The organism is Nonomuraea sp. NPDC005650 (assembly GCF_040605375.1).
Lineage (GTDB): Bacteria > Actinomycetota > Actinomycetes > Streptosporangiales > Streptosporangiaceae > Nonomuraea.
Genome location: NZ_JBEXCR010000042.1, coordinates 53,885 through 111,555 on the forward strand (window position 1 = coordinate 53,885; position 57,671 = coordinate 111,555).

Consider the following 57,671-nt stretch of genomic DNA (forward strand, 5'->3'; position numbering starts at 1 on the left):
CGCGTGGGCCGGCACGCTGGGTTTCGGCGTCGGGCTGTACTCCCAGTACGTCTCGGCGACCACGCCGCAGCGGGCACTCAACATCGTCGGGATCGTGGGATCGTTCGTGGGCGCCGCGCTCGGCATCGCCCACGGAGGTTTCCTCCCTCACTGACCTCACTGACCCCACCGAGTTGAACGGCCCCGGCGCGCGTCGCCCGGGGCCGCTCCGGCATGTCGCTCACCCGCCGATGTGCAGATCTATCCCGAGCAGGACCAGGAACCAGAGGAACACCGCGAGCAGCGCCTCCGCGAGGTCCTTGAGCAGACCGGGGGTGATGTAGTGGTACACCCAGCCCACGTAGATCCCGACCACGACGTAAATCAATAAGATGAGCGCTCGTAAGCGCCAGTGCGTCATATCGCTTCTCCTCGGTTAGGGGGCGCATGGCGACTTCCCGAGCAGGCGTCCGGCAAACCGATGGTCAAGCGGCTGCGGCCCTCCTCCGCGGCGTAAGCTCGGGAGCTATGGTGCGCATCGGAGCTCATGTCGATCAGGACGATCCCGCCGCCCACGCAGAGGCGGTCGGCGCCGAGGTGGTGCAGTTCTTCCTCGGCGACCCGCAGGGCTACGACAAACCGGTGCTGCCCGCCAAACCGGTCGAGGGCGTCGACATCTACATCCACGCCCCCTACCTGATCAACGTCGCCACCACCAACAACCGCATCAGGATCCCCAGCCGCAAGCTGCTGGAGCAGCACCTCAAGGCGGCCGCCGGCCTCGGCGCCAAGGGCCTGATCGTGCACGGCGGCCACGTCAACAAGAACGACGACCCGCAGACCGGCTTCGACAACTGGCGCAAGGTGTTCGAGCGCATGGAGTCCCCCATCCCCGTGCTGATCGAGAACACCGCGGGCGGCGGCAACGCGATGGCGCGCAAGCTCGATCGCATCGCCCGGCTGTGGGACGCGCTCGACGGGTTCGACGTGGGCTTCTGCCTCGACACCTGCCACGCCCACGCGGGCGGCGAGGAGCTGGTCGACGTGGTCGAGCGGGTCAAGGCCATCACCGGCCGGATCGACCTCGTCCACTGCAACGACTCGCGCGACGACTTCGACTCCGGCGCCGACCGCCACGCCAACCTGGGCAAGGGGAAGATCGACCCCGAGCTGATCCTGGCGGTCTGCCGCGCGGCCGGCGCGCCGATCGTGGTGGAGACGCCCGCCGACGGTCAGGCGGACGACATCGCGTTCCTCCGCAAGAACCTCTAGGAAATACACACAGCCTGTGGATAACTTCCCTGGATTACCGAGACGGAGAAGTGGGTATAGGCATCAGCCCGCCCACGCGCCACTCAGGAAACGTTCCGCGTTGAGCAGCATGAGCGGCCCGCAGATCAGGGCGTAGACGACCATCACCCACGGCCTCCTGGTCGCGACCTTCGCGACCAGGATCCACAGGGGGAACCACAGCAGCAGCGAGCGCGGGATCGACAGGTAGTACGCCGAGGTCATCAGCGCCGCCGCCTGCAGCCCCGTGTAGACGAGCTCGCCCCACCGGCGCAGCACGAGCAGCCAGATCAGCACCGCGAACGCCACGACCGCCCCGGCGATCTCCATCCGGAAGGCCACCGCGAAGTCGTCGGTGCCCATGGCCGAGCGCCAGGTCGTCTTCCAGGCCTCCCACGGCCAGGCGAAGTCCCGCCCCCACCCGGCCTCCTGCGCGTGCTTCCACGCCAGCCAGTCGCCCGACCTGCCGTGCTGGAAGTACGAGTACGCCACCAGCGGCACGAACGGCACGACCAGCCACCCGGCCTGCCGAACGGGCCCCCGCCGGGTCACGAACTCCACGACGAGCGCGATCGCGAGAAAGAGCCCCGTGATCCGCACGCACGAGGCGCCCGCGGCGAGCGAGGCCGCTAAGGACCATTGCCCCTGCCTGGCGGCCAGCCACGCCGGGATCGCGAAGGCCAGGAAGAGGGACTCGCTGTAGCCCGCCGACAGGAACACCGCCATCGGGAAGAGCAACAGCGCCAGCACCGCCATCCAGCCGGAGGCGCCTTCCAGCTCGGCCAGCCGGGCCAATGCCACCACGGCCACCGCCCCGGCGGCGAGCGAGATCAGCAGCCCGGCCGCCGCCCAGTCCGGCACGACCAGGTGCACCACCCGCAACAGCATCGGGAACCCGGGGAAGAACGCGGGCAGCCCGTCGTCCACAGGCTTGCCGGGCTCGCCGTCGTAGCCGTACTGGGCGATGGTGATGAAGAGCCCGGCGTCCCACTTGCGCCACTTGTCGGCGTACGCGCCGAGAGCCGTCCCCAGCAGGGTCACCACGAGCAGCCCGGCCCGCGAGCCGAACCAGAGCAGCAGCGCGTCCCGGGCGGCCGAGCGGGTGATCATCGCACGGCTGGCGTCAGCGCGAACCTGTCGGGAGCGTCGTCGAACACGCCGCCGCCCTGGTCGTCGATGTCGGCCTGGCGCACCACGTCCTTGTCGGGACGGAGGATGTCACGCACGACGAACGCCATCATGATCCCGATCGTGATGACCCGCCCCCAGACGGCGGTGAAGTACGTGTCGTCACCGATGCCCAGGTCGTTCCTGCTGAACGGCGGCTGGGCGACCAGGTAGAGCCAGATCGCGATGAAGTACCAGATCTCGGCGAGCTGCCACAGCACCAGCGGCTTCCAGTTGGGCCTGGCCAGCACGGCGAACGGCACCAGCCAGAGCACGAACTGCGGCGACCACACCTTGTTCGTCATCATGAACGCGGCCAGCGCCAGGAAGCAGATCTGCGCCAGCCTGGGCCGGCGCGGGGCGGCCAGCGTGAGCACGGCGATGCCCAGGCACATGATGGCCAGGGCCGCCATGCCCAGCTTGCTGACGTCGCCCTCACCGAGGATGGGCCAGCCCTTGTTCTGGAAGAACAGCCAGGGCGAGCCCCAGTCGACCCCGCGCTCCTGGGAGAAGACGTAGAACCTGCGCCATCCCTCCCACGCGAAGATCATGAACGGCCCGTTGACCACGATCCAGGCGGCGGCCGTGGAGCCCAGCGTGACCAGGAACGGCCGCCATCGCCCGCTGCGCCAGGTGAGCAGGAACAGCGCGCCCAGGAACATCAGCGGGTAGAACTTGGTCGCGATGGCCAGCCCCAGCAGCACCCCGGCCAGCACCTGCCGGCCCCGCGCCCAGGCCAGCAGCATGCCCATCGACAGCGCGCCGGCGACCAGGTCCCAGTTGATGTAGGCGGCCAGCACGACGGCGGGCGAGATGGCGTACCAGAGCGCGTCCCACCGCCGCGTGGGCCCGGCCACCGCGGCCATCAGCAGGACGCCGACGACCAGGCTGATGCCGAGCAGGATGACCGTCAGGTCATAGAACCTGACGGCCTGCGCGCCCGTGTCGGCGCCCACCGCCCTGGCCAACCAGCTGATCACCTGCATGACCTCGCCCAGCACGACCGGGTACTCGACCTGCTTGTCGAACGGCACGTGGGCGAAGTAGGGGTTCTGGCTGGACAGGGCCCTGTCGAAGTACAGGGGGTAGATGTCGGTGTAGCAGAAGTTCGTGTACGTCGTGACCTGGTCGTTCCAGCCGCCGGTGCGGCAGGGCAGGCGCACGATGTACGCGAGGGTGGCCCCCAGGGCCGCGATCAGCCCCAGGGGAAGGTACGGGACGGCACGCGCCAGGAAAGGGGCGCGCACCTCCGTGCTCGTCACCGGTCCTCAGGCCTTGCCAGTGGTGACCAGCCCGAAGGTCTCGGGTCGGGCGCCCGGCCGCCGCCGATCCCATCACCGTCGGCGGTCTGCGGGAACCCGTTGTCACCGCCGTCGTTGTTGCCCGGATCGCCGTTGCCGGGCTCGTCGATCGTGGGGTTGTCGTCGGGGGTGGCGTTGCCGTCACACGGGCCGACGAGGCAGTCCTGGTTGTCCCCGGTGTCGAACGGGTTGTCCCCGCTGTCGAAGGGGTTGTCGGGGGTCTTCGACACCGTGGGCGTCGGGCTCGGCACGATGTTCTCGGCCAGACCGACCTCGGCCCTCTTCGGGAACTGCTCGATCGGCAGGCCCTCGTGGGCGAGCGTCATGAACTTCTGCCAGGTGAGCGTGGGCGGACCGGCACCCTCGAAGCCCAGGGAGACCTCGTAGGGCCTCGTGTAGGGGTTTTTGCTGCTGTACTTCGTGCTCGGCTTGCCGCCGGGAGTCTCGGGGCAGTTGGAGTGGATGGGCTGGACGACCTTGCCCCCCGTCGGCTTCGTCCGGCACTCCTCGCGGTAGAACCCGACCGCGGCGGAGATCTGCGGCGTGTAGCCGACGAACCAGGCTTCCTTCTCGTCGTTGTTCGTGCCGGTCTTGCCGGCGGCCGGCCGGCTGCCCAGGCCCTTGCCCGCCGCGGTGCCGCTGCGCAGCACCTGCTCCATGGCCACCGTGGCGTCGGCGGCGACACCGGGGTCGACGACCTTCTTGACGGCCCGCTGCTCGCCGTAGACGACCTGCTTGCCCAGCTTGACTTCCTGCACCACGTGGTACTTGGTGTACTTGCCCTCGTTGGCGAAGATCGAGTAGCCGGCGGCCTGCTCGACCGGGGTCACCAGGGCGCTGCCGATGGCGAACTGGTAGCTGTGATCCCTGACGTCGTCTTCCATGCGCTGCTCGTTGAAGCCGGCCGACTCGACCAGGTTCTTCACGTCTTTGAGCTGGCCCGGCAGCTTGTACGCCATCGACACGTACGCCGTGTTGACCGACTGGGCGGTGGCCTTGACCACATCGACGGCCCTGCCGACGTTGTGGCTGTTCTTGAAGCCGCCCGCGGCCTGGCCGGGAAGCTCCTTCGGCACCGTCTCGTTGCCCGGCACGAAGCTCTTGAGCGAGTAGCCGGCCTGCAGCCAGGCCGCCAGCACGTACGGCTTGAACGCGGACGCGGCCTGCTTCTTGGCGTCGAACGGCTCGTTGAACGGGTCGGTGATGTAGTCGGTGCCGCCGTAGAACGCCAGGATGCGGCCGTTCTTCGGGTTAACGGCGGCCAGCCCCGCGTGGTACTCCTTGCTCATGCTGGCGGTCGTGGACTTCACCGCGGTCTGCGCGGCCAGCATCAGCTTCTTGTCGAAGGTGGAGGTGATGTGGTAGCCGCCGCTCCTGACCGCGTCAGGGGTGAGGCCGCGCTGCTTCAGCTCCTCCAGGACCTGCACGACCATGTAGCCCTTGATGCCGCCGAGCTCGTTGGCGTTGTCGTTCTTGCGGAGCTTGGGGAACTTCGCGGTCTGCGGGAGCTGGCCGTACTTGTCGGGCCACTGCTTCGCCATGTAGTCGATGACGGTCTTCCAGCGCGCCTTGAGCGCGGGGGCGTCGGATTCCCAGGCGGGCTGCTGGATGCGAGCGGCGAGGTAGGCGCCCTGCTCGGGCGTCAGCTTGGCGGCGGTGGCCCTGTCGCCGAAGTAGGCCTTCGCCGCGGCCTCGACGCCGTAGGCGCGGCCGAAGGGAATGGTGTTGAGGTAGTTCTCGAGGATCTGGTCCTTGGTCAGGGTCTCGTCGAGCTTGACCGCGACGAAGATCTCCATGACCTTACGCTTGATCGACACTTCCTGGCTGAGGCCGTCGTAGTAGTTACGGGCCATCTGCTGGGTGATCGTCGAGGCGCCCTGTCGCTGCTGGCCGGTCGCCGTCTTGAAGACCGCGCGGAACATGCCGGGGATCGAGATGCCGGAGTCCTCGTAGAACGTGTCGTTCTCGATGGCCACCGCGGCGTCCCTGACGCTCTGGGACATCTTCGAGATCGGGACGATCTCGCGCTTCGTGCCGAGCTGGGCGATCTCGGTCTTGCCGTCCCGGTAGTAGATGGTGCTCTGCTGCGCGAGCGCGTCGGCCTTGGCCTGGTCGGCGGTCGGCACCGGCGTGTTGGCGTACGCGACCATGATCATGCCGAAGAGGCCGGCCGCGAGCACCACGAACCCGGCCACGAGGATCTTCCAGCTCGGCACGAACCTGCGCCAGCCGCCCTTGCCGTCGCCGTCGCCGCCCTTCTTGGTCGGCGGCCCGGGAGGTTCGGGCGGCCCGCCCTCACTCCTCCTGCGCGAGCGCCGCGGCGAGTCGCTGACGATCGTCTCCTGGTTGCCCATCGCCCGCTCCTGCCGGGCGCGCGTGCGCGACCCCGGCCGGTCACCCTGCGTAGGCGGACCGTCGCCGCGCATGGGAGGACCGTCGCCGCGCCGAGGAGGGGTGTCGGCGCGTCCGGGCGAGTCGTCGTACGGCTGTGCGGCCATGGCACCGGTCTGCTCGTAAGCGGCTTCCGGACGACGCGACGGCTGCGCCGAACCCCAGCTCTGCTCGCCGGTTTGCGGAGGAGAACCCTGGGGCACAGAACGGGATGAGCTGGAACGACGGCGCCTTCCAGGGCGAGCCGTCCCCTCATTCATGCTGTTACTCACACGTCCTCGCATCGTCGTCGGAAACATAACGGCGGGTGGGCGTGAGGTTTCTCGCCGCCCTCGGTCTTCACGCTTGGCTGACGAGGTCAGGTGGTCCGTTACCGAGGACATACGAAACCGTCAGGTGGTTCCAGGAACAACCTTGGCAGACCTCGACAACGTACACGCGGAACTCATCGTAATCATGAGCCATTGCGGCGAGTTCCGATGCGACCTTTGCCTGTCCGGCATGCCTACCGAGCGAATCGCCGTAGACGTAGGTCACATTGGTGACGTTCTCCCTTTCGCATACCGGGCAGGGACGTTCGGTCGGCTCGCCGAAGTGGCGCGCCGCGCGAAGGAGGTAGGGCTGTGCGTCGCATACGTCGCCACGCGAGGTGCGCCCCATGCGGAGGGAGCGGACCACCGCCCGTTTCGCCAGGCCGTAATCCACCACCCTTCGCTGTGACCACATGAGCGCCAGACTACGGCGTTTTGCGGCTGCATCCCAACGTCTTGGCAGATTCACAGATTGCCGCCATATAGCGACCCGACGTATCCTGGGGATGTATCGGCTCGATACATTGACGCGAGAGGGGGCAGGTTCCGATGACCGGCGGACAGGGCAGGGTCTTGGAACTGGCCGTGCTCGGGTCGCTGCACGAGACGCCACTACACGGCTATGAGCTGCGCAAACGGCTCAACGCCCTGCTGGGGATGTTCCGCGCGTTCTCCTACGGGTCGCTGTATCCCTGTCTGCGATCGCTGCTGGCTCAGGGCCTCATCGCGGAGGAGCAGCCCGCTCCCGCCACGATCGTCGGCGGCAGATCGAAGATCGTTTACAAGCTGACGGCCGAGGGCAAGGAACGGCTACAGGACATGCTGACGCAGGCCGGCCCCTCCGCTTGGGAGGACGAGAGCTTCGGTGTGCATTTCGCGTTCTTTCGCCACACCGAGGCGGAAGTGCGGCTGCGCATTCTCGAAGGCCGCCGCAGCCGGCTGGAGGAGCGGCTCGACGCGGTGCGCACGGCTCTGGCGCGCACCAGGGAGCGCCTCGACAGTTACACACTCGAGCTGCAGCGGCATGGGCTCGAGTCGGTCGAGCGCGAGGTGCGCTGGCTGAACGAGCTGATCGCGACAGAGCGTCGGGCCTCGTCGGATGACGGGCCCGCAAGAGATACCACGTCAACTGATGAGTAAGGGAGCGAATGCGATGGGTTCGGTTCGCGTGGCCATTGTCGGTGTCGGAAACTGCGCGTCGTCGCTGGTCCAGGGCGTCCACTATTACAAGGACGCCGACCCGGACAGCCGGGTCCCGGGCCTCATGCACGTGAAGTTCGGCGAATATCACGTCGGTGACGTCGAGTTCGTCGCCGCGTTCGACGTGGATGCCAAGAAGGTCGGCCGCGACCTGTCTGAGGCGATCGTCGCCAGCGAGAACAACACGATCAAGATCTGTGACGTGCCGCCCTCGGGGGTGACCGTCCAGCGCGGCCACACCTTCGACGGGCTGGGCGAGTACTACCGGGAGGTCATCGAGGAGTCCGACGAGACTCCCGTCGACGTGGTCCAAGTGCTCCGCGACAACCAGGTCGACGTCCTGGTCTCCTACCTGCCGGTGGGCTCGGAGGACGCGGACCGCTTCTACGCGCAGTGCGCCATCGACGCCGGTGTGGCGTTCGTGAACGCGCTGCCGGTCTTCATCGCCTCCGACCCGGTGTGGGCGGAGAAGTTCACCGAGGCCGGGGTGCCGATCGTCGGCGACGACATCAAGTCGCAGGTCGGCGCCACCATCACGCACCGCGTGCTGGCCAAGCTGTTCGAGGACCGCGGGGTGGAGCTGCTGCGCACGTACCAGCTCAACGTCGGCGGCAACATGGACTTCATGAACATGCTGGAGCGCAAGCGGCTCCAGTCCAAGAAGATCTCGAAGACGCAGTCGGTCACCTCGCAGATCCCGCACGAGATGGGCAAGGCCGACGTGCACATCGGTCCGTCGGACCACGTGCCGTGGCTGGACGACCGCAAGCTGGCCTTCGTGCGGCTCGAAGGCCGTTCGTTCGGTGACACTCCGCTCAACCTCGAGTACAAGCTCGAGGTTTGGGACTCGCCGAACTCGGCGGGCATCATCATCGACGCGGTCCGGGCCGCCAAGATCGCCCTCGACCGCGGGGTCGGGGGGCCGATCCTGTCGGCGTCCTCGTACTTCATGAAGTCGCCGCCGAAGCAGTTCTCGGACGACGAGGCTCGGGAGTACGTCGAGAAGTTCATCCGGGGTGAGGTCGAGCGCTGACCCCCTGACCGGCGCCGCGCCCGATTCCCGGGTGCGGCGCCGTGTCGTCTGCAGGCGCCGGCTACGGGCGGGCCGCCGGGGGCAGCTCGGCCGGCGAGGCGGGGTGCCAGGCCAGCGGGTCGGCGCCGAGGTCGGCCAGCAGCGGCACCTGCTCCTTGCACCAGGGCGAGACGGCCAGCAGCCCGTTGCGCACGCCCTCGGCGAACTCCTTCCACGGCATCCACATCGTCTCCCCCACCTCCTCGGGGTTGGGGGCGACGGGCGAGGTCGCGGTGACGCGGTAGACGGGGCACAGCTCGTGCTCGACGATCCCGTTGGCCATGACGGCGCGGTAGGAGAAGGCCGGCAGCATGAGGTCGACACGGTCCACCGTGAGCCCCAGCTCGTAGGAGAGGCGGCGCTCGACCGCCCGGTCCACCGGCTCGCCCGGCAGCGGGTGACCGCAGCAGCTGTTGGTCCAGACCCCCGGCCACGTGAGCTTGCTGTCGGCTCTTCTGGTGAGCAGCACGCGGCCTTCGTGATCGAAGGCATAGCTGGAGAACGCCAGGTGAAGGGGGGTCTCGCGACCGTGCACCACCTGCTTGGGCGCGGTGCCGAGTGCCTGGCCGTCGCGGTCGACCAGCACAACGTGTTCCTCAGTCGTCACGCTATGAAGCGTACGAGACCGGCCGGCCGTTCGGAACCCGTTGCCCACCAGCCGTTGCGCGCCTCTCGCGCATCCTAGGCGACAGGCGGAGGGCTAGGCTGGCCGCGTGTCATTTGTGGCCGACCTACGCGTGGTCCTCCGGGGCGATAATTTCCGGCGGTTGTTCGCCACCCGGCTGATCTCCCAGTTCTCCGACGGGATCTTCCAGTTCGGGGTGGCCGGGTTCGCCTTCTTCAGCCCCGAGAGCCAGACGACGGCGCTCGCGGTGGCGGCCGGGCTGGCCGTGCTGCTGCTGCCGTACAGCGTGCTCGGGCCCTTCGTGGGCGTGTTCATCGACCGCTGGTCACGGCGGCAGATCCTGGTGGTCGCGCCGATCGTGCGCGGCGGGCTCCTGCTGGTAGCGGCGGCGCTGGTCGCCGCCGACGTGCCGGACCCGGTGTTCTACACGGCGGCGCTGGCCGTGCTGGGCGTCAACAGATTCTTCCTGGCCGCGCTCGGCGCCTCGCTGCCGCACGTGGTGCCGCCCGACCGGCTGATGGCCGCCAACGCGGTCGTCCCCACGTCGGGCACCGTGGTCACGTTCGTGGGCGTGGGGCTCGGTTATCTGCTGCGCAAGGTGTTCGGCGCCGAGGACTCCGGCGTGGCGCTGCTCCTGGTCGTCTCGGGCGTGGTGTTCGGCCTGAGCGCGCTGGTCGCGCGGACGATGGACCGCCGCCTGCTCGGGCCGGAGTCCGACCCGAGCCGGCCCCAGGCGCGCGAGGCCCTGCGCAACGTGGTCGGCGGCCTCGCGGACGGCGCCAGGCACCTGGTCTCGCACCGCGTCGCGGCCTCCACCATGGGCGCGATGGCCGCCCACCGCTTCTTCTACGGCATAGCCACCGCGCTCGGCATCATCCTCTACCGCTACTACTTCTACAACGGCGACGCCGACGCCGCGCTGGGCGGAGTCAGCCTGGTCGTGGCGGCCTCCGGGGTCGGCTACGCCATCGCCGTGGTCATCACCCCGTACGCCACCGAGCGGTTCACGATCCAGCGCTGGGTGCCGATCGCGCTGACCTCGGCCGGGGTCCTGACGGCGGCGCTGGTGCTGCCGTTCCAGGAGTGGGGGCTGCCGGTGGCCGGGTTCGTGCTGGGCGTGGCCGGGCAGAGCGTCAAGATCTGCGCGGACACCACGGTCCAGCGCGACGTGGAGGACATCTACCTGGGCCGGGCGTTCTCGATCTACGACATGCTCTTCAACGGCATGTACGTCCTGGCCGCGGCCCTGTCGGCGGCCATCCTGCCCGCCGACGGCAAGTCCTACACGGCCGTCGTGATCGCCGCGGTCGGCTATCCCCTCGCCGCGCTCGCGTACCGGATGCTCACACGTCCACGTCGTTCGACCGAGCCCACTCCGTCAACGCCTCGGTAGCCGCGTCCTTGCCGATCATGCCCTTGTCGAGCCTGAGGTCGAGCAGGAACTTGTACGCCCGCCCCACCACCGGCCCGGGCCCGATGCCCAGGACCCGCTGGATCTCGTTGCCGTCGAGCTCGGGGCGGATCTTGGACAGCTCCTCCTCCTCGGCGAGCCGGGCGATGCGCTCCTCAAGCTGGTCGTAGGTCCGCGACAGCGCCGCGGCCTTGCGCTTGTTGCGCGTGGTGCAGTCGGCCCTGGTCAGCTTGTGCAGCCGGTCCAGCAGGTGGCCGGCGTCGCGCACGTAGCGGCGCACGGCGCTGTCGGTCCACTCCCCCGTGCCGTAGCCGTGGAAGCGCAGGTGCAGCTCCACCAGCCGGGCGACGTCCGTCACCACGTCCTTGGGGAACTTCAGCTCCGTCATCCGCTTTTTGGTCATCTGCGCGCCGACCATCTCGTGGTGGTGGAACGACACCCGCCCGCCCGACTCGTGGCGGCGCGTCTTCGGCTTGCCGATGTCGTGCATGAGCGCCGCCCAGCGCAGGATCCGGTCGGCCTTGCCGTCCTCCTCCTGCGCGATGGCCTGGTCGAGCACGGTCAGCGTGTGCTCGTAGACGTCCTTGTGGCGGTGGTGCTCGTCGATCTCCAGGCGCAGCTTGGGCAGCTCGGGCAGCACGTGCGCGGACAGCCCGGTCTCGACCAGCAGCCGCAGGCCCTCGCGCGGGTTGCCGCCGCAGACGAGCTTGTCGAGCTCCTCGCGGATGCGCTCGGCCGAGACGATCTCGATGCGCTCGGCCATCGCGGCCATCGCCGCCAGGGCCCCCTCGTCCACCCCGAAGCCGAGCTGCGAGGCGAACCTGGCGGCCCGCAGCATGCGCAGCGGGTCGTCGCCGAAGGACCGCTCGGGCGCGCCGGGCGTGCGCAGCACCTTGGCCTTCAGGTCGTCGAGCCCGCCGTACGGGTCGACGAACTCGTGGCCGGGCAGCCGCACCGCCATCGCGTTGACCGCGAAGTCGCGCCGCTCGAGGTCCTCCTTGAGCGTCTCGCCGTACATGACCTCGGGCTTGCGCGACTTCGGGTCGTACGACTCGCTCCGGTACGTGGTGATCTCGATCAGCCAGCCGCCCTTGCGCAGGCCCACCGTGCCGAAGTCGATGCCGATCGTCCACACGGAGTCGGCCCAGTCACGGACGATCTCCAGCACCCGTTCGGGGCGGGCGTCGGTGGTCAGGTCGAGGTCGTTGCCGATGCGGCCGAGCAGCAGATCGCGTACGGGACCGCCGACGAGGGCCAGCTCGTGGCCCTGCGCGGCGAACAGGCGGCCGAGCTCGTCGGCCACCGGAGCGATCTTGCGGAACAGGTCCGTCATGGCCCGCCGCTGGCTGTCAGTCAGAGTTGAGTCGGACAAGCGGTTCGGTCCTTCTGGGAGCATCCGGAACATATCCCCCGAGCCACACCAGGTCCGGGTTACCGTCGGTCCAAGGACCGTCGGGGGCCAGGGAACGAGGCAAGGAGGACTATATGAAGGACGCCCTCGCGATCCACCGCTGGCTCCTCGCCCACCAGGTCCATCATGAGATCGTACGCCTTCCGCGTCCCATGACATGCGCGGAAGATCTGCCAGAGGCGGTCTCCGCAGCGCCGAGCAGGTGCCTGATGGTCACGGTGCTCGAGGTCGCCACGAGGGTCGGCCGCGAGGTCGTCATCGCGGTCACCACCCCCGTGTCGGCGCCGCCACCGGTGGGAGCCGTCGGCGGAGTGCTGGGGGTACGCCGGGTGCGAACGGCCCCGGCCCACGTGGTCAACTCGGCCACCGACTACGCGAACGGGCTGGTGTGCCCGCTGCTCCTGCCGGAATCGCTGCCCAAGTTCATCGACGACCGGCTGCCGGCCGACTTCCTGGCCGACGACGGGCCGGTCTTCACTCCGACCGGCGAACGGCATACCGTGCTGACTCTCCGCGCACTAGACCTAATGGCACTCCTGCCAGGCAAGATGGTCGACCTCAGGGCGAAAGGAACACGTGAGGCGGTCGCGCGGCGGCACTGAGCCCGTAGCATTGCGGGCGTGCGTCGTCGTACTCCAGCTCGGGCATCCGCGTGATCCGTAAGGCCGCGCTGCTCGCCGCGCTGCTCGCCTTCACCGTGGTGGCGACCGCGCCCGGCGCTGCTGCCACGAAGTCCGCGAAGGCGAGCAGGCAGACCATGGCCGTGTCGATCTCGTCGATTTCGCCTCAGGTGCCGACCGCGCAGACCGATGTGATCAAGTTCACCGGCACGCTCCGCAACGACAGCGGCACGCCGCAGACGGGCCTGCGCGTACGCCTGCGTTACACGCCGCAGAAGTTCGCCGACCGCGTCACCATGGCCACCTTCCAGACCGACCAGAACCCAGCGACGCTGCCGTTTCGCGCCTCGGCCAGCTCGTTCATGGACATCCCTGCGCTGGCCGCCGGCGCCCAGGCGCGATGGGAGTTCACCGCGACGCCCGTTCAGCTCGGCTACCCCTCGTTCGGGGTCTACCCGGTGGCCGTGGAGGTGCTCCAGAACGGCCTGCAGATCATGGCGCCGCAGCGCACGTATCTCACCTACGCGCCGCCCACGGTGCCGAAGCTGCCGCGCAACCGGCTGGCCATCGCCCTGCCCGTCATCGACCAGCCCCGCCGCGGGACCGACCGCGACGCGAAGAGCGGCGCTCCCCTGTTCGTGGACGACAAGCTGAGTCAGTCCATCAACGGCAAGGGCCGCCTGGCCGACATAGCGCGCATCGCGCAGTCCGCGCCCGAGAGCGTCACCTGGTTCGTCGAATCCTCGCTGCTCGACGACCTCGACGCGATGAAGAACAAGTACCGGGTCAAGGTCAAGAAGGACGAGTCGCAGGAGAAGCCCGCCAACGCCGAGGCCGCGACCTGGCTGACGACCATGCGCACCGCGCTGGCCAGTTCTCCCGTGGTCTCGGTCCCGTACGCCGACCCCGACGTGGCCGCGCTCGCCCACCAGGGGCTGGACTCGCAGACCAGCCGGGCGATCGAGCTGGGCAGGCAGAGGGCCGCCGCGCTGCTCCAGCGCGAGGTCAAGACCAACGTCAACTGGCCGCCCGCGGGCATGCTCGACGCCGACGCGCTCGACCTGCTCTCGGTCAGCAAGGACAAGGTCGACACGGTCCTGCTCAACTCCACCAACCTGCCGCCGCAGCCGGCCGTGCCGTTCACGCCCGACGCCGCCTCCACGATCGACTCGGTGAACGGGCCGGTCACCGCGCTGGTCGCGGACGCCGAGCTGAGCAAGCTCTTCGAGCCCGCGGCCCCCACGTCCGTGCTGCTCAGCACGCAGCGGTTCATCGCCGAGACCGCGATGATCACCGGGGAGGCCGGCCAGACCTCGCCCAGGTCCATCGTCATCGCCCCGTCGCGCCGCTGGGACCCCAACCCGACGCTCGTCAACGCGCTGCTGAAGACCGCGAAAAAGCTGCCGTGGCTGCAGCTGACCTCGCTTGAGTCGATCAAGCCGACCAAGCTGTCGGTCCCGCGCGCCGGGCTGACCTACACCGACCAGGACCGCAAGGAAGAGCTGACCGCGAAATACCTCGGCCCGGTCAAGGAGGTCGCGGCGAAGGCGCAGCTCACCTCCCGGATCACGGAGGCGAAGACGCCGTCGAGCTTCGACGCGGCGGTCCTCCGGCTGACCTCCTCGGCCTGGCGCAACAGCACCCGCGCCGGCCGGGCGGTGACCAATCAGGTCAGCGCGGCGGTGACGGACCAGACCGAGAAGATCGAGATCACCGGGTCGGGCCCCAACCGGACGCGCACGCTGGCGGGCAGCAGCGGCGTGGTCCCCATCAGCGTCAAGAACGAGCTGGGCGTGCAGATCGCCCTCTACATCGACGTCACCTCCAACAACCCCGAGTTGTTGCAGGTGAACTTCGCGCAGAAGGAGCCGATGACGATCGGCCCCCGGCAGAGCGGCATGGTCCAGGTGCCGATGAACGCCGCTCCCGGCACGAGCGGCGACGCGACGGTGACCGTGCAGCTCAAGACCTCCGACGGCCAGCCGTACAGCAAGCCGCAGCGGCTGACCATCCGCACCACCGGCTACACCGGGATCGCCTCGGTGATCGTGGGCGCCGCCCTGACCGTGATGCTCGCCGCCGTGGTGATGCGAGTGGTGCGGCGCAGGTCGGAGCGGAAGCTCGCGCACGCGGCCAAGACCCGGGAGAATCAGATCGTATGAGTCGCATGCTTCGGGCCAGCGCCATCATGGCCGCCGGCACGATGGTGTCCAGGGTCACGGGGTTCGTGCGGACCATGGTGCTGGCCTACGCCATCGGCACGAGGGCGCTGGGCGACGCCTACAACGCGGCGTACGCGATCCCGTACAGCATCCTCGACCTGCTGCTGCTCGGCGTGCTGAGCAGCGTCGTGGTGCCGATGATCGTCCGGGCCCAGCAGCACGACGCCGACGGCGGCCGGGCGTACGAGCAGAGGCTGCTCACGATCTCCGGAGTGGCGCTGATCCTGGTCGCGGTGGCGGCGGTGTTCGGCGCGCCGCTGCTGATCGACCTCTACACCGACTGGGCGCCGGGCAGCCCCCAGTTCGAGGTCGCGGTCATGCTGGCCCGCTTCATCCTGCCGCAGCTCGCCTTCTTCGGCGTGGGCGCGGTGGCGGGCGCCATCCTCAACACCCGCGACCGCTACGGCGCGCCCATGTGGGCGCCGGTGGTCAACAACCTGGTCGTCATCTGCGTGTTCCTGGCGTACGCCATGATCGGCGGCGAGCGCGACAACATCGGGCAGATCAGCACCGGCGAGATGGCGCTGCTCGGGCTGGGCACCACGGCGGGCATCGTGGCCCAGGCGGCCATCCTGATGGTGTCGCTCAAGCGGGTCGGGTTCCGGTTCGTGCCCCGCTTCGACGTGCGCAACGCGCGGCTGGGCGAGATGGGCAGGGCGGGCGTCTGGACGATCGGCTACGTGGTCGTCACCCAGCTCGGCTTCATGCTGACCGTCAACCTGGCCAGCGCGGCCGGCAACGTGGTCGAGGGGCACGGCATCAGCCCGTACACGCTGGCGTTCCAGCTCTTCCAGCTCCCGTACGGCGTCATCGGCGTCTCGGTGATCACCGCGATGCTGCCCCGGATGAGCCGGGCCGTCGGCGAGGGGCGCTTCCACGACGTGCGCAGCGAGTTCGGGTCGAGCGTGCGCTTGATCTGCTCGCTGATGGTGCCGGTGTCGCTGCTGCTCATGGTGCTTGGGCCGGCGATCACCGTGCCCATCTACGGCCACGGCGCCAACTCCGTCGCCGACGCCGTCTACATCGGCAACGTGCTGCAGGTCTACGGGCTCGCGCTGGTGCCGTTCGCGCTGTTCCAGCTGTTGCTGCGGGTCTTCTACAGCTTCGGCGACACCCGTACGCCGGTGGTCATCGGCGCCGTCACCACGGCGATCAACGCGGCGCTCATGCTGGTGTTCAACGCGTTGCTGCCGGCCCGGTACCTTGTCATGGGGCTGGCGCTCGCGTACGCCATCGCGTACGCGCTCGGCGCCGTCGGGGCGTGGCTGCTGGCCAGCCGCCGCGTCAGAGGGCTCGGTGGCTGGACGATCGGCATGGCTCTGACCAGGATGTATCTGGCGGCCCTGCCCACCGCTGTGGTGGCGCTTGCGGCGGTTTGGGTAGTCACGGGGCTGTTCGCCGGGCTAGGGTTCGTCAATTCGCTGATCGTGCTCGCGGTCGGCGGGGGCATCGGGTTGCTGCTCTATCTAGGCGTCGCGCACAGAATGCGCATTCCCGAGGTCAATTCCATCGTTGGGATGGTCGCTGGGCGGGTAGGCCGGTAAAGAACGCGGGCCGAATCCACTCGGCACTACCATGGAGCCCGACACGCGCGAATGGAAGCAGGAGGGGCGTGGGCGGATCCACCCGGCATAGCGTGCCTTCGTGGGACACCACCACGCAGGTGAGTCGAGTCATGAACACGCCCGATCGGCCAAGCGGAGTGAACCTGTGAGCACGTCGGCCGTCGAACCCGGCACCCGTCTGGCCGAGCGCTTCCGGCTCGAGGACCGCGTCAGCGAGTCCGATGGAGCCACGCTCTGGAAGGCCATCGATGAGATCCTCGCGCGTCCCGTGGCCGTCCACACCTTCGGGCCCGACTTCCCGCGCGTCCACGAGGTCGTCACGGCCGCCCGCGCCGCGAGCCGGCTGACCGACCCGCGGCTGACGCAGGTGTTCGACGCCGCGGAGGACGACAAGGCCGCCTACGTCGTCAGCGAGTGGGTCACCGGCGAGTCGCTGACCGACCTGCTTTCCTCCGGCCCGCTGGAGCCCGAACGCGCGGCGGGGCTGGTGGCCGAGGCCGCCGAGGCTCTGGCGCACGCCCACGAGGCGCAGCTCTACCACCTGTGCCTGCGCCCCTCCCACCTGGTGTGGACGACGGGCAACACGGTCAAGGTGCTCGGCGTGGCCGTCGACGCGGCCCTGTCCGGGCTCACCACCGACCAGCCGGCGCTCGACGACGCCGAAGGGCTGGGCCGGCTGCTGTACGCCGGGCTGACCGGCCACTGGCCGGGCGACGAGGAAGAGGGCGGCCTGCCCGCCGCCCCCATGACCGACGGCCACTTCTGCACACCCCGCCAGGTGACCGCCGGCGTGCCGAGCTACCTCGACACGGTGACCGTGCGCGCGTGCCTGCCCGAGTCCCGCCGGGGCCAGGGCGCGCTGGTCAGCCCGTCCGACCTGGCCGAGGCGCTGTCCGGCGTGGCCAGACCCATGCCGATCCCGATCGCCTACCCCTCGACCCCCGCGGTGGCCTCCGCCTCCCACACCGAGGGCCTGGACCTCGTCCACCGCCAGCAGCACACCGCCCCGCACGTGCCGCCCCCGCCGCCGCACCGCCCCTCGGGCGGTGGCAGCGGCACGTTCAACCGCGTGCTGATGACGCTGGTCGTGCTGCTCGTCATCGCCGCCGTCGGGGTCGGCGCCTGGACGATCGGCCGCAGCCTGGGCAGCCCGACCAAGCCCGAGGCGTCGGGCTCCAGCCCCAGCACCTCCACGTCGGCCTCGGCCGAGGCCCAGGTCGTCAAGCCGAAGAAGGCCCAGGGCTTCGACCCGCTCGGCGACAAGGACGAGAAGTCCGAGATGGCCGACCTGGCCATCGACGGCAAGCCCAGCACCCTGTGGAAGACCGAGAGCTATACGAGCGCCACCCTGGGAAATCTCAAGGAAGGCGTCGGCCTGCTGCTCGACGTGGGCAAGTCCATGCAGATCAGCGACGTGGTCGCTACGCTGTCGGATGCTCCGGGTGCGACGGTCGAGCTCAAGGTGGGTGACTCGCCCGAGCTTTCCGCGCTGAAGACGGTGGCGACCGAGAAGAACGCCGCAGGTAAGACCACTCTTACCCCTGATCAACCGGCAACCGGTCAGTACGTTTTGATCTGGTTTACTCGCGTTCCGGCGGATGCGGGCAACTTTCATGGCACCATCTATGAAGTAGTGGTGCACTCTCCCGGATCGGCATAACCAGGAATCTCTCTTGTGAACTCCCCACCCGAGACACCCTCAGCAGCGGAGCGGCCGGCGGTAACTGACGCCGAGCTGCTGACCGCGCACATCAACGGGGATCCTCACGCCTTCAGCGAAATCGTCAAACGGCACCGCGACCGCATGTGGGCGGTCGCCCTGCGTACGCTCGGTGACCCCGACGAGGCCGCCGACGCCGTGCAGGACGCCTTCGTCTCCGCATATCGCAAGGCCGCCACGTTTCGTGGCGAGGCGGCCGTCACGACCTGGCTCCACCGGATCGTGGTCAACGCCTGCCTCGACAGGATGCGCCGTAAATCGGTCAGGCCAGTCGCCGACGACGAGCTGATCGAGGCCGCCGAGCGCGAGACCCCCCTGCCCGACCAGACCGTCGAACGCGAAGTCTCCATGGAGGTTTCGGCCGCGTTGAAACTCCTGCCCAATGACCAGCGGGCGGCCCTCGTCCTCGTCGACATGATGGGCTACTCGGTCGAAGACGCAGCTCAGGTGCTCCAAGTGCCGAGCGGCACGGTCAAGAGCCGGTGCGCTCGGGGGCGCGCGAAACTTGCCCCAATTCTTTCGCATCTGCGGAACCGATCGGACCTCAATCGCGTCTCATCCGCGAAGGGAGCAGAACTTCGTGACGGGTGATACGCACTACGATCTGGAAATCCTGGCCGAGCTGGCCGAGGGTCTCCTAGACGTCGACACGGCGCGCCGGGTCCGCGAGCATCTCGCGGTCTGCGACCCATGCGGGGAGCTACTGGCAGACCTGTCGGCGGTTCGCGAGGTGCTCGCGGCGACCCCCACACCGGCCATGCCGATGGGTGTCGCACTGCGCATCGACAAGGCCTTGGCCGCCGAGGCGGAGTTCCGGCGGGGAGGTGTCGGCCTCGCGGAGACGCCCGACTGGGACGAGCTCATGCGGGACGCCCCGTGGGAGCGACCGGTGGAGGTGGCCGCTGAAGCGGCCCCGGAGCCGGTCCGACTAGGGGTCGTCTCCGACGACGGCACGATCGTCCCGGCCAAGCGCTCTCGCAGACGCCGATGGGCGATGCCGGCGATCGCGGCCGCGGCGGCAGTCGCCGTGGTGGGCACGGCGGTGGCCACGACCGGCCTGCTCGCGAGCGGCGGAGGCGGCAGCGTCGTGGGGCGCGACGTGCTGGCCGGCCCCGCTACCGAGACCTCCGCGGTCCCCTCCAGGGTCCCCACGCGGGCCAGGTCCTACGGGCTGACCGACAGCGGCCACAACTACAGTGACCAGGACCTACGCCAGCCGCTCGAAGGCATGTTCGGCTTCCAGCGCATGGTGGGCGGCGGCTCCGACGACGACGGCAAGGTCGACAAGTGCGTGAAGCGGATCTCCAGCCGCTCCAAGCTGCCGACGTACGCGGTCGACCAGGGCCAGTACAACGGCCAGGAGGCCCTCATCGTGGCCTCGTGGAAGGACAAGGCCAGCCAGAGGCTGCGCATCGACATCGTCGACCCGTTCAACTGCAAGAACCTGCGTAAGCCCGCGCTGGGCCGCTGGTAAAGGACATACGCGTCAGAGCCCGCCACGGCGGGCTCTTTCGCTTTGTCCGGGCGTTGTGTTTAGGGCAGGGAATCAGGGCGGCCTAGGATCTGTTGACGCCGGTGCAACAACAGACGAGGAAGGCGTGGAGCGTTGAGCGACGTTCGTAACGTGATCATCATTGGATCCGGCCCAGCTGGCTACACCGCGGCCGTCTACTCCGCGCGCGCCGAGCTCAAGCCACTGATCTTCGAGGGCTCCGTGACAGCCGGCGGCGCACTCATGAACACCACCGACGTGGAGAACTTCCCTGGGTTCCCCGACGGCATCATGGGCCCCGATCTCATGGACAACCTGCGCAAGCAGGCCGAGCGGTTCGGCGCCGAGCTGGTCGCCGACGACGTGGTCGAGGTGGACCTGGAGGCCAACCCCAAGGTCGTCAAGACCCACACCGACACGTACTACGCCAAGTCGGTCATCCTGGCGATGGGCTCCGGCTACCGCGAGCTCGGCCTGGAGAACGAGAAGAAGCTGTCCGGGCATGGCGTGTCCTGGTGTGCGACCTGTGACGGGTTCTTCTTCCGCAACAAGGACATCGTGGTCGTCGGCGGCGGTGACACGGCGATGGAGGAGGCCACGTTCCTGACCAGGTTCGGTCGTATGGTGACGGTGGTGCACCGCCGCGACTCGCTGCGCGCCAGCAAGATCATGCAGGATCGGGCGTTCGCGAACGACAAGATCCGCTTCGTCTGGGACTCCGAGGTCGTCGACGTGCTCGGCGACTCCCGTGTCGAGGCCGTGCGGCTGCGCAACGTCAAGACCGGCGAGGAATCAGAGCTGGCCACCGACGCGTTGTTCCTCGCGATCGGGCACGACCCGCGCACCGATCTGGTCAAGGGGCAGATCGACCTCGACGAAGACGGCTACGTCAAGGTGGCCTCGCCGTCCACGGCGACCAACATCGACGGCGTGTTCGCCGCGGGAGACGTCGTCGACCACACCTACCGCCAGGCCATCACCGCGGCCGGCACCGGCTGCTCGGCGTCGCTCGACTCCGAGCGCTGGCTGGCCAACAACGAGAAGTGAGTAAGGAGCGCACCGTGAAGGCTGTCACCGACGCCTCTTTCGCAGCAGACGTCCTCAAGAGCGACAAGCCCGTGCTGGTCGATTTCTGGGCCGAATGGTGCGGGCCGTGCCGTCAGGTCGCCCCCATCCTGCAGGAGATCGCCAACGAGCACGGCGACAAGCTGGAGATCGTCAAGCTCAACATTGACGAGAACCCCGAGGTTCCGCGCCAGTACGGTGTGCTCCAGATCCCCACGCTGAACGTCTACAAGAACGGCGAGGTCGTGAAGCAGATCATCGGCGCCAAGCCGAAGGCCATGCTGCTGCGCGAGCTCGACGGCATCATCTAGCCCGCCCTCCCGCGGCGCGCGCCCGGCCCCCCGCCCTTGGCGGGGGGCTTTCGCGTTCTCCTGACCCCGTACGCCCCGTTTGGCCGCCCGCACGGGCCCGTTTGGCCGCCCGCACGGGCCCGTGTGGTCGCCCGTACGGCCCTGTGTGGTCGTCAGACGGGACGAAGTGCCCTTTCCGGACTCATGGAGCCCAGAAGCCGTTCCAAAGCCACCTCGACGTCCTCACGCCACGAGACGGCGGTTTTGAGCTCCAGCCGAAGCCGCGGGAAACGCAAATGCGGACGAACCGTCTTAAAACCAACAGAAAGCAAGTATTCCGCTGGAACTACGCAACTAGGCTCTTCCCACTTGAGGTCGCCAAAAGCTTCAATGGCTTTCACTCCACGCCTGGTCAGGTCTTTGGCCACGCCCTGGATCAGCATCCGGCCCAGCCCTCCACCCGAGAACTCCGGAATGATGTGCGCGGTCATCAGCAGCACCGCGTCGGCGCTGACCGGCGAGGTGGGGAAGGCCACGGACCGAGGGGTGTAGAGCGGCGGGCTGTAGAGCACGAACCCGGCGGGCACTCCGTCGACATAGACGATTTTCCCGCAACTGCCCCACTCGAGCAGCGTGCCGGAGATCCAGGCCTCCTTCTCCAGCCCCGGATCCCCTGACCGCACCGCCCGCTCCCCACTCATGGGGTCGAGCTCCCAGAACACACACCGCCTGCAGCGATGAGGCAGATCTTCAAGATTGTCCAGGGTTATGTTGACCAGCCGGCGCGACAACTACGGCCCCCTGTCGTTGACCCGGAAAAACGCGCGAAAACCGCGTCCACAGGTGGCATCGTAGCCCAGTGAAGATGCAGCCAGCGGACACCACGACGGCCGAGCCCGTCACGGGCGACATGTCCGGTTAGCGTAATCTGGTATTTCAGTCCGATATGACACCTAGGAGGTGGGCCGTGACAGGAGAGCTGGATCACGGTCAGACACCCGCGACCCAAGGGTCGCGCATCGACGCTTACGTCGATCGGTACGCCGCACGAGCTACCGGGATGGTCGCCTCCGAGATCCGAGCTCTTTTCGCCGTCGCGTCGAGGCCCGAGGTGGTCTCGCTCGCGGGCGGCATGCCGTACGTCACGGCTCTTCCCCTCGACATGGTCGGCGAGCTGGTCTCCGACCTCGTCACCAAGCGCGGCCCCGTCGCGCTCCAGTACGGTTCCGGCCAGGGTGACCCGCATCTGCGTGAGCAGATCTGCGAGGTCATGCGGCTGGAGGGGATCAACGCCGGGGCGGACGACGTGGTCGTCACCGTCGGTTCGCAACAGGCCCTCGACCTGATCACCCGGATCTTCATCGACCCGGGCGACGTGGTGCTCGCCGAGGGGCCGTCGTACGTGGGGGCGCTGGGTACGTTCTCCGCCTATCAGGCCAAGGTCGTTCATGTCGCCATGGACGATCAGGGCATCGTGCCCGAATCCCTGGCCCAGACCATCTACGCGCTGGAGACGGCCGGGGCGCCCATCAAGTTCCTCTACACGATCCCGACCTTCCACAACCCGGGCGGCGTCACCCTGAACATCGCCCGCCGGCAGCAGGTGCTCGACATCTGCCAGCGGGCCGGGGTGCTGATCATCGAGGACAACCCGTACGGGCTGCTCGGCTTCGACGGGGAGCCCATGCGCGCCCTGCGGGCCGACAATCCGGACGGCGTGGTCTACCTGGGGTCGTTCTCCAAGACGCTCGCCCCCGGCTTCCGCGTCGGCTGGGCGCTGGCCCCGCACGCCATCCGCGACAAGCTCGTGCTGGCCATGGAGTCGGCCGTGCTCTCGCACTCCTCGTTCACCCAGCTCGCCGTGGGCCAGTACCTCGCCACGCAGCCGTGGCGGGAGCAGATCAAATCGTTCAGAGAGCTCTACCGCGAGCGCCGCGACGCGCTCCTGGACGCGCTCGAATCCCTGATGCCGCCCGAGGTCACCTGGACCCGACCCGCGGGCGGCTTCTTCGTGTGGGCGACCCTTCCCGAGGGGCTCGACTCGAAGGCCATCCTGCCGCGCGCGGTGGCCGAGCGGGTGGCGTTCGTACCGGGGACCGGGTTCTTCTCGGACGGGAGCGGGGCGCGGCACATGCGGCTCTCGTACTGCTATCCCCAGCCTGACCGGATCCGGGAGGGGGTACGGCGGCTGGCCGGCGTGATCGATCAGGAGATGCAGCTGAGGGACACGTTCGGCACCAGCACGGCCCGCGACCACCAGGGCGTCGACACCCCCGGCCCCGACCTGGCCTGACCACCGTCTCCGTGGGGGCCGGGTTGACCGGCCCCCACTTTTCCTATGCCCAGCCGCCCTCGCCCCACCACCCAAGCCCCCCTTCCACCGCCACCGTCCCCACTCCTGCCCACACGTCCCTTCCCACGGTCTGCCACCTCCCCTCGCGGACCGTCGACCTCACCCCCTCCCCGCCGCTCCCACCAGACACCACTACCGAGCCCCGCACTCTGCATCCCCAGCCTCACGCCGTCCGCAGACAGCGCCCCTTCCCGTACCGCCGCCCCTTCTGCACCCCTCGCCGTCCTGCCCCACCCACACCCTGCCCAGGCACCGCCGACCTCCCAGCACCACACCCCACTCCGAGCTCGGCCGCCAGCCCTGAGCGCCCGGTGCCAGGTCCGGTGGCGGCGTCGGCGGGTATGCCGGGCATCGGCAAGACGCGACAGAGCAACACCATCACCCAGGTGCTCTGGTGGCGTGCCAGGCCTCGGCGGCTTGGCGGTACGGTTGGACAGCGGCGCGTGCGATCAGCGGAGGAGATGTGATGAGCGATCTGGGCCACGTGCTCGTGCTGGCCGGAGGTCTCTCGTATGAGCGAGAGGTGTCCTTGCGCTCCGGTCGCCGAGTCAGCGAGGTGCTGCGTGCTGCGGGCATCGACGTGGAGGCCCGCGACACCGACGCGTCCCTCGTGCCCTCCATCCTCGCGGACCCGCCGGACGCGGTCTTCGTGACCCTCCATGGCGGCGCGGGCGAGGACGGCGCGATCCGTTCCGTCCTGGAGCTTCTCAACGTCCCGTACGTCGGCGCCGACCCGGACGCGTGCCGGGTGGCCTTCGACAAGCCCACGGCGAAGGCCGTCGTGCGCTCGGTCGGCCTGCAGACGCCGCAGTCCGTCACGCTGCCGAAGGAGACATTCCACGATCTCGGCGCCACGGTGGTGCTGGGTCGCATCATCGAGCGGCTCGGTCTGCCGCTGTTCGTCAAGCCCGCCCGCGGCGGCTCGGCGCTGGGCGCCTCGATCGTCCGCACGGCGGAGGAGCTCCCCGCCGCGATGGTCGGCTGCTTCGCGTACGGCGACACGGCGCTGATCGAGCGGTGCGTGGAGGGCGTGGAGGTGGCGGTCTCCGTCGTGGACCTCGGCAACGGCCCGGAGGCTCTGCCAGCCGTGGAGATCGTCCCGGACGAGGGTGTCTACGACTACGCGGCCCGCTACACGGCCGGGCACACGGAGTTCTTCGCCCCTGCCCGCCTTTCCGCCCAGGCCGCCGCCGCGTGCGCCGAGACCGCGGTGATCGCCCACACAGCGCTCGGCCTTCGCGACATCTCCCGTACGGACCTGATCGTCGACGCCGACGGCATCCCGCACTTCCTGGAAGTCAACGTGGCCCCGGGGATGACGGAGACGTCACTCCTGCCGATGGCCGCCGAGGCGGCGGGCCAAGACCTGGGCGACCTCTGCCGCACCCTCCTCCAGAACGCCGCCACCCGCTCCCGCGCCTGACCTACCCTCGTACGGCCGACCCGTCAGCACGCGCCTGCCCCTGAATTGCAGGCGCGCCCGCCATCCCCACCCCGCATACGGTCGCGCTTCCATTCACCACAAGAGCGCCGTCACCCGGCAACACGGCCCACTCGGAGATCAGCTCGACCGGTAGCACAGCCCTGTGAAGCCGACATCGGAGACTGGCGCCCAACCGAACCACCGCCCAGGAGGCGAGCACCCGCCAGCACGGCTACACCCGGAGACGAAAAGCCGGCACCACACCGAACGACTGGTACTGCAGCCAACTCGGACACACACCTCCTCCGACGGCAGCCGTCAGCACCGCCACCTCCGGAGAGGAACCGAGGACGCTACAGCCGACACGATGACGAGCCTCCGACAGCACCACCAACCCAGACGCCAGCGACCGCCCCGGAAGTGAACGGCCGGCTGGCTCGGAGACGAGCATCCGGCCGCGCAGCTATACGGAGACCTCTTTCCGGCCGCATGGCCGAATCCTTGAGGTAACCCGCTGCCCAGACCAGACCTTCGTCCGACAGGGCCAACAGCGACGACGCAGCGCTTCCCGAAGTGCAGCATCAAGCGCCGCCCCTTCTTTCGCACGGTCAGCCATCACAGCCATTGCTATGCCGGAGCAGAGCGAGCGTGTAGCGCGGATGTGGGGTCGAGGCGACACGCCTGCCGTTCATCACCCCCCTCGATAGAGCGAGCGGAACGGCGACAGCGAGCGATCTGCGTACGCGAAGAGCCGGAGAGGCGGAGAGCCGGAGAGGCGGAGAGGCGGAGAGGCGGAGAGGCGGAGAGGCGGAGAGGCGGAGAGGCGGAGAGGCGGAGAGGCGGAGAGGCGGAGAGTTGGGGAGCCAGATGGGCGGAGAGCCGGGTAGGCGGAGAGCTTGGTGCTTAGCCGCGTGGGACAGGACCCCGATCGCTGGGCGGCGCCCGATGGATGGATGCCCGCGGGCGCCGGATCGAAGGCAGGTAAGTAGCCTAACCGTGTGCTGATCGATTCGATGTACCCCAAGAGCTTCGCCAGCGACAACCACGCCGGCGTGCACCCGACCATCCTCGAAGCCATCGCCTCAGCCAACCACGGAGACGCGCCCGCCTACGGTGACGACAGTTGGACCTCTGCGTTCGAGGACAAGGTCAAGGAAGTGTTCGGCGCGGGCGCCGAGGGATTCGCGGTGTTCAACGGCGCGGGCGCCAATCTTGTGGGGCTGGCCCTCATGCTCGGCCGCTACGACGCGATCCTCTGCGCCGACAGCGCTCACATCGCCGCCCATGAAACCGGAGCCTCAGAACGCCTGCTCGGCGTCAAGCTGATGACGATCCCGACGGAGGACGGCAAGCTCCGGCCGGAAGACATCAAGTCTCGCCTGGGCGGAATCGGCAGCCCCCACGAGCCCCAGCCCACGGTCGTCTCCATCTCCCAAGTCACCGAACTCGGCACCTGCTACTCCCCCGCCGAGATCGCCGCCCTGGCGGAGACGGCTCACGAGTCGGGCCTGCGACTCCACGTGGACGGCGCCAGACTCGCCAACGCCGCCGCCTATCTCGACTGCGATCTGAAGGCCATCACGACGGACGTAGGGGTGGACGTCTTCAGCTTCGGCGGCACCAAGAACGGCGCGCTGGCGGCAGAGGCGGTCGTCGTCCTCGACCCCTCGCTCACCCACGCCATCCCGTTCCTTCGCCGCCAGTCGCTGCAACTCGCCTCGAAGATGCGCTTCATCTCGACGCAGCTTTCGGCGCTCCTCACGAACGATCTATGGCACGAGAACGCTTCTCACGCCAACAGGATGGCCGCTAGGTTGGCGGACGGTCTGGCGGATGTGCCCGGCGTTTCCTTGGCGTACCCGCTCCAGTCCAACGCCGTCTTCGCCGTCATCCCACCCGCTGTCACGGAGACCCTCAAGAGGCGCTATCTGTTCCACTACTGGGACGAGCGGGCCGGCATCGTCCGTTGGATGACCGCCTTCGACACGACGCCGGAACACGTGGACGACTTCCTCGACGACATCCGCAAGTCCGCCACCGCGTAGCTCCCTCGCGCCCACGCCGCCCACTGTTTCACGTGAAACACGCCGCCTCTCCGGGTCGCGCGACGCAGGGGCTCCCACGTTTCACGTGAAACACCCCAAGGACTACCCAGACTCAGGGGCCGCCCCGCGAGTGGATTCACCAAAGCGGAGCCCCTCGGCCGGACCAGACGCCTTCCTCGTTTCACGTGAAACATCGATCGGCCGATGCAGACCACCCCCCTCGTTTCACGTGAAACAGCGAGCCGCGACAGGCCGGCGGCGACGGTTTCACGTGAAACAGCGTCAGTCTTCGGACTCCCGCATCGCGCGAACGGCTTCCGGCGCCATGGTGCCGATGATCCTCTCAAGGTCGTCGATCGTGGCGAACTCGACGACGATGCGCCCCTTCCGCCGCCCCAGGTCCACCTTCACCTTGGTCTCGAAGTGATCCGAGAGACGGTCGGCGAGGTGGGTCAGACCGGGGGCGGTGGGCTTAGGTGCCTGGCGCTCGCGGGCCGGCTTCTTTGCCGCCTTGGCGCTGCCCATCGCCACGATCTCCTCAACGGCCCGGACCGACAGAAGCTCCGCGACGATCCGCTTGGCCAGTTCGATCTGCTCCTCAGGGTTGCCAAGGCCGAGGAGGGCTCGGGCGTGGCCGGCGCTGATGACCCCGGCGGCCACCTTCTGCTGGACTTCGGGCGGGAGGTTCAGGAGGCGGAGGGTGTTGGTGATGTGAGAGCGGGAGCGGCCGACCTTCTGCGCCAGCTGATCGTGCGTCGCCTGGAAGTCGTCGAGGAGCTGCTGATAGGCGGCGGCCTCTTCGAGGGCGTTCAGCTGCTCGCGCTGAAGGTTCTCGATGAGGGCGTCCCGGAGGAGATCGGTGTCCTGGGTGTTGCGAACGATCGCCGGGACCGGATCCAGGCCGACCTGCTGGCACGCCCGCCAGCGCCGCTCCCCCATGATCAGCTCGTACTGACCACCCCCGACCGACCGGACCACGATCGGCTGCAGGAGACCGACTTCCCGGATGGACGCCGCCAACTCCTCCAGACGCTCACCATCGAAGATCTCACGCGGCTGGCGCGGGTTGGGGACGATCGCCTCGAGCGCGACCTCCTTGAAGTACGCCCCAGCGATCGGCCTTGGACCCGTCTCCCCCGTTGAACCGTTCGACGAGGGCGGAACCGTCCCCGTTCCGTCAACGATGGGACCGGTCGGGATGAGCGCCCCGAGCCCCTTGCCCAATCCCCGCCGCTGCTGACTCACTGCGTCTCCTCATCCACCCGGCCGATTCCGGTCACTCCAGGAGAGGTTACCGTCGTGCGCGCGGCGGGGCGCCCCCTCGCCACACACCGCCCCGTTCTATTTACACCGACTCGGTCACAAACCAACCCAACGACTGACTTGAGCCCATCCCGCGCTCGACCGCACGCGCAAACCCACGGTCCACCGCCATGCCCCGCGCCACGTCCCGCGCCTGCCGGTACGGAAACACCCGGCATCCAGATCACACGAAGGCGGCCCGTGATCGACAACTGGGGCTTGTGAGTCGGGAGCGCTGGACGAGACCACAGGGCTTGGTGGGGGACGAGCTCGATGGCCGACGGGTGCGGAGGGTGACCGACTCGTAGGACGACAGGCGCGGAGGACGACAGGCGCGACGGGTAAGTGCGGCGAATGCGTAGGTGAGGGAAACGCATGGGGCGAGTGGATGCGCGGGCGCATGGGTGGGGCGACGAAGCAGCCGGGCCGCAAGAGGGGAGGGTGACTGCGGGTGGAAAACGGTGGCGCGGGATCTGTGGCACAGCGAGCGGGCGGCGGGCCCCAAGACGCTGATGCGGCTGTAGAGCGGCGGGACTGTCGGGTAGATGATCGGGCAGCCCTCTGAGACAGCGGCGCCGCGAGACGCCAATGCAGCAGTAGGGCGGCGGTAGCGCAAGGGCACTAGCGCTAGGGCAGCGGGACGGCAGGGCGGCAAGGCAGTGGGACGGCGGAGTAGTGGGGCGGGTTGGATAGGCGGGACTGACCGCGTGCCGGCGCCTCGATAGCCCGCCTTCACTCCCGGCATCTTGCTGCCCGGCTGGATCGTCGCATGCTGTCGCGCCGCATTCGCCTTCTCGCTATGTCAGTCGTCCCAGGGATCGTCGCTCCCCATGCCTCCGGAACCACAGGCACGCCGCACTCCCGAGGCAACCGCGCCCACCAAGACCACCGCACCACCGAGGCAACCGCAGCGACGAAACCGCCGCGTCCCCGGAAGCACCATGCCCACGGAGCGTTGTTCCCCCGAGACCATCGCTCTCCCCGGGTCATCGCTCCCCCATCACGGCTTGCGCCTGCCATGCCATGCCCCTCCAGGCCGCGCCCCTGTCACTCCACACCCCCGTCACTCCACGATGGTGGCGGCTTGTCTGTCGGCGCCGATTCGTCGTTCCTGGGCGCCTGGGGCGCGGTGCAGGCGCCCTCCACCACTCCGGCGATCGCTCACGCGGCCGCGGAGGGGCGTGTTTGGCATGGATTGGCCCGTTGCTACCCGTGTCGGAGCCGGAAGGAGGCGGGGCGGTGTGGAGTAGGTCGCGGCCCGTTGGGGCGCAGTCTGGCGATGGGGGTGATGGCGGGAAGGGGGCGCACAGGGCCGGCTGAGGGCGTGGTTGGGTGAGGGCGTGGCGGACGCCGGGGAGGGGTGGGGCGCCTGGTGTGTGGCCCTCGGAGGAGGGTGGGGAGTCGTCTGGGTTAGGCGACCGTGGCGCGGTGGGCGATCTCGCGGGCCGCGTCCATGTACGCCATCGCGCCGCTCGACCCCGGGTCGTACGTCATCACCGACTGCCCATAGCTGGGCGCCTCCGACAGGCGGACGCTGCGGGGAATGACCGTGTTGAGCACCGTGTCGCCGAAGTGCGACCGAACCTCCTCCGCCACCTGGGAGGCCAGCCGGGTCCGCCCGTCGTACATCGTCAGGACGATGGTCGAGAGCTTCAGCGTGGGGTTGAGGTGTGCGCGGATCAGGTCGACGTTCCTGAGGAGCTGTCCGAGGCCCTCCAGGGCGTAATACTCGCACTGGATCGGGATCATGACCTCTTCGGCCGCCACCAACGCGTTCACCGTCAGCAAGCCCAGAGACGGCGGGCAGTCGATCACGATGTAGTCCAGGTCGATCGCTTCGTACGCCGCCAACGCGCGCCGGAGGCGGGCCTCCCGGGCCACGAGCGAGACCAGCTCGATCTCCGCGCCGGCCAGGTCGATGGTGGCCGGGGCGCAGTAGAGGTTCGGCATGTCGGGGACCTGCTTGACGATGTCCGCCATCGGGAGGTCGTCGACAAGGACCTGATAAACGTCCGGCACATCACCGCGATGCTCGGTGGCCAAGGCTGTGGAGGCGTTGCCCTGAGGGTCGAGGTCGACCACGAGGACACGCTGGCCATGCATCGAGAGGGCAGCGGCAATGTTCACCGAGGTGGTGGTCTTGCCCACTCCCCCCTTCTGGTTCGCCACCGCGATCACCCTGGTTTTCGCCGGGCGCGGCCAGGTGCCGTCCCCGTCGCCGGGGGTCTGGGCGGCCGTCGGGGTTGCGGATGTTTCACGTGAAACCACTGAGCTGAGTGCCTCTCGTACCAACGGCGAATCACCGGGATTCAGGGGGGTCTGGGTCACGATGGCCATCCTTTCAACCAGTGGTGTGCCGGTGCCCGGAATTGACTGTCGCGACACGCCCATTTCGGGCCAGCCAACTCCGCTTGGACTCTCGGACGGACGCCTGTCCGGCCAGCCAAGACCGCTTGACGCGACTGGCACGACAGTCACCTCCTTCGTCGCCGCCTGGCTCGCTCCGGCGTGCGACCCGCTACCACCCGAACCAGTGTTGCTGGCGGCTCGACCTTACCGTGCCCGACGGTAACAAGCTCGGCCGTTCGTGCCCCGATGGCCCGCAATTGAGCCTCCGCCTCGGCGAGCTCCTCGGCGGCGCGCTCCCCCTTCATGGCGATCAGCTCGCCACCTTCGTGGAGCAGCGGCATGGCCCATTTCAGCAGGCGGTCGAGCGGCGCCACCGCGCGGGCGCTCGCGACGTCGAACTCCCGCTTGCCCGCCAGCTCCTCCGCCCGGGCGCGCAGCACCTCGACGTTGTCGAGCTTGAGCGTCTCGACGCACTCTTCGAGGAAGACGGTACGGCGAAGCAGCGGCTCCAGGAGCGTGACCGTGATGTCCTGCCGGACGATCGCCAGCACGAGCCCGGGGAGCCCGGCGCCGGAGCCGATGTCCACCAGGTGCACGTCCGGGGGCACGGCCTCGGCCACAACCGCGCAGTTGAGCAGATGGCGATCCCAGATCCTGGGCACCTCACGCGGGCCCAGCAGCCCGCGGACCACGCCGGGCCCCGCCAGCAGCTGGGCGAACGCGTTCGCGCGTTCCCAAGCCTCCCCGGCGAAGACGTCCCGCGCTATGTCCGGCGGCGCCGGAAGCTCATCGCTCACTGGTAGGTGGCCCTTTCTGGGGCTGGTGGCCCTTGTTCGGTGGGAATCCGGATTGCGGGTGGTCTCTACCCAAGGCTAAAGGTGAGATCACAGTGGAAGACTAGCGGGCCGGTCTGAAGGCGACCTTTCAGCACGCCGCCGTCGGTGCGCCCCGGTCCGGATGGAGAACGTTAACAATGGGCATGCGCGCAAATATGCGGGTTGAGGCAGACGTACAGGGATAAAAGAGCAAAATGCGAAACGGCCGTCCACCACGCGTACGTGCGGGCAGACGGCCGGATCGGATGGCGTAACACCTCTCAGGCGGGCAGGACCACCACGTAGCGGTGTGGCTCCTCGCCCTCGGACTCGCTGCGGAGCCCGGCGGCCGCCACCGCGTCGTGGACGATCTTGCGCTCGAAGGGCGTCATCGCGTGCAGGGACTTGGGCTCGCCCCCGTCCTTGACCTGGTTGGCGACCTCGGTGCCGAGCTTGGTCAGCTCCGCCCTGCGGCGCTCACGGTAGCCCCCGACGTCGAGCATCAGCCGGGAACGCTCACCGGTCTGCCGGTGCACGGCGAGGCGGGTCAGCTCCTGGAGCGCCTCCAGGACCTCTCCCCCGGGGCCGACGAGCTCGTTGCCCTTGAGCCCCACGACGGAGACCATGGCGCGGTCGCCTTCGACGTCCATGTCGATGTCGCCGTCGATGTCGGCGATGTCGAGAAGGCCCTCGACGTAGTCGGCAGCGATCTCGCCTTCCTGCTCCAGCGCGTTGAGATCAGGAGCCTTCTCCTGCTCGGCCTCAGTCATGGCCGGCCTCTCCTTCATGTTCAAGACTTCTTGCTGCCGGTGCGCTTGCTGCGGGACTGGCGGCTCGGCTGCTGCCTAACGATCTTAGGCTCCGGCGGAGGCGGAGGCGCCTGCTCCTCGGGCGTGGTCTTGCGAAGCTTGGCGAGCAGGCCAGGCTTGGTCTCGATGGGGACCGCGTTGCCCTTGGCGTCGAACTGCGGCATCGGGTGCCGGCTGTAGAACCAGTGCTGCTGCCCCAGCGTCCACAGGTTGGTGGTGACCCAGTAGAGGATCAGGCCCAGGGGGAAGTTCAGGCTGAAGAAGGCGAACAGCGGCGAGATGTACATCAGGATCTTCTGCTGCTGCGCCATGGGGTTGTCCGGCATCTGGGCCATCGAGCGGGTGACACTCTGCCGGACGGTGAGGAAGGTGGTGAGCGAGCTGATCGCGACGAAGAAGCCGATGATGATCTTCTCGCTGACCTGGGTCGCCTCGAAGAACGTGGCAGGAAGCGGGGCGCCCAGGATGAGGGCATGCTTGGCGCTGTCGACCAGCTCCTGCGTCATCCCGAACTTCGGCTGATCCGCCGCGATCGCCCGCAGCACGGTGAACATCGAGATGAAGATCGGGAACTGGGCCACGACAGGGAGACAGCCGCCGAGGGGGTTGGCGCCCGCACCTTGGTACAGCGCCATGACCTCCTGGTTCATGCGCTGTTTGTCGTTCTTGTAGCGCTTACGGAGCTCCTGGACCTTCGGCGCCAGCTCCTGCATCTTTCGCGACGAGCGCATCTGCTTGAGGAACAGCGGGAAGATCAGGATCCGCATGCAGATGGTCAGCGTGATGATGGTGAGCGCCCAGGTCAAACCGCTGTTCGGGTCGAGCACCGTGCTGTATGCCTGGTGGATCCAGGTAATGACTTGGGCGACGGCTGTGTACAGCCAGTTGAGCCAGGACAGCTCCACCGAGCTATCTCCCTTGCGTTTCGTGGGACCGGACCGGGCGTGGGGGCACCGGGTCTATACCTCCGGGATGGAATGGGTGGCACCGCCCGATGCGCCGGACAGTCAGCCATATGCCGCGCAAAGCTCCGTGCGTGGCGATCGCCTCGAGCCCATACGCACTGCACGACGGATAGAACCGGCAGCGCGGACCGAGCATCGGGCTGATGAACGCCCGGTAGAACCGGATGGGGATGATCAGCGCCCGAGCGGCGAGGCTCGGCGTCACCCCTTGCGGCTGCTCCGTCATCTTTGTCCACCCGTCGAGGACTCGCGCCGCCTGAGCAAACGTTCCAGTGCGGAGTCGAGCTCGGCGGCCAGATGCTCGAATCGCGCGGACGCGGCCGGTGGATTGGCGCGTACCACCAGCAGGCTACCTCGCGGCAGCCGGTCAAGACGGTCCCGCATCAGGTGTCGGAGCCGTCGCTTGACCTTGTTCCGGGTCACAGCTCCGCCTACGGCCTTGCTCACCACGAAACCCACTCGAGGGGACTCTTCCCCTGAAGTGGCGAAATGCACAACCAGAGTCGGACGACCTGCGCGCTTACCGCGCCTGACGGCCGCCTCGAACTCCTCCCCGCGCTGCATGCGGGATTGACGGGACAGCACCGTATATACGCCTAACGCCCGCCGGCAAGACACACCGGCGGGCCACTGACGCGCGGAACGATCAGGCCGACAGCTTCTCGCGGCCCTTGCGGCGGCGAGCGGCGAGGATGGCGCGACCGGCCCGGGTGCGCATCCGCAGCCGGAAGCCGTGGGTCTTCGCGCGGCGACGGTTGTTCGGCTGGAAAGTACGCTTGCTCACGGGTGGGCTCCAGGCTTGAAGGTGCGCCGCAAGGGCGCTGTACACACAGGATGGCCTGCCAGGGAAGCGAGGGCACGCGAAATAGCCGTCGCGTGACAAGCCGACCGTCGTACGGTACGGGGGAAGTGCCCCTCAGGTCAAACTGGACGGGTTATCCACCTTTCCACAGGCGACTTTTCCACCGCCGCCCCGGCGTCCACAGTATGTGCACCCAGGTGCCACTAGGCTGTGGACAATGCCTTGAACACAGCTGTGCACATAGATACTGTCGGCCCTTCCGAACCTGCTAAAGGGCTGTGCACAACCTGTGGATCTCCTGTGGAGGGCCTGGGTACGAAGCCCGGCCGCCACGTTGTGGACGAACGGGCCGCCGATCACCGCGGGCGGCCGCGCATGTGGATAAACGATCGCGGGGGGCCGCGAGAGGAAGGAGGGGGAGCCGCACCATGAACGGTGTCGACCTCGGCACGGTATGGGCGAGGGCCCTGAGCAACTTCCTCAACGAGAACGTGCCCATCCAGCAGCGTACGTGGCTCGCGATGGTGCGCCCGATCGCGCTGGCGAACGACACGATCGTGCTCGGCGTCCCCAACGACTTCCTCAAAGACCTCATCGAGGGCAAACTGCGCCCGCTCGTGGCGCACGCGCTGTCGCAGGAGCTCGGCCGGACCATGCGGCTGGCTGTGATGATCGACACAACGGCGCCCGAGCCGCCGTCCGTCGACCCTCATCAACAGCCTGTGACTCAGGGTTATCCCCAGAATGTGGAGAGTCAGCCGCGTTACCCACAGCCCGCGCCATCGCAGCACCAGCAGGCTTCCGAGCCTCCGCAGTTCTATTCTCCACAGCCTGAGCCGCCCCAGATATCCACCGAATATCCACAGCCAGGCTTCTCTTTTGAACAGGCGCCGTCGTACACACCGCCTGTGGAAAAGGAGCCGGAGCCGGCTCCGAACCGGTGGGAAGCGAAGAGCAACAAGCCCAGCGAACCGGCCAGGCTCAATCAGAAGTACACATTCGAGACATTCGTCATCGGGGCCAGCAACCGGTTCGCCCACGCGGCCGCCGTGGCTGTGGCCGAATCCCCCGCGAAGGCGTACAACCCGCTCTTCATCTACGGCGACTCGGGGCTGGGGAAGACGCACCTGCTGCACGCGATCGGGCACTATGCACAGAGCCTGTACGACGGCGCGCGGGTCAGGTACGTGAGCTCCGAGGAGTTCACCAACGACTTCATCAACAGCATCCGCGACCACAAGGCCGACGGCTTCCGCGGACGCTACCGGGCGATCGACATCCTGCTTGTGGACGACATCCAGTTCCTGGAGGGCAAGGAGCAGACCCAGGAGGAGTTCTTCCACACCTTCAACACGCTCCACAACGCCAACAAGCAGATCGTCATCTCCAGCGACCGCGCCCCCAAGCAGCTGACCACGCTGGAGGACCGGCTGCGCAACCGGTTCGAGTGGGGCCTGATCACCGACGTCCAGCCGCCCGAGCTGGAGACCCGGATCGCGATCCTCAGGAAGAAGGCGATCCAGGAGGGCCTGGCCGCGCCGCCCGAGGTGCTGGAGTACATCGCCAGCCGCATCTCCACCAACATCCGCGAGCTCGAGGGCGCCCTGATCAGGGTGACCGCGTTCGCCAGCCTCAACAGGCAGGGTGTGGATCTGCAGCTCGCCGAGGTGGTGCTCAAGGATCTGATCACCTCGGAGTCCGACACCGAGATCACCATCGCGGCGATCATGACCGAGACCGCCAACTACTTCGGCATCAGCATCGACGACCTGTGCGGCACCTCGCGCAGCCGCGCGCTCGTCAACGCCCGGCAGATCGCCATGTATCTGGCCCGCGAGCTGACCGAGCTGTCGCTGCCCAAGATCGGCCAGCAGTTCGGCCGCGACCACACCACGGTCATGCACGCCGAGCGGAAGATCCGCTCGCTCATCGCCGAGCGCCGGTCGATGTACAACCAGGTCAACGAGTTGACTTTGCGTATCAAGCGGACATCCCGCGGGGCCTGAACATCATGCACAGCCTGTGGAAAACACTGTGGATCTGCGGAAACGCCGAAACCCACCGGCTCTTCGCCACACAATGCCCGAAAAAATCCCCCACAGGGCCTGGGGACAAGGTTGGGGACACCCTGGGGAGAACCTGGGGACTACTCGTGGATAACGTGTGGACGGCCTGTGAACAGGCGATCTGGGACTCCAGCCGCGTCCCTTTTACCCCGTGGACAACTTGTGGAAACCTCGTGGATAACCGGTGGACGAAGGCACCAAGATCTGGGGACAGCCTGTGTGCACAGAGTCTTCATCCCCAGGCGCGCGAGTTCTCCCCAGGCGTCACCCACACCCCCAGTGGATGAAAACAGGGCTGCTGAGCAGCGAGAACGCTGGTTGTCCACAGTTTCCACAGCCCCTAGTGTGATGACCTCTTATCTCTCTAACAAAGAAACTCAAGACCCATAGAGGGGTTCTCCCGGAGCTCAGGTGCGGGAGAGTGAACACTTGAATCAACGACGAACCCAGGAGGCCGATCACCGTGATGTTCCGAATCGAGCGAGACGTTCTCGCTGAGGCGGTGGCATGGACGGCACGCAGCCTCCCGGCGCGCCCGTCGGTGCCAGTGCTCGCCGGCATGCGTCTGGAGGTCACCGAGGCGCAGCAGCTCAAGCTGTCCGGATTCGACTACGAGGTCTCCGCCGAGGTGACGCTCGAACTCCAGACCGGTGAGGCGGGCGTCGTGCTGGTCTCGGGCAAGCTGCTCGCCGAGATCACCCGCGCGCTTCCTGCACAGCCTGTGGACTTCGTGGTGGACGGCGCCAAGGCGGTCGTCACCTGCGGCAGCGCTCGATTCACATTGCTGACCATGCCTGTGGAGGACTACCCGTCCCTCCCGGCCATGCCGCCCGCGGCCGGCCGGGTGGGCAGCGACGTGTTCGCCGCCGCGGTCGGCCAGGTCGCCGTCGCCGCGGGCCGGGACGACACGCTGCCGATGCTCACCGGTGTGCGGATGGAGATCGAGGGCGACACCGTGACGCTCGCCGCGACCGACCGCTACCGCCTCGCCGTACGCGAGCTGAAGTGGCAGCCGGGCCAGCCCGACTTCGCCGCGATCGCCATGATCCCCGGCAAGACCCTCGCCGACACCGCCAAGGCGCTCGGCACGACCGGCGCGGAGGTGGAGATCGCGCTCAGCTCGGCCGGCGGCACCGGCGAGGGCATGATCGGCTTCTCCAGCGCCGGACGGCGGACCACCACGCGGCTGCTGGACCCCGAGTTCCCCAAGTACCGGTCGCTGCTGCCCACGGAGTTCTCCGCCCGCGCGGACTTGTCCACAGGGTCGTTCGTGGAGGCCGTCAAGCGCGTCGCCCTGGTCGCCGAGCGCAACACCCCGGTGCGGCTGGCGTTCAAGAGCGGCGAGGTCGTGCTGGAGGCGGGCAGCGGCGACGAGGCCCAGGCCGTCGAGGCACTGCCTGTGGATTACGAGGGCGAGGACATGAACATCGCCTTCAACCACCAGTTCCTCCTCGAAGGACTGGGGGCGATCGACTCCGACGTTGCGCGACTTCAGATGACCACGTCGACGAAGCCCGCTATCCTCACCGGTGGCAAGCCTGTGGAGGACGGAGCCACCACGGACTACCGTTATCTGATCATGCCCATCCGCCTGTCAGGCTGATCCTGTCATCGGGGATGATGGAAGTCTGACAAGGGGGTAGGACAACATGCAGATCGGCATGGTCGGACTGGGCAAAATGGGCGGCAACATGGCCGAACGCCTGCGCCGCGGAGGCCACGACGTGGTCGGGTACGACCGCGATCCCGCGGTCAGCGACGTGGGCAGCCTCAAGGAGCTGGTCGAGCGCCTGCGGCAGCCGCGGGCGGTCTGGGTCATGGTTCCGGCCGGCAAGCCCACCCAGTCGACGATCGACGATCTCCGCGAGCTGCTCGACCCCGGCGACATCGTCGTGGACGGCGGAAACTCCCACTATGTGGACGACCAGAAGCACGCCGCCGAGCTGGCCGAGAAGGGCATCGGCTTCGTCGACTGCGGCGTGAGCGGCGGCGTCTGGGGCCTCCAGAACGGCTACGCGCTCATGTGCGGCGGCGAGAAGGCCGATGTCGACCGGCTCATGCCGATCTTCGACACGCTCAAGCCCCAAGGCGGGGACGGCTTCGTGCACGCGGGCGACGTCGGCGCCGGGCACTTCGCGAAGATGGTCCACAACGGCATCGAATACGGCATGATGCAGGCGTTCGCGGAGGGCTGGGAGCTGCTCGAAGCCTCCGACGTCGTCAAGGACGTCAAGGGCTCGTTCGAGAGCTGGCGCACCGGCACCGTGATCCGCTCCTGGCTGCTCGACCTGATGGTGCGGGCGCTGGACGACGACGAGCACCTCGAGCAGCTCCGAGGTTATGCACAGGACTCCGGCGAGGGCCGGTGGACGGTGCAGGCGGCTGTGGACCACGCGGTGCCGCTGCCGGTCATCACCGCCGCGCTGTACGCCAGGTTCGCCTCGCGGCAGGACGACTCGCCCGCGATGAAGGTGGTCGCGGCGCTGCGCAACCAGTTCGGCGGCCACGCGACCACCTCCACGGAGGGCAGCACCGGCAAGGGGGCCGACGCCCCGGGCGCCGACGTGATCCCGCCGCGCGAGACCGAGCGTCGGTGACCACAGGCATCCCTGAGGCGCACTAACCTCGTGGGGTGCATGTCGCCCACCTCTCGCTGACCGATTTCAGGTCGTACGCGTCCGTGGAGCTCGGCCTGGAGCCGGGCGTCACGGCGTTCGTGGGGCCCAACGGCCAGGGCAAGACCAACCTGGTCGAGGCCCTCGGCTACGTCGCGACGCACTCCAGCCATCGGGTGTCGAGCGACGCGCCGCTGGTGCGCATGGGCGCCACGCGGGCGATCGTGCGCTGCGCCGTCCACAGGGATGACCGCCGGGCGCTGGTCGAGCTTGAGCTCAACCCGGGGCGGGCCAACCGCGCCAGGCTCAACCGCTCCCCCGTGTCCAGGGCCCGCGACGTCGTCGGCCTGCTGCGTACGGTGCTGTTCGCCCCCGAGGACCTGTCGCTGTCCAAGGGCGACCCGGCCGAGCGGCGCCGCTTCCTCGACGACCTGCTGGTGGCCAGGACGCCCAGGTTCGCCGGTGTCCGGGCCGACTACGACCGGGTGCTCAAGCAGCGCGGCGCGCTCCTGCGTACGGCCGCGCAGGCCCGCAGGGGCAGCAGGAGCGCCAGACGGGCCGAGAGTGACAGTGGGTTCTCCGCGGCCGGCGCTGGGGACGTGCTGAGCACTCTGGAGGTGTGGGACGCCCACCTCGCCAAGCACGGCGCGGAGCTGCTGGCGGCCCGGCTGGAGCTCGTCGAGGCGCTGCGCCCGCTGGTGGCCGGCTCCTACTCCGCGCTCGCCCCCGGGAGCGCCCCCGCGACGCTGGCCTACCGCAGCACGTTGTCCACAGGTGGGGATGACGATGAGGGTGTCCAGGACGACGAAGCCGCCGGTGAGCGGGGATCTTTTGATACACAGACGTTATCCACAGACTTGGGGAAAACCCTTGAACAACGGCTGCGCGAGCGGCTATTGGAGGTCCGCCCGGCGGAGCTCGAACGCGGCGTCACGCTCGTCGGCCCGCACCGCGACGACCTGATCCTCGGCCTGGGCGACCTGCCCGCCCGGGGCTACGCCAGCCATGGCGAGTCCTGGTCGTTCGCGCTGGCGCTGCGGCTGGCTGCGTACGACCTGCTGCGGGCCGACGGCGGCGACCCCGTGCTGATCCTCGACGACGTGTTCGCCGAGCTCGACAGCCAGCGCAGGCGGCGGCTGGCCGAGATCGTCGCGCCCGCCGAGCAGGTGCTCATCACCGCCGCCGTGCCGGACGACGTGCCCGCGGAGCTGGTGGGGGGCCGGTTCGACGTGGTGGAAGGGAGCGTGACCCGTGTCCGCTGACGACAATCCCGCGGCCAGGGGAGCCGCGATGGCCAGGGAGAAGCTCGCCCAGGCCAAGGCCGACGCCGCCAAGCGCGGCCAGCTCCCCCGGCGCGAGCCCAGGCGCAAGGCGGCGGGGCCGCGCAGGGAGGGCGGCGATCCACAGCTTTTCGGACGTGCCATCGCCGACCTCCTGGCCGATCGCGGCTGGGAGCGCTCGGCGGCGGTCGGCGGGGTGTTCGGGCGCTGGATCGACATCGTGGGCCCTGACCTGGCCGCACACACCAAGCCCGAGTCGTTCGAGGACGGCGAGGTGCTGATCGTGGCCGACTCCACGGCCTGGGCGACGCAGGTGCGGCTGCTCGCCCGCACCCTCGTACGCCGGCTCAACGAGGAGCTCGGCGACGGCACGGTCACAAAGGTAAAGGTCAGAGGCCCGCAGAATGCGCCGCGGCCGACAGGCGGGTTGCGGGTGACCGGAAGCCGGGGCCCGGGCGACACGTACGGATAGCCGCGTCCGGCGGCCGTCCGCGGCAGCTACGGACGGCCTCGGCCAGCGGCAGCGTTTTCGCCGCTGCGGTTAGCCCCCTGGGGCGATCAGAAAGCCACAGACGCGATAAGCCCCCTTTCCGAAGGGGGGATGCTTACCAGGGGGCAAAACGAGCTAGGGGCCATCACAGGCGCGTTCCATGCCACCTTCGGGCTCCGGACCCGGTAGACTGAAGACGGATTCCGGACACGTCCGCGTGCGTGTCACCCCGGCGGTAAGCCGACTCTCCTGGGTGACCGCGCATCGGGGCACTCACGACGGTGACGGGCACGGTAGGGGCAGCTTTCGCAGGTCGATGGCCTCCCCCGCCGCGTGTCCGCGGCAGGAGGATTTCGCAGTTGTCCTACGACGCTAGCTCTATCACCGTACTCGAGGGGCTTGAGGCGGTTCGCAAGCGCCCGGGTATGTATATCGGGTCGACCGGTGAGCGCGGCCTGCACCACCTCGTCTACGAGATTGTGGACAACGCGGTGGACGAGGCCCTCGCCGGCTACGCCACCAGGATCGACATCACGCTCATGGCCGACAACGGCGTACGCGTGGTCGACGACGGCCGCGGCATCCCCACGGGCATCCACCCTGTGGAAAAGCGCTCGGCCGTCGAGGTCGTGCTGACCACGCTCCATGCGGGCGGCAAGTTCGACAGCCAGTCCTACGCGGTCTCCGGCGGTCTGCACGGCGTCGGCTCGGCCGTCGTCAACGCGCTGTCCACAGCCATGGACGTCGAGGTCAAGCAGAACGGCCACTACTGGCGCCAGCGCTACGAGCACTCCAAGCCCGTCGCGCCCCTGGCCAAGGGCGAGGAGACCGGCGAGACCGGTACCACGATCGCGTTCTGGCCGGACGCCGAGATCTTCGAGACCACCGCCTGGAACTACGAGACGCTCTCGCGCCGCTTCCAGGAGATGGCCTTCCTCAACAAGGGCCTGACGATCACGCTCACCGACGAGCGCCCCGACCACGTCAACGGCGAGTCGCACACCGTCACCTACTGCTACGAGGGCGGTCTGGCCGACTTCGTCCAGCACCTCAACACCAAGAAGGAGCCGGCGCACGCGTCGATCATCTCCTTCGAGGAGGAGGGCGACGGCATCGCGGTCGAGATCGCCATGCAGTGGAACAACTCCTACTCCGAGTCGGTCTACACCTTCGCCAACACGATCAACACGGCCGAGGGCGGCACCCACGAGGAGGGCTTCCGCGCCGCGCTGACGACGATCGTCAACCGCTACGCGCGCGAGCAGAAGTTCCTCAAGGAGGGCAAGGACGACAACCTCTCCGGTGAGGACGTCCGCGAGGGCCTGACCGCGATCATCTCGGTCAAGCTGTCCGACCCGCAGTTCGAGGGCCAGACCAAGACCAAGCTGGGCAACACCGAGGCCAAGTCGTTCGTGCAGAAGGCCTGCAACGACCACCTGCGCGACTGGTTCGAGCGCAACCCCGGCGAGGCCAAGGACATCATCAACAAGTCGCTGCAGGCCTCGCGCGCCCGCATCGCCGCCCGCCAGGCCCGCGACCTGACCAGGCGCAAGTCGCTGCTCGAGTCGGGCAGCGGCCTGCCGGGCAAGCTGGCCGACTGCCAGTGGAACGACCCGGAGCGGTGCGAGCTGTTCATCGTCGAGGGTGACTCGGCGGGCGGCTCGGCCAAGGGCGGCCGCGACTCGCGCTTCCAGGCGATCCTGCCCATCCGCGGCAAGATCCTCAACGTCGAGAAGGCGCGGATCGACAAGGTCCTGAAGAACAACGAGGTCCAGGCGCTGATCACCGCGCTGGGCACCGGTGTGCACGACGAGTTCGACATCACCAAGCTGCGCTACCACAAGGTCATCCTCATGGCCGACGCCGACGTCGACGGCCAGCACATCAACACGCTGCTGCTGACGCTGCTGTTCCGGTTCATGAGGCCGCTGATCGAGGCCGGCCACGTCTACCTGTCGTGCCCGCCGCTGTACAAGATCAAGTGGGACCGCAAGGGCGAGGACGCCTCCTACGCGTACTCCGACGCCGAGCGCGACGCGGTCATCGCCGAGGGGATCGCGAACGGCAAGGCCGACCCGCGGCCGCGGGACAACGTCCAGCGCTTCAAGGGCCTCGGCGAGATGAACGCGGGCCAGCTCTGGGAGACCACGATGAACCCGGAGACCCGGCTGCTCCGCCTGGTCACGCTCGACGACGCGGCGCAGGCCGACGACCTGTTCAGCGTGCTTATGGGCGAGGACGTGGAGGCGCGGCGTGACTTCATCATCCGCAACGCGCGCGACGTCCGCTTCCTCGATGTTTAGCCAGAAAAAGGATCATCACCTGTGACGGACGTGAACACCACTCCCCCGGCTGAGCGCATCGAACCGGTGGACATCCAGTCCGAGATGCAGCGCAGTTACATGGACTACGCGATGTCGGTCATCGTGTCCAGGGCGCTGCCGGATGTCCGCGACGGTCTCAAGCCGGTCCACCGGCGAGTGCTCTACGCGATGTACGACGGTGGCTACCGTCCCGACCGCGGCTACTTCAAGTGCGCCCGCGTCGTCGGTGACGTGATGGGCACCTACCACCCCCACGGCGACACCTCGATCTACGACGCGCTGGTCCGCCTGGCGCAGCCGTGGTCGCTGCGATACCCGCTGGTCGACGGGCAGGGCAACTTCGGCTCGCCCGGCAACGACCCGGCGGCGGCGATGCGCTACACCGAGTGCAAGCTCGCGCCCATCGCCATGGAGATGCTGCGCGACATCGACAAGGACACCGTCGACTTCCGCCCCAACTACGACGGCAAGTCGCAGGAGCCCGACGTCCTGCCGGCGCGCTTCCCGCAGTTGCTGGTCAACGGCTCGGGCGGCATCGCCGTCGGCATGGCCACCAACATCCCGCCGCACAACCTGCGCGAGGTCTCCTCGGCGGTCAAGTGGGCCCTGGAAAACCCCGAGGCCAGTGACGAGGAGCTGCTCGAGGCCTCGATCAGGCTGGTCAAGGGGCCCGACTTCCCCACCAAGGCGCTGATCGTCGGGCGGCGGGGCATCGAGGACGCCTACCGCACCGGGCGCGGCTCCATCACCATGCGGGCCGTGGTCGAGGTCGAGGAGGACAAGGGCCGGCAGGCGCTCGTCGTCACGGAGCTGCCGTACCAGGTCAACCCCGACAACCTCGCGCTCAAGATCGCTGAGCTGGTGCGCGAGGGCAAGCTGACCGGCATCGCCGACGTACGCGACGAGAGCTCCTCGCGGGTCGGGCAGCGCCTGGTGATCGTGCTCAAGCGCGACGCGGTCGCCAAGGTCGTCCTCAACAACCTGTACAAGCACACCCAGCTCCAGGACACCTTCGGCGCCAACATGCTGGCCCTGGTCGACGGGGTGCCGCGCACGCTGCGGCTCGACCAGTTCATCCGGCACTACGTCGCGCACCAGATCGAGGTCATCGTCCGCCGGACGCGCTACCTCCTGCGCAAGGCCGAGGAGCGCGCCCACATCCTGCGCGGCCTGCTGAAGGCCCTTGAGCGGCTCGACGAGGTCATCGCCCTCATCCGGGCCTCGGAGTCCGCCTCGCACGCCCAGCAGGGCCTCATGGCGCTGCTGGAGATCGACGAGGTGCAGGCGCAGGCCATCCTCGACATGCAGCTGCGCAAGCTGGCCGCCCTGGAGCGGCAGGCCATCCAGGACGAGTACGACTCCCTGATGACGCAGATCGCCGAGTACAACGCGATCCTGGCCAGCGAGTCCCGCCAGCGGGAGATCATCAACGAGGAGCTCGCCGAGATCGTCGGCCGCTACGGCGACGACCGGCAGACCGAGATCATCGCCTACGACGGCGACATGTCGATCGAGGACCTCATCGCCGAGGACGAGATCGTCGTCACGATCACCCGGGGCGGCTACGCCAAGCGCACGCGTACCGACCTCTACCGGGCGCAGAAGCGCGGCGGCAAGGGTGTGCGCGGCGCCCAGCTGCGCCAGGACGACCTGGTCGACCACTTCTTCGTCACCACGACGCATCACTGGCTGCTGTTCTTCACGAACAAGGGCCGGGTCTACCGGGTCAAGGCGTACGAGCTGCCTGACGCCGGGCGCGACGCGCGTGGCATGCATCTCGCGAACCTTTTGGCGATGCAGCCCGACGAAACAGTTATGGAGGTTCTCGACCTACGCGACTATGACGTCGCGCCCTATCTCGTGCTCGCGACCCGCAGCGGGCTGGTGAAGAAGACCCGTCTGTCCGAGTACGACTCCCCCAGGTCCGGTGGCCTGATCGCGATCAACCTGCGGGACGACGACGAGGTCATCGGGGCCCGCCTGGTCTCCGAGAACGACGACCTGCTGCTGGTCTCCAAGGGTGCCCAGTCGATCAGGTTCACCGCTTCCGACGATGCGCTGCGTCCCATGGGGCGCGCGACCAGCGGTGTGATCGGCATGAGGTTCCTCGATGGTGACGAACTTCTCGCCATGAATCGGCTCGCCGACGGTCAAGATGTGCTTATCGCCACGGAGGGTGGGTACGCAAAACGGACGCCAGTGGAGCAGTATCCAGTTCAAGGACGTGGCGGTAGGGGCGTGCTTACTGCGAAAATCGTGTCTTCCCGTGGCAAGCTGGTCGGTGCCGTCATGGTCAACCCAGAGGACGAGGTCTTCGCGATCACGTTCGCCGGCGGGGTGATCCGGACGAGTGCCGGTGAGATCAAGCAGTCCGGCCGCCAGACCATGGGAGTGCGATTGATGAATCTCGCTGAAGGCGACAGCGTGGTGGCCCTCGCCCGGAACGCTGAGTCGATGGAGACTTCGGTGGAGACTGAGGAAGACGGGGGAGGAGAGTAGTTCATGAGCGCCCAGGGTGGCACCGCCAGGACGAAGGCGGCTTCGGGTAACGGACAACAGCCGAAGAAGCCCACCGAAACCGAGATCTTCGGCGCGGTCGACGACGGCAAGGACACGTCGCCCGCGCAGGGCAAGCCAGGCCCGCCCAAGGAGGAGTCGCGGTCGACGGCCCCCGCGCCGTCACCCATGCCCACGCCTGCCCCGGGCCCCGGCCTTGGCTCCGGCCCTGGTCCTGGCGGCCCTGGTGGCCCTGGCCCGGGTTCCGGTCCTGGACCGCAGCAGGCGCCTCCGGAGGGCAACGACACGGTCCGCGTCCGTCCGTCGCTCGCCACCGAGGCCCCGCCCGCCCTCGAACTGCCCAAGAAGAAGTCGTCCAACTCCTCGGGGTCCCGGCTCCCCCGCAAGGCCCACCTGGTCCTGCGCCGCGTCGAGCCGTGGTCGGCCATGAAGTTCAGCTTCGTGGTGTCCCTGGTCTGCTTCGTGGTGCTGTTCGTGGCGGTGGCCGTCCTGTACGGCGTGCTGTCGGCCCTGGGCGTGTTCGACTCGCTGGTCGACCTGGTCAACCAGCTCGGCCAGGGTGAGCAGGGGCAGAGCTCCATCCCGATCAACATCGCCTCCTGGTTCGAGCCGGTGCGGATCCTCGGCTACACGGCGCTGATCGGCGCTGTGAACGTCGTACTGATCACGGCCCTCTCCACGTTGGGGGCGGTCATCTACAACATCGCCTCTGACCTGGTCGGGGGCGTCGAGGTGACGTTCAGCGAGGCCGAGTAGACGTGGCGCTCGCGCCGTTCCCGTGGGCGGGGACGGCGCGAGCAGCACGCTGGAGGCGGTAAGCTTTTCCTCGTCCGAACAACCGGTTCGCCTCCGTCCTGCGGATGCGATAACGTTCGGTGTGCGCGGGGCTATAGCTCAGACGGTTAGAGCGCTTCCCTGATAAGGAAGAGGTCCCAGGTTCAAGTCCTGGTAGCCCCACAGAGTTTCACCAGCTCAGAGGCTAGATCCCGTGATCGCGGATCTGGCCTCTTGATCGTTTGACCGTCATTTGACCGTCGCGCCGAACCTCGTGACCGCACGGTGCCGTGTTCAAGTAGATTCTCGGGGCCATCCGAGGGATCTTGAGTGGCGTCCCGTAGAGGGAGCCGCTGAGGGGCATGAAGGCATGCTCCGTGGTTCTGGCAGTTGGCCTGCTGAGAGGCTCCAGCCCAACCGAGAGTCGCCTGCCGCCGGTGCCCCACGCGAACACGCCCTCCAGGTCGAGAACCGGGGCTTTCTCTGCAAGACCAGCGCGGCTGGCCCCGTGGACTGCGCTTCCATGCCTCGGCTTCGCGGGAGGCGGCTCCCAACCGGCAGGTATCTCGTAGAGCTACATGCTTCATCGTCGAGCGCGGGTTAGCCACGAAGCCGCACGATCAGTTCCGTCGTTCCCCGGTCTGGCAAGTTCTCGGCAGCAAGCCAGCGGTCGGGTTGACCTAAGTCCGCGGTCGTATCCTTGACTCCTTCCCATTCCTTGCCTTCACTCTTCTATGAGCGACGAAGACTTGGCTGACGGCGCGGCCCCCAAAGCAGGGTTCAGCACGGCGAGAGCACCGGTGTCAAGGAGATGCGCGAACAGCTCAGCGGCTTCCTCGCCAACTGCGGACCGACCATCCACCTCACCGGAAGCGTTCTCGTCAACGTCGACGGAGACACGGCAAGCACGGACACGTACTGCCTGGCACGCCACCAGGGGGCCGGGGAACGCAGCCACCTGTACTTCGACGTCACCGGTTCGTGGATCGACACGTGGGAGCGCCGCGCCGACGGCTGGCGCATCGTCCGGCGCGAAATCGCCGCGAACGTCATGCAGGGCGACCCGGCCGCACTCGGCTCCGACGCCATGCCCGAGGAGCTCTTCGAGTAGGCGATGCGGACGTGGAGGAAGCCCGCTGCAGGCCCGCCGATGCCTCAGCCCGACGCTGCCCTCATCGTGGCCAAGAAGGTGAACTCCACGTCGGCGTGCGGTCACCAGAACTGACCCCAGCGCACGGTCGGGGCCCTCCGTGATGGAGGGCCACTACTCCGCCTTTGGCGGCGGACAACAGGCAAGACCAAACCCCGTCCACAACTTCAGCTCGGCTAGATGCCGAACATCGGCAAGCTCGACGAGCCGAAGTCCCTGGCCTGGCAGCGCGGTGGCCAGCAGCACCACGCTCAGGCTGCCGCGGCACTGCCCGGGCACGGCGGCGCCGCACTGCCCGCGCGTCCCGGGCCACCGCACACAAGGCCGGAGACAGCCGGCCCCGACGAGCCGGCCGGGCCTGGCCGGAGAAGGACAGCCATGACACGCACCTTTGTGATCAGCGGCTCGGCATCGGGCATCGGAGCGGCCACAGCTGCAGCAGGCCGCCGTCGAAGGCCAGATGGAACACCGCGCCCAGGCGTACGGCCGCGAAGTCGGGGTCGACCGAGGCGGGCGTGAGGGCATCCGGACGTAGCGCGGCCTCCAGCAGGTAGGATAGAACGGCGTAGGTGTGGCCCAGCAGGAAGAAGTCCAGGGAGACCTTGCCGCTCTGACCGGAGAGAATCTTGGACAGCTGCGGATCGTCCTCGCCGAGCTCCCGCAGCTCCGCTACCTGTTCGCTGATCGCCGCGCTGAAGGCCGCGTCGGCGGCTGCGCGTGCGTAGATCTCGTGCCCGAACTGGTCATACAGCGTTCGCACCGCGAACGTCTCCAGCGGCCCGTGCGAAGTCTCCTGCCCGGACCCTTCACCGCCTTGCCACCACTTCTGTAACCAAGATCCCACTTTGCCCATCCCAGCATGATGCGCGCACCGTACGGAGTATGACAAGCACAGGCTGTAAAGGGTGCCGGTCAAGGCCCCTGTCAACGCTGGTCCGACCGACAAGAGATCTGAGAACGTTTGGCGCCGTAAAGGCCATGATCGACGGCATTTCCGCAGCTCAACTGCACATGGAATGGCCGTGAACTTCACTTTTCGTGCCATATCGTCGACCGCTGTCCAAAGGGCTACATGCTGCTGACTGCCGGGCAGATCGATGACCCAAGAGCAATTCCTACTTTGGGGCTGGGGACACGTTCGGGAGCGGAGGGCCGAGCTCGGTGACCGCCTGGGTGGAACATCTGGGGTTGTTTGTTCGTCATCCGAAGCGTGACGAGCTCTTCAGATCTCGACGAGCGGCTGCGCGCGGCGGCCGCCCGCACGCACCGGGCCGACCACCTGCGGCGCCAGCATGCGGCCACCGCGGAGCAGATCCAGCAGGCCCACCACACCCTGACCTGCCTGGAGAAGGACCTGTCCAAAGAGGAGGCCGACGTCACCCGCCTGGAAGGCGGACTGACCGCTTTCCTGGCCCGCCTGGTGAACCAGCGCGAGGAGTTGCTGGACCGCGAGCGTGCCGAGGCCGCCGCCGCCAGGCAGCGTCTCGACGGCCACCGGGCCCGGCTGGCCCAAATCGAGGCGGACGCGCGGGCGATCGAGGCCGAGTTGGCCGGGCTCGTGACGGCCTCGGAGGAGTACGAGAAGCTGCTGGCCGAGAAGGAGCGGTACCTCCTCGCCCGCGGTGATGCCCGCGCCAGTGAGCTGACGGACCTCGGTGCCGCCCTCGACCGCGTCTCGGCGGAGCTGCGCGAACACACGGAGGCGTACCAGGCCGGGCAGGCCGCACTCCACGCGCTGGCCCAGGTGCTCGGCTACCTCGGCTCGGCCAAGGGCGCCTCCACCTGGGACCTCTTAGGCGGCGGTCTGATCGCCGACGCCATCGAGCACAACCGGCTGCGCTCCGCCGACGAGGCCGCCTGGCACGCCCAGCGGGCCCTGGACGTCTTCTCTCGCGAACTCGCCGACGTCGGTGTCTCCGCGCATGCCCGCCTGCCCAAGGTGGACACGCGGTGGTTCGTCGACACGGTCTTCGACAACATCATCACCGATGTGATGAAGCATCAGCGCATTGAGAACACCCGTGCCGAGGTCGAGCGGACGGCCCGATGGATCCAGGACGTGGGGACGCACCTGCGGCACCGTGACGCCGAGCTGTCCAAAGAACGAGCGCGACTGCTGGCCAGGCGGGAGGATCTGCTGCGCGGTTGAGGCGTCCGAGCGGCGCTCGCGAACTACGACCAGATGATCAAGTACGCGCAGCCCGCGAAGCCCATGGCTACCAGCGCCACCTCGTCCTGCGGTGATGTAGGCCGGCGGTGAGGAACTCCCTTTTCCCCACAAGCAACTCGAACCCCCGGATGTGAGTCAGACCAGCACTGGAGCGTTCTCCGAGATGCCTTCCGACCAACGAGCTGTCCGGCACCGTGAGGGCGCCGGACAGCGCTGCTACCTAGCGGGCGGCCTGCAGGATGAGTTTGGTCACCACCCCGGGGTGGCTCTGCATCGCGACGTGCGAGCTGTCGATCTCGACGGTGGTGGCCTTGGCTCGCTTGGCCATGGCGCGTTCGGCTTGGGGCGGGATGATTCTGTCCTGCCGGGAGATGAGATACCAGCTCGGCACCGTCTTCCAGGCCGGCGGGCCGGACGGCGTGAGGAGCGCGGCAAGGGCACCTGGACGCTGGGAAGCGGCCATGACGCCGGTCACGCTCAGCGGCAGGTCCTGGGCGAACAGGCGGTGGAAGTGGGCGGGGTCGATGTAGGCGTCACCGTCGCCCTCGGCGGCGCCGGGATAAGGACGCACGATGAGGTGGTCGGTGACCTCGGTGTGGCCACCGCCCAGGGTGTTGGCGGCGGCCACGCTCTCGCCCTCGTCGAGAGCGTAGGCCGCCACGTACACCAGGGCCTTGACGTTCGGGTTGCCGGTGGCGCCGTTGCTGATGACCGCCCCGCCGTACGAATGACCGACCAGTACGACCGGGCCGTCGATGCTGGTCAGGAACTGGCGCAGGTATTCGCCATCCGCCCGGGGGCCGCGCAGGGGGTTGGCGAAGGCGAGCACCTTGTAGCCGGCGGCGAGCAGCCGGGCGGCGACGGGGTTCCAGCCGCTGGAGTCGGCGAAGGCGCCGTGGACGAGGATGATCGTCGGTTTGGTGGTACGGCCGGCGGAGCCGACCGGCTGTGCCGCGGCGGCCGGGCCGACCAGGCCCAGCAGGCCGAGGACGACCGCGATCACCGAGGCGGTGATCATCCGGAGCGGCCGGCGCCCGCGATGAGAGGTCGGGGATGTCATGAGCCCTCCTGTCGAGGAGTGGATGGAACCCGCCCATCGTCAGCCGGTGACCAGCGGTGGGGGACCACGTGAAGTTCGTGGTCCCCCACCGTGGAATCGCTTTCCCGCGTGGCCTACCGTCGTCGTCATGACCCAAGGGGGTGCGCTGCTCGGGCGCAACGAGGAGCGGCGGCGCCTGCAGCTACTGCTCAGCCAGGCACGCAACGGCCGGGGCGGCTCGTTGCTGATCACCGGCGAGCCGGGTATCGGCAAGACCACGTTGCTCGGCGAGGCCGCTGGCGCGGCCGGCATGTCGCTGCTGCGGCTGGACGGCGTGGAGGCGGAGATGACGCTCCCGTTCGCCGCGATCCAGCGGCTCATCATCCCGCTGGGCAGCTACGAGCCGGTTCTGTCCGAGCGGCAGCGGCAGGCGATCGAGGTGGCCTCGGGCATGGCGGAAGGGCCGCCGCCCGATCGGTTCCTGGTGGGCATGGGTGTGCTCGCTCTGCTCGCCGCGGCCGCCGCCACGACGCCCGTGGTCTGTGCTGTGGACGATGCGCACCTGCTGGATCCCGAGAGCCTGGACGTCATGGCGTTCGCGGCCCGGCGGCTGGCCGTCGAGCCGGTCGCGCTGCTGTTCGCAGCCCGGGACGACGATGGTCTCGCTGCGCGGATGGGCGGCATCCCCGAGCTGACGCTGACCGGGCTCGGCCAGGAACCCGCGACGGCTCTGCTGCGACGCTCGCTCAACGCGCCGATCGACCCCGTTTCCGCGGCCGCGATCGCCCGTGCCACCGGCGGGAACCCGCTGGCGCTTATTGACCTGGCCGAGGACCTGTCGGCGCAGGAACTCGGCGGACTTGGGCTCGGCGCCGACCCGATCCCGGTGGGCCGCCATCTCGAAGAGCACTACGTCCGGCAGGTGCGGCAGTCCGACGCCCAGGTCCAGCAATGGGTCCTGCTGGCTGCCACGGACACCACGGGCAACCTCGATCTCGTCACCGCCGCCGCCGAAACGATGGCGCTCGGCAAGGACGTCGTGGACCGGGCCGAGTCCGCACACCTGGTCACGTTGCGGGAAATGATCCGTTTCCGGCATCCGCTGGTGCGCTCCGCCATCTACAACGCCGCGTCCGGAGCCGGACGCAGGCAGGCACACCGAGCACTGGCCGCCGCCGCCGACCGGCTCGGCATGGTCGAACTGGAGGCGTGGCACGCGGCCAAGGCCACCCTCGGCACCGACGCGCAGGTCGCCGACCGGCTGGAGCACACAGCCGATCTGGCCGCGCGCCGGGGTGGTCTCGCCTCCCGGGCGAGCATTCTGGCGCGTGCCGCCGAACTGACCCCACCCGGACCGGCCAAGGACTCGCGGCTGATCGGCGCCGCGGAGGCCTCGCTCGCCGTCGGCGCGGTCCAGGTGTCCCGCGAGCTGCTGGACAGGATCGACCTGTCCGCCTCCGGACGGGTCGACCGGGGCCGGATGATGGTCGTGCGGTGCGGGATCGGCCAGTTCAGCGCCGACCCCGCCGTGCTGACGCATGCGACCTCCGACCTCATGCGCGCCGCCGACGACTTCCACGGCGTCGACTCCGAGCGCGAACAGCGGGCGCTGTTGCAGGCCTTCGAGTGCTACATGGCCGCCGAGCGGCTGATGCAGGGGGTCTCCAGGCAAGCACTGGGCCGGCGTCTTGAGGCCGCACCTACACGGGGCGAAAGGCTGGGCGAGGGGCTGGACGCGAGCATCCTGGCCGGGATCGGTGCGCTCATGCTGCAGCCGTACGAGCAGGCGGTTCCGCTCGCGCGGGCGGCGTTCAGCGCGATCCTGGAGCTGCCGGACCACGTGATGGTGCACATGGGCTCGGCGATCGCGGCGCTGGGCACCTACCTGTGGGATGACGCGGGTCGGCGGGCTGTGCTCGCGCGGGCGGTCGAGGCGGCCCGCGAGGCGGGCGCGCTGCAGGCGCTCGACGTTTTGATGTGGACCATCTCGCTGGCCGAGCTGACCGGTGGGACGGTCCGGCGTGCCGAGGAGGCCATGGCGCAGGTTCGTGAGGTACGGCTGGCGATGGGCTACGACGCGGAGAACGTGATCAATGCCGCGTTGATGGCATGGACCGGCTCGCCCCGGCATGTCGTCATGGCCATCGCGGATGGGGCGAACGCCGTCGGTTTCGGCGGGGTCGGCTCTTCCGCGGTCGCGGCCGTCGCGCTCCGAGACCTCGCCGAAGGCCATTACCGGGATGCCTACGACCGGCTCAAGCCGCTGATCGACGACCCGTGGCTGCAGGTGACGCCCACCCAGTATCCCGACTTCGTCGAAGCCGCCGTCCGGAGCGGGCACGCACACGAGGGGCACCCGTACGTCGACCTGCTTGACGAACTCGCCGGGGCCAACGGATCGGCGTGGTGCCGCGGGGTGACTCATCGCACGCGGGCTCTGATCAGCGAGGACACGAGCGCGGAGACGCACTTTCAGGAGGCGGTCCGAGCACTCGGGCGAACCTGCGCGGAGATCGATCTGGCTCGCGCCCACCTGTTGTACGGCGAGTGGCTACGGCGGATGCGGCGGCGCCGGGAGGCGAGCGAGCAGTTGCAGGTCGCGATCCAGCTGTTCGAACGCGCCGGCGCCGAGATGTTCCTGGCCCGTGCGCGGGCCGAGCTCGAAGCCACCGGGGCCAAGCCGGTCACCCGCAGCAGCACCAGGACACCCGAGCTGACCAGCCAGGAGCAAGCCATCGCGCGGCTGGCTGCGGCCGGGCACACCAATCCGGAGATCGCGGCCAGCCTCTTCATCAGCGCCAACACCGTCGACTATCACCTTCGCAAGGTCTTCATGAAACTCGGCGTCTCCTCCCGACGCCAGCTGACAGACAAGCTTCAAGCCCGCGACCGCTGAGGGACTACGTGAATCGCGTGGTCCGCTCCGGCCCGCGTGGGAGCCACTCTCGATCCGTCCGATCGAGCCGAAGGAGGCTTCCATGCCCTATATCACCACCGACGACGGCGCCCGGATCTTCTACAGGGACTGGGGAACCGGCGGATCGCCGGTCCTGCTCAGCCATGGCTGGCCGCTCAACTCCGACGCCTGGGAAGCGACCGCGCTCTTCCTGGCCGAGCACGGGCACCGTGCCATCGCGCACGACCGGCGCGGGCACGGCCGCTCCTCGCAGACCTGGCACGGCAACGAGATGGACACCTACGCCGACGACCTGGCCTGCCTGATCAACCACCTCGACTTGCGGGAGCTCACCCTGGTCGGGCATTCCACCGGCGGTGGGGAGATCGTCCACTACATGGGCCGGCACAGCACCGCCCGCGTCTCGAAGGCCGTCCTGGTATCGGCCGTGCCGCCGCTGATGGTACGGACCGACGACAACCCCGACGGCATGCCACTCGAGACCTTCGACGCGATCCGCGCGGGGGAGGCGGCCAACCGCTCCCAGCTCTACCGCGACCTGGCCGACGGCCCGTTCTTCGGCCATAACCGCCGGCAGGACGTACCCCAGGGATTCCGGGACGCCTTCTGGCTGCAGAGCATGGCGTGCGGGCACCGGGCCGCCTACGAGTGCATCGCGGCGTTCTCGGCCACCGACTTCCGTCCGGACCTGGCCAAGATCGACGTGCCCACGTTGGTCGTTCACGGGGACGACGACCAGATCGTGCCCTTTGAGGTGGGCGGTAGGCGATCGGCCGACATGGTCGAGGGCGCCGTGCTGAAGGTCTACGAGGGCAGCGGGCACGCCCTGCCCGACACCGATCGCGACCGCCTGCACGCCGACCTGCTCGCCTTCATCGACGCCTGACCGGGAGACGGAGCCGACCGTGAACGACACCTTCCGCCCCGACACCGTGGTCCTGGTACACGGCCTGTGGGTCACCCCGCGCAGTTGGGAGCACTGGGTCCGGTACTACGAGGCCAAGGGCCTGACCGTCCTGGCGCCCGCCTACCCCGGCTTCGACATCGAAGTCGAGGCGCTGCGCGAGAGCCCGGAGGTCATCGCCGGGCTGACCGTCCCGGAGACCGTCGACCACCTGGCGCGCGTTATCGAGGCCGTACCCACCCCGCCGATCATCATCGGTCACTCCTTCGGCGGCACCCTCACCCAGCTCCTCCTGGCCCGAGGGCTGGGCTCGGCCGGGGTGGTCATCGACTCCGCCCCGACCGAGGGCGTCCGGGTCAACCCGCTCTCCCAGGCCAAATCCCTGTTCCCGGCCCTGAAGAACCCCGCCAACCGGCACAAGGCTGTCGGCTTCACGCCCGAGGAGTTTCACTACGCCTTCACCAACACCCTCACCGAAGAGGAATCGCGCAACGTGTGGGAGCGGTATGCCATCGCCGCCCCTGGCTACTGGGTGTGGGAGTACGGGCTGTTCGCCAACTTCAAGCCCGGCCACCAGGACACCTGGGTGGACTACTCCGCCGACCGCGCGCCGCTGCTGTTCATCGGCGGGGAAGAGGACCACATCATGCCGCCGTCGGTGAACAAGTCGAACGCCAGGCATTACCACAAGTCACCCGCACTCACCGACTACTACGAGTTCGCCGGCCGCGACCACTGGACGTGCGGCGCGCCCGGCTGGGAAGCCGTGGCGGATCACGCCCTGGCCTGGGCTCTGAAACACGCAGGACCATCCTCCCGTGCGAGCCTGTAAGGAACTCTCGATCGATGAAGCCGAAGGTGGCCCGCCCATGACAATCCTCACGTGCGTGGGCGGGCCCACCGTCCCGGTGGAACTCGACGGCTGGCACATCCTCACCGATCCCGCCTTCGCCCCGGCGGGGCGGCGCTGCGGGTTCGTGTGACTGCGGCAGCGACGCCGTCCTCGGCTACGACGCGACACCCCAGCGACTGGAGGCAGTCGGCCAGCGCCTGGTCGGTGGCTGCCTCTTTGATAACGGTGGTCAGCTCCTGGAGGGCCAGGTGGCGCGGCGGCTGCGATGGTTGCGCGACGCTAGCGGCGTGCATACGGGCCGCCCAGAACAGTTGGTTGGCGACGAACGGGCACACCGCTTCCTGACCAGTGCCATTGGCGCGCCTGTTGATCCGTCGGGTCTGACGGCGTCCGCGGCGTCGTTGACGGTGATCTGTGCACTACTGGTGGCTCGTCATGAACTCGTTAGAGGCCGCATGGTCAATCCGGTTGCATGCTGCTACCGTCGAGGGCGGAGCGCCGGGAAGTCTGGTCGGCATCGTCACCATGAAAGGGACGTTGTCGTGTTCATTCTGGTAGCGCTCAGTCTGGCTGGGCTGGCCCTCCTTGCCGTCAGCGCCGATCAACTCGTGCTGGGATCCGGCCGGTTAGCCGAACAGCTGGGCATCTCTCCCATAATCGTGGGCATCGTGATCATCGGCTTCGGAACCAGCGCTCCCGAACTGGTTGTGGCTGGTACCGCAGGCGCGCAGGGCCAGGCAGGGCTGGCTGTGGCCGGCCTTGTCGGGTCCAATGTGATCAACCTGACGCTGGTGCTGGGAGTGGGCGGGCTCACGGCGGCACTGGCGGTGCGTTCGTCGATCCTTCGGCGCGAGGCGCCGTTGTCAGTGGCGGCTGTAACGGTGTTCGCGATCGCGCTGCTGTACGGCCTGGGCCCGTTGCCGGGCCTGGGTCTCGCCTTGGCGCTGATCGGATCGTTCGTCCTGCTGGTGCGGTTCGCCCGTGCGATACCGGCCGACCCGATCGCTGCCGAGACGTCCGGCTATCTTGCCGAGCCGCTGGCACGCCACCGCCTGCCGGCTGAGGCGGTCAGGACCGTATTCGGGCTGGGCGGAACCCTGGCCGGAGCTCAACTGCTCGTCGCGGGCGCGTCCGAGCTGGCCTCGCGGGCCGGCGTCTCGGCAGAGGTGATCGGTTTCACACTGGTCGCCCTGGGCACGTCGTTGCCGGAACTGGTGACAACGGTGCAGGCGCAGCGGCGCGGCGAGGGCGACCTGCTCATCGGCAATCTGCTGGGCAGCAATCTGATCAATAGCCTGGCGGGCGGGGCGATCATCGCCTTCACTGCGCCTGGTGCGGTGATCACCATCCCTGTGGTTGTTGTCGCTGCCATGGTCGGCGTCAGCCTGGTCACCTGGGCGCTGCTGGCGCGTGGCAAGCGTTTGAGCCGGTCTGAGGCGTTACTGCTGCTCGGACTCTACGCCTGCCTCATTCCTCTGATCACGTAGGTCGCTACCAGAATCGGCGGGAAGCTACCGGTTCTGCCGTCCCGGATCTTCCGGGCGAGTTGGACCGTACCCACGGGACAACAGAGAAGTGGCCTCGTTGAGGCGCCGCTGGCGCTGGGCACGAAGCCAGGTGAGCGTGCCGTCGGCATCGGCGGGGTCGATGGTGAAGCCGTCGAAGCGCCCCTCTGCTCCGGCAGTACCGCGCAGGCTCTGGTAGAGCACCTGGTAGCCGCGTTCGGCCAGCAGCGCGGGCATGCGGTCCAGGGCGTTGCCCCGGCCGTACGGGCTGCGCAGCAGGACCAGCGGTGGCCGCTCGACATCGGCGGGGAAGTGGCGGTCGGCCAGCAGGCGCACGCCGTCAGCGGCCGGGATCACCAGGTCGCGCTCAACGCGTACCGGATGCCGGTTCTCGGGACGGACGTCGAACAAGCGGCTGAGAAGGGTCATCGGGATCGCCTTTCGGGGTCGGCACTGTTGCTCGCCGACCAGGCTTCCCGGCACTCCATCGCGCTCCTTGTGGAGGTTGATAGCCGCAATATAGCGAAGTTTCGGAAATTTCTGAAGCCATATCTAATGCCGCTATCCTGATCTGCGGGGGTGTCGGGTGAACGACCAGAACGAGCGGTGGCAGGCGGCGGAACGCCTGGCGCTGGCACTTACCGCGGGCGGCCTGCAACGCATGTCCGCGCGCACGCTGGCGATGTTCCTGTTCACCGACGCCGAGACGGTCACCATGGGTGACATCGCCGAGCGGCTCGGCGCCAGCGCGGGCTCGGTCTCCGGCGCGGTCAAGGCGCTGCTGTCGGTCGGCCTGATCGAACGCCTGCCCGCCCCCGGCAGCCGCCGCGAGCACTACCGGTTGCGCGACGACGTCTGGGCGACCCTGTTCACCGGCCAGAACACGATCATCGAGACCATGCTCCAAGCGGCCAGGAACGGGATGGACGCCACCGCCGCCGATGATCCGGCCCATCACCGCCTGGTCCAGATGCACGACTTCTACCACTTTCTGCTCGGCGAAATCCCCGCCTTGCTACAGCGCTGGAATCAGGAACAGCGCCACACCGACCACTGAGGGCGCGGCAAATCA

The 57,671-nt window shown here is 68.3% G+C and carries 49 protein-coding genes, 1 tRNA gene and 1 pseudogene (1 of these 51 cut by a window edge); 32 read left to right on the top strand and 19 right to left on the bottom strand.

The window, feature by feature from the left end:
• A protein-coding gene (locus ABZS69_RS50415) for a hypothetical protein (protein WP_355387068.1) crosses the window boundary here: on the top strand, positions 1-154 show its end. Its footprint begins 161 nt before the window's first position; the window shows 154 of its 315 coding nt (coding positions 162-315); the start codon falls outside the window, past its left edge; its stop codon occupies positions 152-154.
• Positions 155-220: 66 nt separating this feature from the next.
• On the opposite strand, the gene ABZS69_RS50420 is transcribed toward ABZS69_RS50415, so the two are convergent.
• On the bottom strand, positions 221-400 hold the full coding sequence (locus ABZS69_RS50420) for a hypothetical protein (RefSeq protein ID WP_355387071.1): 180 nt from the start codon (positions 398-400) through the stop codon (positions 221-223).
• A gap of 107 nt (positions 401-507) precedes the next feature.
• Between ABZS69_RS50420 and ABZS69_RS50425 the strand changes: the two genes are divergently transcribed.
• Positions 508-1,251: a deoxyribonuclease IV gene (locus ABZS69_RS50425; protein ID WP_355387074.1), complete on the top strand. Its 744-nt coding sequence runs from the start codon at positions 508-510 to the stop codon at positions 1,249-1,251.
• A 63-nt stretch (positions 1,252-1,314) separates the two neighbouring features.
• Here ABZS69_RS50425 and ABZS69_RS50430 read toward each other — a convergent pair whose 3' ends face one another.
• The 4 genes from ABZS69_RS50430 to ABZS69_RS50445 form a co-directional block, all read right to left on the bottom strand.
• The gene (locus tag ABZS69_RS50430) at positions 1,315-2,379 is read right to left on the bottom strand and encodes a mannosyltransferase family protein (RefSeq protein ID WP_355387077.1); all 1,065 of its coding nucleotides are present in this window, start codon (positions 2,377-2,379) and stop codon (positions 1,315-1,317) included.
• Positions 2,376-3,698, bottom strand: coding sequence for a glycosyltransferase 87 family protein (locus ABZS69_RS50435; RefSeq protein WP_355387080.1), 1,323 nt, complete (start codon positions 3,696-3,698; stop codon positions 2,376-2,378). The genes ABZS69_RS50430 and ABZS69_RS50435 overlap by 4 nt, the downstream gene beginning before the upstream one ends.
• Positions 3,695-6,235 (bottom strand): transglycosylase domain-containing protein, encoded by a 2,541-nt coding sequence (locus ABZS69_RS50440; RefSeq protein ID WP_355387083.1) that lies wholly within the window; start codon positions 6,233-6,235, stop codon positions 3,695-3,697. The genes ABZS69_RS50435 and ABZS69_RS50440 overlap by 4 nt, the downstream gene beginning before the upstream one ends.
• Before the next feature lie 232 nt (positions 6,236-6,467).
• Positions 6,468-6,854 carry a DUF5318 family protein gene (locus ABZS69_RS50445; protein WP_355387086.1) on the bottom strand — a complete coding sequence of 129 codons (387 nt, stop codon included), beginning with the start codon at positions 6,852-6,854 and terminating at the stop codon, positions 6,468-6,470.
• 134 nt (positions 6,855-6,988) lie between these two features.
• On the opposite strand from ABZS69_RS50445, the gene ABZS69_RS50450 reads away from it, so the two are divergent.
• Positions 6,989-7,579, top strand: coding sequence for a PadR family transcriptional regulator (locus ABZS69_RS50450; protein WP_355387089.1), 591 nt, complete (start codon positions 6,989-6,991; stop codon positions 7,577-7,579).
• Between the two features lie 13 nt (positions 7,580-7,592).
• On the top strand, positions 7,593-8,672 hold the full coding sequence (locus ABZS69_RS50455) for an inositol-3-phosphate synthase (RefSeq protein ID WP_355387092.1): 1,080 nt from the start codon (positions 7,593-7,595) through the stop codon (positions 8,670-8,672).
• Positions 8,673-8,733: 61 nt separating this feature from the next.
• Here the strand turns inward: ABZS69_RS50455 and idi are convergent, their stop codons facing one another.
• The gene (gene idi, locus ABZS69_RS50460) at positions 8,734-9,318 is read right to left on the bottom strand and encodes an isopentenyl-diphosphate Delta-isomerase (RefSeq protein ID WP_355387095.1); all 585 of its coding nucleotides are present in this window, start codon (positions 9,316-9,318) and stop codon (positions 8,734-8,736) included.
• 106 nt (positions 9,319-9,424) lie between these two features.
• Between idi and ABZS69_RS50465 the strand changes: the two genes are divergently transcribed.
• Positions 9,425-10,729 carry an MFS transporter gene (locus ABZS69_RS50465; protein WP_355387098.1) on the top strand — a complete coding sequence of 435 codons (1,305 nt, stop codon included), beginning with the start codon at positions 9,425-9,427 and terminating at the stop codon, positions 10,727-10,729.
• Here the strand turns inward: ABZS69_RS50465 and ABZS69_RS50470 are convergent.
• Positions 10,680-12,143, bottom strand: coding sequence for a CCA tRNA nucleotidyltransferase (locus tag ABZS69_RS50470; protein WP_355387101.1), 1,464 nt, complete (start codon positions 12,141-12,143; stop codon positions 10,680-10,682). The genes ABZS69_RS50465 and ABZS69_RS50470 overlap by 50 nt on opposite strands.
• A gap of 89 nt (positions 12,144-12,232) precedes the next feature.
• Between ABZS69_RS50470 and ABZS69_RS50475 the strand changes: the two genes are divergently transcribed.
• The 8 genes from ABZS69_RS50475 (at position 12,233) to trxA (ending at position 21,153) form a co-directional block, all read left to right on the top strand.
• Positions 12,233-12,760 (top strand): YbaK/EbsC family protein, encoded by a 528-nt coding sequence (locus ABZS69_RS50475; RefSeq protein ID WP_355387104.1) that lies wholly within the window; start codon positions 12,233-12,235, stop codon positions 12,758-12,760.
• 50 nt (positions 12,761-12,810) lie between these two features.
• Positions 12,811-14,940: a DUF6049 family protein gene (locus ABZS69_RS50480; protein WP_355387107.1), complete on the top strand. Its 2,130-nt coding sequence runs from the start codon at positions 12,811-12,813 to the stop codon at positions 14,938-14,940.
• Positions 14,937-16,544 (top strand): murein biosynthesis integral membrane protein MurJ, encoded by a 1,608-nt coding sequence (gene murJ, locus ABZS69_RS50485; RefSeq protein WP_355387110.1) that lies wholly within the window; start codon positions 14,937-14,939, stop codon positions 16,542-16,544. The genes ABZS69_RS50480 and murJ overlap by 4 nt, the downstream gene beginning before the upstream one ends.
• A 166-nt stretch (positions 16,545-16,710) precedes the next feature.
• The gene (locus ABZS69_RS50490) at positions 16,711-18,225 is read left to right on the top strand and encodes a protein kinase family protein (protein WP_355387113.1); all 1,515 of its coding nucleotides are present in this window, start codon (positions 16,711-16,713) and stop codon (positions 18,223-18,225) included.
• A 15-nt stretch (positions 18,226-18,240) separates the two neighbouring features.
• Positions 18,241-18,876, top strand: a complete 636-nt coding sequence (gene sigM, locus ABZS69_RS50495) for an RNA polymerase sigma factor SigM (protein ID WP_355387116.1) — start codon at positions 18,241-18,243, stop codon at positions 18,874-18,876.
• Positions 18,866-19,759 carry a zf-HC2 domain-containing protein gene (locus ABZS69_RS50500; protein WP_355387119.1) on the top strand — a complete coding sequence of 298 codons (894 nt, stop codon included), beginning with the start codon at positions 18,866-18,868 and terminating at the stop codon, positions 19,757-19,759. The genes sigM and ABZS69_RS50500 overlap by 11 nt, the downstream gene beginning before the upstream one ends.
• Before the next feature lie 132 nt (positions 19,760-19,891).
• Positions 19,892-20,824 (top strand): thioredoxin-disulfide reductase, encoded by a 933-nt coding sequence (trxB, locus tag ABZS69_RS50505; RefSeq protein WP_355387122.1) that lies wholly within the window; start codon positions 19,892-19,894, stop codon positions 20,822-20,824.
• A gap of 14 nt (positions 20,825-20,838) precedes the next feature.
• Positions 20,839-21,153 (top strand): thioredoxin, encoded by a 315-nt coding sequence (gene trxA, locus ABZS69_RS50510; protein ID WP_355387125.1) that lies wholly within the window; start codon positions 20,839-20,841, stop codon positions 21,151-21,153.
• A 152-nt stretch (positions 21,154-21,305) separates the two neighbouring features.
• On the opposite strand, the gene ABZS69_RS50515 is transcribed toward trxA, so the two are convergent.
• Positions 21,306-21,923 (bottom strand): GNAT family N-acetyltransferase, encoded by a 618-nt coding sequence (locus ABZS69_RS50515; RefSeq protein WP_355387128.1) that lies wholly within the window; start codon positions 21,921-21,923, stop codon positions 21,306-21,308.
• Positions 21,924-22,192: 269 nt separating this feature from the next.
• On the opposite strand from ABZS69_RS50515, the gene ABZS69_RS50520 reads away from it, so the two are divergent.
• The 3 genes from ABZS69_RS50520 (at position 22,193) to ABZS69_RS50530 (ending at position 26,953) form a co-directional block, all read left to right on the top strand.
• On the top strand, positions 22,193-23,425 hold the full coding sequence (locus tag ABZS69_RS50520; protein ID WP_355387235.1) for a PLP-dependent aminotransferase family protein: 1,233 nt from the start codon (positions 22,193-22,195) through the stop codon (positions 23,423-23,425).
• Between the two features lie 526 nt (positions 23,426-23,951).
• Positions 23,952-24,908, top strand: coding sequence for a D-alanine--D-alanine ligase (locus tag ABZS69_RS50525; RefSeq protein ID WP_355387131.1), 957 nt, complete (start codon positions 23,952-23,954; stop codon positions 24,906-24,908).
• 998 nt (positions 24,909-25,906) lie between these two features.
• On the top strand, positions 25,907-26,953 hold the full coding sequence (locus ABZS69_RS50530) for an aminotransferase class V-fold PLP-dependent enzyme (RefSeq protein ID WP_355387134.1): 1,047 nt from the start codon (positions 25,907-25,909) through the stop codon (positions 26,951-26,953).
• Positions 26,954-27,235: 282 nt separating this feature from the next.
• Here the strand turns inward: ABZS69_RS50530 and ABZS69_RS50535 are convergent, their stop codons facing one another.
• The 8 genes from ABZS69_RS50535 to rpmH all read right to left on the bottom strand — a co-directional run bounded on the left by ABZS69_RS50535 (position 27,236) and on the right by rpmH (position 33,977).
• Positions 27,236-28,198, bottom strand: coding sequence for a ParB/RepB/Spo0J family partition protein (locus ABZS69_RS50535; RefSeq protein ID WP_355387137.1), 963 nt, complete (start codon positions 28,196-28,198; stop codon positions 27,236-27,238).
• 1,467 nt (positions 28,199-29,665) lie between these two features.
• Positions 29,666-30,592: a ParA family protein gene (locus tag ABZS69_RS50540; RefSeq protein WP_355387238.1), complete on the bottom strand. Its 927-nt coding sequence runs from the start codon at positions 30,590-30,592 to the stop codon at positions 29,666-29,668.
• Positions 30,593-30,729: 137 nt separating this feature from the next.
• Entirely contained in the window at positions 30,730-31,401 is a 672-nt protein-coding gene (gene rsmG / locus ABZS69_RS50545) for a 16S rRNA (guanine(527)-N(7))-methyltransferase RsmG (protein WP_355387140.1), read from the bottom strand.
• A gap of 299 nt (positions 31,402-31,700) precedes the next feature.
• Complete coding sequence (locus tag ABZS69_RS50550) at positions 31,701-32,189, bottom strand: R3H domain-containing nucleic acid-binding protein (RefSeq protein WP_355387143.1); 489 nt, start codon at positions 32,187-32,189, stop codon at positions 31,701-31,703.
• 20 nt (positions 32,190-32,209) lie between these two features.
• Positions 32,210-33,133, bottom strand: a complete 924-nt coding sequence (yidC, locus tag ABZS69_RS50555; RefSeq protein WP_355387146.1) for a membrane protein insertase YidC — start codon at positions 33,131-33,133, stop codon at positions 32,210-32,212.
• A 4-nt stretch (positions 33,134-33,137) separates the two neighbouring features.
• Positions 33,138-33,419 carry a membrane protein insertion efficiency factor YidD gene (gene yidD, locus ABZS69_RS50560; protein WP_319718238.1) on the bottom strand — a complete coding sequence of 94 codons (282 nt, stop codon included), beginning with the start codon at positions 33,417-33,419 and terminating at the stop codon, positions 33,138-33,140.
• On the bottom strand, positions 33,416-33,778 hold the full coding sequence (gene rnpA / locus ABZS69_RS50565) for a ribonuclease P protein component (RefSeq protein ID WP_355387150.1): 363 nt from the start codon (positions 33,776-33,778) through the stop codon (positions 33,416-33,418). The genes yidD and rnpA overlap by 4 nt, the downstream gene beginning before the upstream one ends.
• Positions 33,779-33,839: 61 nt before the next feature.
• The gene (rpmH, locus tag ABZS69_RS50570; protein ID WP_043614899.1) at positions 33,840-33,977 is read right to left on the bottom strand and encodes a 50S ribosomal protein L34; all 138 of its coding nucleotides are present in this window, start codon (positions 33,975-33,977) and stop codon (positions 33,840-33,842) included.
• A 446-nt stretch (positions 33,978-34,423) separates the two neighbouring features.
• Between rpmH and dnaA the strand changes: the two genes are divergently transcribed.
• The 10 genes and pseudogenes from dnaA to ABZS69_RS50620 form a co-directional block, all read left to right on the top strand.
• Complete coding sequence (gene dnaA / locus ABZS69_RS50575; protein ID WP_355387153.1) at positions 34,424-36,001, top strand: chromosomal replication initiator protein DnaA; 1,578 nt, start codon at positions 34,424-34,426, stop codon at positions 35,999-36,001.
• Between the two features lie 523 nt (positions 36,002-36,524).
• Positions 36,525-37,664 carry a DNA polymerase III subunit beta gene (dnaN, locus tag ABZS69_RS50580; protein WP_355387156.1) on the top strand — a complete coding sequence of 380 codons (1,140 nt, stop codon included), beginning with the start codon at positions 36,525-36,527 and terminating at the stop codon, positions 37,662-37,664.
• Positions 37,665-37,710: 46 nt separating this feature from the next.
• Positions 37,711-38,658: a phosphogluconate dehydrogenase (NAD(+)-dependent, decarboxylating) gene (gene gnd, locus ABZS69_RS50585; protein WP_355387159.1), complete on the top strand. Its 948-nt coding sequence runs from the start codon at positions 37,711-37,713 to the stop codon at positions 38,656-38,658.
• A 35-nt stretch (positions 38,659-38,693) separates the two neighbouring features.
• Positions 38,694-39,938 carry a DNA replication/repair protein RecF gene (gene recF, locus ABZS69_RS50590; RefSeq protein WP_355387162.1) on the top strand — a complete coding sequence of 415 codons (1,245 nt, stop codon included), beginning with the start codon at positions 38,694-38,696 and terminating at the stop codon, positions 39,936-39,938.
• Positions 39,928-40,428: a DciA family protein gene (locus ABZS69_RS50595; RefSeq protein WP_355387165.1), complete on the top strand. Its 501-nt coding sequence runs from the start codon at positions 39,928-39,930 to the stop codon at positions 40,426-40,428. The genes recF and ABZS69_RS50595 overlap by 11 nt, the downstream gene beginning before the upstream one ends.
• A 377-nt stretch (positions 40,429-40,805) precedes the next feature.
• Positions 40,806-42,749 carry a DNA topoisomerase (ATP-hydrolyzing) subunit B gene (gyrB, locus tag ABZS69_RS50600; RefSeq protein WP_355387167.1) on the top strand — a complete coding sequence of 648 codons (1,944 nt, stop codon included), beginning with the start codon at positions 40,806-40,808 and terminating at the stop codon, positions 42,747-42,749.
• 21 nt (positions 42,750-42,770) lie between these two features.
• The gene (gene gyrA / locus ABZS69_RS50605; RefSeq protein WP_355387172.1) at positions 42,771-45,269 is read left to right on the top strand and encodes a DNA gyrase subunit A; all 2,499 of its coding nucleotides are present in this window, start codon (positions 42,771-42,773) and stop codon (positions 45,267-45,269) included.
• 3 nt (positions 45,270-45,272) lie between these two features.
• Positions 45,273-46,043, top strand: a complete 771-nt coding sequence (locus ABZS69_RS50610; protein ID WP_355387175.1) for a DUF3566 domain-containing protein — start codon at positions 45,273-45,275, stop codon at positions 46,041-46,043.
• Positions 46,044-46,170: 127 nt separating this feature from the next.
• Positions 46,171-46,244: transfer RNA gene (locus ABZS69_RS50615), tRNA-Ile, on the top strand.
• A 616-nt stretch (positions 46,245-46,860) separates the two neighbouring features.
• A pseudogene (locus tag ABZS69_RS50620) lies at positions 46,861-47,172 on the top strand (nuclear transport factor 2 family protein); the annotation flags it as partial.
• A gap of 436 nt (positions 47,173-47,608) precedes the next feature.
• On the opposite strand, the gene ABZS69_RS50625 reads toward ABZS69_RS50620, so the two are convergent.
• Positions 47,609-47,971 (bottom strand): hypothetical protein, encoded by a 363-nt coding sequence (locus tag ABZS69_RS50625; RefSeq protein ID WP_355387178.1) that lies wholly within the window; start codon positions 47,969-47,971, stop codon positions 47,609-47,611.
• Positions 47,972-48,421: 450 nt separating this feature from the next.
• Between ABZS69_RS50625 and ABZS69_RS50630 the strand changes: the two genes are divergently transcribed.
• Positions 48,422-49,360: a hypothetical protein gene (locus ABZS69_RS50630; RefSeq protein WP_355387181.1), complete on the top strand. Its 939-nt coding sequence runs from the start codon at positions 48,422-48,424 to the stop codon at positions 49,358-49,360.
• 241 nt (positions 49,361-49,601) lie between these two features.
• Here the strand turns inward: ABZS69_RS50630 and ABZS69_RS50635 are convergent, their stop codons facing one another.
• Positions 49,602-50,441 (bottom strand): alpha/beta hydrolase, encoded by an 840-nt coding sequence (locus ABZS69_RS50635; RefSeq protein ID WP_355387184.1) that lies wholly within the window; start codon positions 50,439-50,441, stop codon positions 49,602-49,604.
• Between the two features lie 127 nt (positions 50,442-50,568).
• Here ABZS69_RS50635 and ABZS69_RS50640 point away from each other — a divergent pair, with 127 nt between their 5' ends.
• The 4 genes from ABZS69_RS50640 (at position 50,569) to ABZS69_RS50655 (ending at position 56,581) form a co-directional block, all read left to right on the top strand.
• Positions 50,569-53,316 (top strand): AAA family ATPase, encoded by a 2,748-nt coding sequence (locus tag ABZS69_RS50640; RefSeq protein WP_355387187.1) that lies wholly within the window; start codon positions 50,569-50,571, stop codon positions 53,314-53,316.
• Positions 53,317-53,398: 82 nt separating this feature from the next.
• A complete protein-coding gene (locus tag ABZS69_RS50645; protein WP_355387190.1) occupies positions 53,399-54,223 on the top strand; it encodes an alpha/beta hydrolase in 825 nt (274 codons plus the stop codon).
• 19 nt (positions 54,224-54,242) lie between these two features.
• Positions 54,243-55,073: an alpha/beta hydrolase gene (locus tag ABZS69_RS50650; RefSeq protein ID WP_355387192.1), complete on the top strand. Its 831-nt coding sequence runs from the start codon at positions 54,243-54,245 to the stop codon at positions 55,071-55,073.
• A 563-nt stretch (positions 55,074-55,636) separates the two neighbouring features.
• Entirely contained in the window at positions 55,637-56,581 is a 945-nt protein-coding gene (locus ABZS69_RS50655) for a hypothetical protein (RefSeq protein ID WP_355387195.1), read from the top strand.
• 24 nt (positions 56,582-56,605) lie between these two features.
• On the opposite strand, the gene ABZS69_RS50660 is transcribed toward ABZS69_RS50655, so the two are convergent.
• Positions 56,606-57,028, bottom strand: coding sequence for a CocE/NonD family hydrolase (locus ABZS69_RS50660; RefSeq protein ID WP_355387198.1), 423 nt, complete (start codon positions 57,026-57,028; stop codon positions 56,606-56,608).
• A gap of 157 nt (positions 57,029-57,185) precedes the next feature.
• Here ABZS69_RS50660 and ABZS69_RS50665 point away from each other — a divergent pair, with 157 nt between their 5' ends.
• A complete protein-coding gene (locus ABZS69_RS50665) occupies positions 57,186-57,656 on the top strand; it encodes a MarR family transcriptional regulator (RefSeq protein ID WP_355387201.1) in 471 nt (156 codons plus the stop codon).
• Positions 57,657-57,671 lie beyond the last annotated feature (15 nt).

Excerpts from the sequence above, each read along its gene's own strand:
- ABZS69_RS50420 (WP_355387071.1), bottom strand. The coding sequence starts at position 400 with ATGACGCACTGGCGCTTACGAGCGCTCATCTTATTGATTTACGTCGTG.
- ABZS69_RS50425 (WP_355387074.1), top strand. The coding sequence starts at position 508 with ATGGTGCGCATCGGAGCTCATGTCGATCAGGACGATCCCGCCGCCCAC.
- ABZS69_RS50430 (WP_355387077.1), bottom strand. The coding sequence starts at position 2,379 with ATGATCACCCGCTCGGCCGCCCGGGACGCGCTGCTGCTCTGGTTCGGC.
- ABZS69_RS50440 (WP_355387083.1), bottom strand. The coding sequence starts at position 6,235 with ATGGCCGCACAGCCGTACGACGACTCGCCCGGACGCGCCGACACCCCT.
- ABZS69_RS50445 (WP_355387086.1), bottom strand. The coding sequence starts at position 6,854 with ATGTGGTCACAGCGAAGGGTGGTGGATTACGGCCTGGCGAAACGGGCG.
- ABZS69_RS50450 (WP_355387089.1), top strand. The coding sequence starts at position 6,989 with ATGACCGGCGGACAGGGCAGGGTCTTGGAACTGGCCGTGCTCGGGTCG.
- ABZS69_RS50455 (WP_355387092.1), top strand. The coding sequence starts at position 7,593 with ATGGGTTCGGTTCGCGTGGCCATTGTCGGTGTCGGAAACTGCGCGTCG.
- ABZS69_RS50470 (WP_355387101.1), bottom strand. The coding sequence starts at position 12,143 with ATGCTCCCAGAAGGACCGAACCGCTTGTCCGACTCAACTCTGACTGAC.
- ABZS69_RS50475 (WP_355387104.1), top strand. The coding sequence starts at position 12,233 with ATGAAGGACGCCCTCGCGATCCACCGCTGGCTCCTCGCCCACCAGGTC.
- murJ (WP_355387110.1), top strand. The coding sequence starts at position 14,937 with ATGAGTCGCATGCTTCGGGCCAGCGCCATCATGGCCGCCGGCACGATG.
- ABZS69_RS50520 (WP_355387235.1), top strand. The coding sequence starts at position 22,193 with ATGGTCGCCTCCGAGATCCGAGCTCTTTTCGCCGTCGCGTCGAGGCCC.
- ABZS69_RS50525 (WP_355387131.1), top strand. The coding sequence starts at position 23,952 with ATGAGCGATCTGGGCCACGTGCTCGTGCTGGCCGGAGGTCTCTCGTAT.
- ABZS69_RS50540 (WP_355387238.1), bottom strand. The coding sequence starts at position 30,592 with ATGGCCATCGTGACCCAGACCCCCCTGAATCCCGGTGATTCGCCGTTG.
- ABZS69_RS50550 (WP_355387143.1), bottom strand. The coding sequence starts at position 32,189 with ATGACTGAGGCCGAGCAGGAGAAGGCTCCTGATCTCAACGCGCTGGAG.
- yidD (WP_319718238.1), bottom strand. The coding sequence starts at position 33,419 with ATGACGGAGCAGCCGCAAGGGGTGACGCCGAGCCTCGCCGCTCGGGCG.
- dnaA (WP_355387153.1), top strand. The coding sequence starts at position 34,424 with ATGAACGGTGTCGACCTCGGCACGGTATGGGCGAGGGCCCTGAGCAAC.
- gnd (WP_355387159.1), top strand. The coding sequence starts at position 37,711 with ATGCAGATCGGCATGGTCGGACTGGGCAAAATGGGCGGCAACATGGCC.
- ABZS69_RS50610 (WP_355387175.1), top strand. The coding sequence starts at position 45,273 with ATGAGCGCCCAGGGTGGCACCGCCAGGACGAAGGCGGCTTCGGGTAAC.
- ABZS69_RS50635 (WP_355387184.1), bottom strand. The coding sequence starts at position 50,441 with ATGACATCCCCGACCTCTCATCGCGGGCGCCGGCCGCTCCGGATGATC.
- ABZS69_RS50640 (WP_355387187.1), top strand. The coding sequence starts at position 50,569 with ATGACCCAAGGGGGTGCGCTGCTCGGGCGCAACGAGGAGCGGCGGCGC.
- ABZS69_RS50645 (WP_355387190.1), top strand. The coding sequence starts at position 53,399 with ATGCCCTATATCACCACCGACGACGGCGCCCGGATCTTCTACAGGGAC.
- ABZS69_RS50660 (WP_355387198.1), bottom strand. The coding sequence starts at position 57,028 with ATGACCCTTCTCAGCCGCTTGTTCGACGTCCGTCCCGAGAACCGGCAT.